This window comes from Amycolatopsis alkalitolerans, from assembly GCF_006152065.1.
In the GTDB taxonomy this organism is placed as follows: Bacteria; Actinomycetota; Actinomycetes; order Mycobacteriales; family Pseudonocardiaceae; genus Amycolatopsis_E; species Amycolatopsis_E alkalitolerans.
The window spans coordinates 280,799-338,469 of the sequence record NZ_VDFW01000004.1 but is presented as its reverse complement, the minus strand read 5'-3'; the positions used below and the strand labels follow the sequence as shown (position 1 = coordinate 338,469).

Genomic DNA, 57,671 nt, shown 5'->3' with positions numbered 1-57,671 from the left:
CGCAGTGGAGACCTGGTCCAGGAACGCCGCCCGGCAGCAGGTTCGCGAGTTGGCCGAGCGCATCCCGTCATCGCTGGCCCGGGCCGGCGCCAAGTGCCGCGTACCGACGAGCAACCCCAACACAGTTAGGTCAACAGCCGGCGCCACGAAGACCGGTACCTGCAGCTTCGACGCCAGAGTCAACACAGTGCCGAATCCGAAGAGGAACCTGAGCCCGATGACCAGTCCCATCGTGATCGTGTGACGAACCGGGCAACTGTCTGCGAGTTGGCGCTCATGACGGGCTCCCGCCCGGGCGCGCGAGCTCGACGCTCGCCTCGTGGTAGTCCTGCCGGGGGCACCGATCGCCGTCGCGAATAGTCCACTGGGAGCCTGCCAGAGCGGCGGCGCCGACGGTGCCAGGCTTGGGCTGCTGTACACCGTCTCATCCTCGTCGATGCCGGGAGAACCTCAATGTCCGCTGATCCCGGGATCCGGCGGCCGGTCACGTACGAGCGCTCCGGCGATCGCCCGCAGGTCCGTGACCGCCTGCTCATTCGTCGCCTGCCGCTCTCGACGCCACTGCTCGGCCGGCGCGAGCCGCGCCAGTACGTCGGCGGCATGCTCTTGCACCCGCTTTGGGCTCGCGCCTCCCGGTGTGGTGCGGCCCGCCACGAGTGCCGCCGCGTCGGCACATCGGCCCACCATGGCCGGGTCGGGACCGAGCGGCGCGCCGGTCACCTCGCGTGCCGCATCGTCCACGGCATCCGCGGTGAGCTGGGTGGCGCCGCCCGCGATCGCTGCCGCGATCGCGCGGCCCACGATCCGATATGTGGTGCGGTAGTCGATGTGGTGGTCGCGGGACAATGACTCGGCAAGGTCGGCCGCGCCGACGAAGTTCTCCGCCGCGATGGCCCGCATCGCCTCCGGCCGCGGCCTCAGCCCGCGAACGACGGCCGTGCCGAGCCGGAGCAACCGGCCAGCGAGGGAGAGGGCGCCCGAGACCTCCCCGTAGGCGTACAGCCAGTTGTCGGTACGGGCCGACGGCGTGCGTGCGGTGGTGACCAGCCCGGCGAGCCTGCCGTGCAGCGTGCCCGCCCCACCGCGGAGCACGGCGAGCGCGTACGGGTTTCGCTTCTGCGGCATCAGCACGCTTGCCCGGCACAGCGACGCGTCCAGCTCGACGTAGCCGAACGCTGGGCTCGCGAAGATCTCAAAGTCCTCCGCCAGCTGGTCCACCGTCAAGGTGGCCTGCACCGCGGCGGCCACGGCGTCGAGGAGCGCGTCGACCGACCACATCGCGTCCCGGGTGTGCCGGCCGGCCTCGGTGAAGCCGAGCAGCGAGGCGACTCGCTCGGAGTCGAACGCCACCAGTGTGCCGCCCGCGCCGCCGGTGCCTGCCGGGCACACATCGGCGAGCCGGTAGGCGGCCTCGAGCCGGGCGAGGTGACGGACCGCCTGCTCGGCCAAGCCTCCGAGGTAATGGCCGAACGTCGACGGCTGCGCCGGCTGGAGGTAGGTGCTGTCAGCCCACACCGTCGAGGCGTGCTCTGTGGCCCGTCCGGCGAGCGTGGCCGCGAAAGCCGCCACATCGCGGTGCAGGTCGAGCAGCAGGCCCCGCAACGCGAGGCGAAACGCGATTCGCCCGGCCTCGCGGCGGGTTCGGCCGAGGTGCAGCCAGCCCGCACCAGGCCCGAGCAAGCGGGCCAGCTCCCGCTCCCGGCTGTTGTACGCGTCGCCGTAGGTCGCGTCGTACGGGAACGCCTCGGCGTCGGTATCCAGCAGTGCGAGCAGGCGTTCGACCAGCGGGGCGGCCTGCGCCCAGCCGAGTGAGCCCGCCTCCACCAGTGCGACGAGATGCGCGAGGTCGGCGAGCGACAGGCCGCGGTGCAGCAGCGGCGCGTCCGCGATCTCCAGCTCGTAGCCGGCCTCGACGAGCTCCGGCGCCGGGCCACCGGTGATCCGGGCCTCGGCGCCGAGGTACCCCTCCGGCGGTTTCACATCGCACCATCCATTCCTACCGCGGGCGCGGCGAATAACGTGCCCGCTCCGCCACCGGCCACGAACACCACAGGTCCGGGGACCGTGGCGCGCTCGGCGATCAGGGCGGCCATTGCCTTGGCACCGAACACGGGGTCGAGGAACACGCCCTCCGTGACGGCCACGAGCTCGGCGGCCCGCTCACCCGCCCGCGACGGCATGCCGTACCCGGGGCCCAGCCAGCCGTCACGCACCACGACATCCGGGCACGCGTCCGCGCCCGCGAGTGCGACGGCACCGGCGGCGAGTTCGGCGACCCGGCGGCGGCATTCGTCGGCGGGCCGGCTCACGGTGACCCCGACGACCTGGTACGGCGCGCCGGCCATGGCCGCGCCGGCGGCCAGGCCGGCATGCATGCCGCCGGACCCGGTGGCCACCCACACTGTCGCCGGCGGTCCGGGGCACTGCGCGGCGAGCTCGGTGGTGGCCCGCACGTATCCCAGCGCTCCCAAGGGCGTCGCGCCACCGCGCGGCACGACATAGGGGCGGCGGCCGGTTGCCCGCAGTCGCGCAGCCACCTCCGCTATGCCGTCGTCCACAGTGGACCGGTCCGGGCGGCCGGTGAAGTGCAGCTCGGTGCCGATTCTGTGGTGCAGCAGCAGGTTCCCGGTGGGCGCGGGCCGGTTCCCGTAGCACACCACGTATGGCCGCAAACCGGCTTGGCGGGCGGTGAGGGCGGCCAGGACGGTCCAGTTGGACTGTGGCCCCGCGCCGGTGACCAGGCAGTCGCACCCCTCGCGGAGAGCGTCGGCGAGCAGGTACTCCAGGCCCCGCACCTTGTTGCCGCCCAGCCCGACGCCGGTCAGGTCGTCGCGCTTGAGCCATATCTCGACACCGAGTTCGGCGGAAAGGCGTGGCGCCCGCTGCAATGGGGTGGGCGCGACCACCAGCGGCAGCCACGGCGGGTCCAGGACGCCGGTCATCGCTTCGTCCTTTCGAGGACCCGGTCGACCAGTGCGGGTGCGGCGCCGAGCGCGCCGTCGACGTCGAGGAGCCGGTCCAGCTCGGCATCCCCCAGCACGTCCAGCCTCGGATCGGCCCGCAGCGCCGTGCGGAAGTCGTCGCCGCGTTCGAGGCCGGCCATCGCCGCCTCGTACACGATCTCGTGGGCGGTGTGTTTGCCGAGCCGGCTCGCGAGCGCGCGCATCACGGGCTCGGACATCGGGTAGCCGCGTTGTGCCTCGAGATTGCGGCGCATGCGCGACTCGTCAACGCGCAGCCCGGCGAGCATGCGGTCACCCAGCGATGCGGCCGCCGCGGCCGCGAGGCAGGCCTCGGGCAACAGCGCCCACTCGGCCTTCCAGGACCGGGCGTCGCGCTCGTGCTCGCACACCATGCCCTCGATGGCAAGGCCCGCCTGCGCGCGGACCACTTTGGACAGTGTGACCAGGTGCTCCGAAAGCTCCGGGTTACGCTTGTGCGGCATGGTGATCGAGCCGACCGTGCCGCGGACGGAGGCCTCGCGCACCTCGCCCAGCTCGGGCCGCTGCAGTTGGTAGACCTCGTTGCCGATCTTGGCGATCGTGGCCGAGCCGGCCGCGAGCACCCACACGAACTCCGCGACCCGGTCCCTGGCGGTGAGCCAGGGGATCTCCGGTGCCCCCAGGCCGAGCTCCGCGGCGAACCGGTCCAGCAGTGGCAGCGCGCGCTCGCCCCAGAACTCCATCGTGCCGAGCGCCCCACCGAGCTGCACGACCTCCCACCGGCGCCTGCCCTCGGCGATCCGGCACAGCGTGCGGTCCAGCTCCGCCGCCCACACCGCGGCCTTGAAGCCGAAGGTGACCGGCAGCCCCGGCTGGCCGTGGGTCCGGCCGCACATGGGGCTCGTCCGGTACCGCTGCGCGAGATCGAGCGCGTGGTCGCGCACGTTCGACAGGTCGCGCACCAGCATGTCGCCGACGGCGCGCATCACGATCGCCGTCCAGGTATCGGTGATGTCCTGCACGGTTGCGCCGTAGTAGACCCACTCGCGGGCGGACTCGGGCAGGACGCGCCGCAGCACGCGGATCAACCCGAGCGTGGAGTGGCCCGTCTCACGCGTCTCGAACGCCACCTGGTCCAGGTCCACCAGCGACACGTCCGCGTACCGCCCGATCGTGTCCGCGGCCGATGCCGGGACGACCCCGAGCGCCGCCTGCGCGCGGGTGAGTGCCGCCAGGATGTCCAGCCAGGACTGGGTCCTGCCCTCGTCGTCGAACAGCGCGCGGGCTTCCGGGGTCGCCCAGAGGTGGCCGTAGATCCGCGAGTCGGCCGGATGGGCACTCATCGGGCCGGCTCCGCGAACGCGGCCTCGGCCACGCCACACAGCCGGCGCAGCGCGGCCCGTACCTCGTCCATGGTGGATCCCCATGGCACGACGGCGACGTTGCCGGCGACCTCGATGCCCCGCTCGCGCAGGCAGCACTTGGTGAGCAGGAGGTCGTCGCCCACCGCCCTGGCCCGTGGGCACAGGTCCACCGTGGCCGGCTCGTCGCCGTAGAAGTGGCGGTGGAACTGCCTGCTGCGCTCGCAGCCGATCAGCAGCCAGTCCGCCCGCTCGGCGGGCCGCGTATCGAGGAAGCTGACCGCGCCGGGCAGCTCGACCCCGCTTCCCCGGCAGGGCAGCAGGTAGTGCGCCGCCCGGCGCGCGTCGGCGAGCTCGCGGATGTCCACGGCGTCCAGCACCAGCTCGATCGGGGGCAGGTCCTCGTCGAACGCGATCGCCTGCTGCGCCATGGCGAAGAGCTTGGGCGGCTCCGGCGGCACCACCTCGGCGACCCGCAGCCGCACCGGAGCGGGCCGCCAGATCACGTTCACGTGCTCGAACCGCCCGCGCACCACGTAGGCCAGCGCGCCGTCGGCGCGGTGTGCCGCCGCGGCCGCGGCGAGCGCGGTGGCGTTGCCGACGTCGACCGACGGATCGTCCACCCACACCGTCGTGTCCGGAGTGGACAGCACGCGCAGTTCGGCGACAGGCGAGAACAACGACTCCCGTTCGCGCGCCCGCACCGCCACCAGGGCCGCGTCCGAACCGTTGCGCAGCACGAGGAACTCGGTGCGCCGGTACACCTCCCGGCCGGTCAGCAGCGCGCTGATCGCCGGCTCGGTCAGCGGCACCGCCACCTCCTGCACCGACAGTCCCCGGTAGGGCCGCGTGATGTGGTTGGCCCTCGGCTCGGGGATCATCCGAACGCTCCGACGGTCGTCGCGGCGGTGTCCGCGCGCAGTCCCAGCCGGAGCGTTTCCAGCGGCAGCACCGCCGACGGTTCGACGTTGCCGAGGCTCACGTCGGCCCCGAGCGCGCGGACGAACCACGTCTGCTGTGCCTTCGTTGGTGCCTCGAAGATCAGGTTCTCCGGGCCTACGCGGTCGACCACAGCCGCGACTACGTCCTCGCGTATGCTCTGGTCGGACCGGTAGAGGCCGACCGTGCCGCTCTCGCGCCCCTCGGCGACCACCCAGCGCGCACCCGCGTCGAGGTCGCGCGCCATCTCCTCGGCCCACTGCCGGGCGTGTACCGGCCGGGTGCCGTCCTTGGCGCCGGTCTCGGCAAGCACGGTGAACTGCCCGGAGAGCTCCTTGATCAGGGCAAGCTTGTCGTCTGGGTCGAGCAGGCAGAGCCCGTTGGAGACTTCGAGGTGGGTGATGCCGACGGACAGCGCCCACGACCGCAGCTCGTCCACCCGGCCCTGCCGGGCAGCCACCTCCAGCAGCGTGCCGCCGAGACAGACCGACACACCCGCGGCCGCGCACGCCGCGGCCCGCCGGGACAGGGTGGGGTCGACGTAGCCGATGCCCCAGCCCACCTTCACAATGTCGATCAGATGCGCGACCTGAGACAGCAGCGCGTCAGTCGCCGCCGGTGTCAGGCCCTTGTCGAGCACGTGGGTGATACCGCGTGCCCGCGGTTTGACCGCTCTTTCGGGCAGGTCGAGGAAACCCGGACTGTTCGCCACGCTGCGCCTCCAGAATATGGGTTCTTGATCGACGGTAGGCAACAGACGGCGGAACTTCCTTGTCCTGGCGGGACGAGGTTCTCGCCGGGGTTGGCCCTCAGCGCACGCGCAGGTGCCAGTCAACGGCGACGCACCCGTGCGGGCCCGCCAGCACGGGGTTGAGGTCCAGCCCGGTCACCGGCGGATGGTCCGTCATCAGCCTGCTGACGGTGGCGACGAGCTCGGCGACCGCGGTGACGTCGACGGGTGGCGCGCCGCGGACCCCGTCGAGCAGCGCGGCGCCGCGCAGCGACCGCAGCAGGTCGTGTGCCTCGGCCGCGGTGACCGGGGCGAGCGCGAACCGGACGTCTCCAAGCACCTCGACGTGCACACCGCCCAGCCCGACCATGACGACCGGGCCGTACCCGGGCTCGCGGGTGGCGCCGACCACCAGCTCCAACCCGTGCCGGCGCGGCTGCACGAGCAGCGGGGCGCGGCACGGCAGGACGAGCAGCTCGGCGGCGGCCGCACGCACGTCCATGGGAGACAGCCGCACGCCGCCGACGTCGGTCTTGTGCGGCACGTCGAGCTTCAGCACCACGTCGCCGCCGAGCCGTGCGGCGGCCGCCGCGGCCTCCTCCGGCGAGGAGCAGCGAACGGTGTCCACGACCGGGATCCCGGCCCCGCGCAGGAAGTCCGGGACCTCCTCCGGCCGCTCGGGTACCGGTCTCCGAGACGGCGGGCCGTCAACCCGCGCGGGCTCGGCCCGGGACGCCGTCGAGGTCAGGCCGGCCGCTGAGCGGACCGCGGCGCCGACGGCCGCGGCGGCCCGCTCGGGCCACGGCAGGCACGGCACACCGCCCGCCTGCAACAGGTCCGCGGCCGCCTGCTGCCCCCGGCCGGCCACCCAGCACGGGTACACCGGCACCGCGAGCCCCGCTACCGGGTCCAGCAGCGCCTCGGCCACCTCGGTCGACGCAGCGCGCGCGAGCAGTACCGGCACCAGCACGTCCACCTCGCCCGACTCGGCGAGCAGCCGGAGCGCCGCAGGGTACAGCTCGGGGAACCGCCGCCACACCGGTGTGATGTCGACCGGGTTCGCCGTGCTCGCGTACGGCGGCAGCAGCTCGGCGAGCCTCGCCCGCAGCCCCGGGCTGAGCTCCGGCACCGACAACCCCTCGTCGGTGAGCAGGTCAACCAACTCGACGCCGGTTCCGCCGGAGTTCGTCACCACCCCGACCCGCGGCCCGGTGGGCAACGGTTGTGCGGCGAGGAGCCGGGCGGCGTCGAGCATGCCAAGCCCGGTGCGAGTGCGCACGACCCCGGCCTGGCGCAGCAGGGCGTCGCGTAGCGCATCGTCGCCCGCGAGCGACGCCGTGTGGGAGGCCGCCGCGCGGCGGCCGGACGCGCTGCGGCCGGTGACGGTGGCCAGCACCGGCTTGGCCGACGCGGCGGTCCTGGCCACCGCGAGGAAATCCCTGGGGTCCGGAATGGACTCCAGCAGCAGGCAGATCACGGTCGTCGCCGGGTCGTCGGCGAGGTACCGGAGCACGTCGGTCGCGGTGAGGTCGGCCGCGTTCCCGGCGGCGTAGACCTTGGCGAACCCGATCGACTCCTCACGGCCGAGCGTGTGCGCGGCCATCCCGTACGAGCCGGACTGCGTCACCAGGCTGATCCCGCCGCCCGGGGGCAGCCCGGCGGCGATGGAGGCGTTGAGCGGCAGATCGCAGTTTTGCACGCCGAAGCAGTTCGGCCCGACCAGGCGGACCCCGCCGGCGCGGGCCGCGTCGACGGTCTCGCGCTGCAGTGCGGCGCCGGCGGGCCCGGTCTCGGCGAACCCGGCGCTCAGCAACACCGCGGCGGGTAGTCCGCGCGCGGCCGCCGAACGGATCACCTCGGGGACCGCGTCCGCGGCCACCGCGACGACGACGAGGTCAAGCTCTCCCGGTACGTCGGTCAGGTCCGGGTACGCCGGCCGGCCGTCCACGGTGGCTGCCCGGGAGACGGGGACCACCTCTCCGGGGAACCCGGCCAGGTTGTCCCACACCAGCCGGCCGACGGTGCCCGGGCGGTCGGACGCGCCGACCACCGCGATTCGGCGCGGTGCGAACACCGCGTCGAGCGGGTCTGTCAGCATGCGCAGCTCGTCTCACCCGGCGTGCCGAAGGTGCGGGCCAGCTCCCGCTCCGCGAACTCCGTGCGGCGCACGCCGAGCGAGTCGACGGCACGCAGCGCGGCGAGCTCGGCCGCCGACGGCGGCGACACCGGGCGCAGGTCTCCCGCGACACGAAGCTCGAACCCGGTCGCGGCACGCACCTCGTCGACCGTGACGTCCGGGAAGATGCGGCACAACCGGGCGTGCCCGTCGGCGTCGTAGTCGAACACACCGAGCTCCGTGACCAGCCACTGCGGACCGCTGCCGGTAAAGCCCAGCTCGGCGCGGGTTCCTGCCGACGTGCGATGGCCCATATCGGTGTTGAAGTCGCACGCCGGCACCAACGCCCGGCCGGAGCGATGCCGCGTGCACCACAGGGTCAGGGCGCCGACCGTCGCGGCGAGATTGCAGCCGCCCCCGCCACCCCCGAGCTTGACCTTCGGCCGGTCGGCGCCGCCGATCGCGGTGACGTTGGTGTTGCCGTAGCCGTCGATCTGCCCACCGGAGAGGAACATCCGGTCCACGTCGCCGCGCATCGCCGCGTCGAAGAACTCCTCGAACCGCATGCTGTAGACCGCGCCCCGGCGCAGGCTCTCGTCGTTGCCAGTGGGTGGGATGAACGGCGGGTCCGGGTTGATCGCGTACGTGGCGCCCTCGACCAACACCATGTCCCGGGCGTGGGTCCGGCGGGCCACGTGCATCGCCACCTGCGCGCACGGGCTGCCGAAGCCGTGGAACACGGTCTCGCCGGGGCGGATCGTCCTGGCCAGCAGTGCCACGAACCACTCGTCGAGTGTGTACGTCACCGGAACAACTCCTTCCATGCCTGCGTGGACTCGCCCCAAGCGGACAGCTCGCGCAGCCGCGCGGCGCCGACCGCATGCCGGTAGTCCTCTTCGGACTCCGCGTCGTAGACGTAGGTGCGCAGGTACTTGACCAGCGCGTCATCGCCGCGTTGCGCGGCACCGGCGTACTCGGCGAGGTGCGCCCGGTCATAGGCGTAGTTCGGGTAGCTGGAGCACGGGTGCGCCCCGAACGGGACCTCCGCCAGCGCGGCCACCAGATGTGCCGGGATCGTGACGCCCGCGGCCACGACCTCGTCGGTGGGCACCACCCGGTCGACGGTGGCCACGACCACCCGCGACGCGCCGGCGAACCGCTCGTCGAGCACGTACGGCTGCTCGAGGTGCAGGTTGCCGTAGCGGTCGCCGAACGGCGCGTGCAGCAGCGCGACGTCGGGCCGCAACGCCGGCACCGCGACCAGCACCTCACCGGTGAACGGGCAGGTCACCTGGGCGTACTCCGGGTGCAGCGTGAGGATGTCCGAGCCCCGCACGCCGCGCACCGGCAGGAACGGCAGGCCCATCTCGGCGGCGCGCAGCTGGGTGAGCATGGTGACGCAGCAGCTTTCAGCGATCTCGATAGTGCCCGCCTGCGCCGCCGCCCGGTAGGCGGGCGCGAGGCCGAGGTCCTGCTCGAAGCCGACGTAGCTCTCTTCGCAGCGGCGCACCGCGCCGGCCGCGACCAGGAGATCCACGTCGATGGAGTGCGCCGAGCCGACGACGTGCAGCTCCCGGCGCCGCTGCCGGACCAGTTCGCGGACCAGCGCCATTGGCAGTCGGGCGGACAGGCCACCGCCGAGTGCCACGGTGGCGCCGTCGGTGACGTGTGCCGCCGCGTGGCGTAGCGGCACCCGCTTGTCCCGGTGGGGATGCAGGCCCATAGGTCATCTACCTCGCTTCCCGCCGCGCTGTGCGGCGACCGCGACCGGGTCGTAGACCGGCGCGAACGGTGGGGCGTAACTGAGATCCAGCCGGGTCAGGTCGGCGATGCCGAGCCCGGCGTACAGCGCGGTGGCGACCACGTCGATCCGTTTCGCCACGCCGTCCCGCCCAGCCATCTGGGCACCGAGCAGCCGCCCGCCCGGCTCGTGCACCAGGCGGACGAACAGGGGTTCACTGCCCGGGTAGTACTTGGCGCGGGACCGGGACTGCGCGTCGGTCGCCACAGCCGCGATCCCGGCCGCGTGCGCTTCGGTGAGGCTCAGGCCGGTTCGCGCGACGTGCAGCTCGAACACCTTGACCGCGGCGGTGCCCACCACGCCGGGAAAGCTCGCGTCGCCGCCCGCCGCGACCATGCCCGCGACCCGGCCCGTCTTGTTGGCCGCCGGGCCGAGCGGCATCGGGGCGGGCCTGCCGAGCACGCGATGGTGGTGGGCGACGCAGTCCCCGGCCGCGAACACGTCGGGCACGCTGGTCCGCATGTGGTCGTCGACGAGGAGCTCGCCGCTCGGCAGCCGGTCCGCCGCCGCGAGCAGCGCGGTCGCCGGGCGGATTCCGACGGCGACCACCACGAGGTCGACGTCCAGGCGTTCCTCGCCGTGCTCGTCTCCGATGACCGCAGTGAGCCGGTCGGCGTGCGGCTGGATACCGCCCAGCCTCCTGCCCGGCAGCAGGCGGACGTGCCGGCGCAGCTCCCCGGCCACCAGCTCCGCCACCGGATCATCCACTGTGGACAGTACCTGCGGGAGCGCCTCGACCACGGTGGTCTCGGCGCCGCGCTCGACGAGTGCCTCGGCCGCCTCCAGCCCGACGTATCCCGCGCCCACCACCAGCGCGCGGCGGACACCGGCGTCGAGCAGCTCGCGCATCCGGATGGCGTCGGCCAAGGCGCGCACGGTGAACACCCGGGGGTCGTCCAGCCCGGGCAGGCGCGGCACGACCGGCTCCGCGCCGGCCGCCAGCACCAGCGCGTCGAAGCCGACCATCTCGCCGGCTGCGGTCCGCACGTGGTTCGCCTCGATCCCGGTCACGGGCGTGCCGAGCCGCAGCTCGATGCCCCGCGCCAGGAACTCATCCGGGGGATAGGCGAGCAGACGCTCCGCCCGATCCACGACACCGCCGAGGTAGTAGGGGATGCCGCACATGCCGTAGGCCACGTGGTCGCCCGCCTCGAAGACGGTCACGTCGAGGGCCGGGTCGGTACGCCGGGCCGCGGTCGCCGCCGACATGCCGGCGGCCCCGCCGCCCACCACCACGAGTCGTGTCACCTGCGACCTCCTTGTCGCCGAGCCGGCCATCCGGTGCTCACTGCGAGGTCATGCCCCCGTCGGCGGTCAGCACGGAGCCCGTCAGGAACGACGACTCCTCGCTGGCCAGGAACAGCGCGGCTGTGGCGATCTCCGCCGGGGTGCCCAACCGGCCGATCGGGTACTTGGCGACCGTCATCGCGAGGCCGCGCTCCATGTCGCCACCGCCCCGGGCCCGCAGCATCGGCTCCATCAGTGGCGTGTAGACGGTGCCAGGGCACAGCGCGTTCACGCGGATCCCGCGCGGCGCGAGGTCGACCGACATCGACCTCGTCAGCGCCACCACCGCGCCCTTCGACGCGCAGTACGCGGCGAAGTTCGCCACGCCGACCAGCGCGGCGACGGAGCCCTGGTTCACGATCGCGCCCCGGCCCGCGTCCACCATCACCCGGGCGGCCGCCCGGGAGCACAGGAACGTGCCGGTCACGTTGACCGCGAAGCACCGGTCCCAGTCCTGCTCGGTCGCGTCGAGCACCGAGCCGGAGCTGTTCACGCCGGCGTTGTTGTAGAGCACATCGAGGCCGCCGAACTCCCGTGCCACCTGCTCCGTCGCCGCCGCGACCTCCGGTTCGCGGGTGATATTCGCCGTCACCGCGATCGCCTCGCCGCCCGCGGCGGTGATCTTGGCGGCGGTCTCCTTTGCCGCGGCGCCATCGATGTCGAGCGCGCCGACCCGCGCGCCTTCCGCGGCGAACAGTTCCGCCGCCGCGCGACCGATGCCCGAGCCCGCGCCGGTGATCAGCGCGACCTTCCCGTCCAGCCTGCCGGCCATGTTTGCTCCGTTTCGTTCGTCTTCGAATCAGTGCGCGAGAGCGCCGCCGTCGAGCACCAGGGGGTGCCCGTTGAGGTAGCCGAGGCGGCCGGTGGCAAGCAGCACGACCGCCTCGGCTATGTCGTCGGGGCCGGCGACCCGGCCCATGGGGATGTCCGCGAGCACCGCCGCGCGCAGGTCCGGCTGGTCCAGCCGCCAGGCCGTCATCGGGGTGTAGACCATGCCCGGGCAGATCGCGTTCGCCCGGATCCCGCGCGCCGCGTAGTCGACCGCGATGGATCGGGTCAGCATCAGCGCCGCCCCTTTCGAGGAGGTGTACGCGCTGCGCCCGGGGAAGGCGACCAGCCCGGCGACCGACGCGATGGTGATCACGTGGCCACTGCCCCGCCCGAGCATCACCGGCAGCACCGCACGGCTGCACAGGAACGGGCCCCGCACATTCACCGCGTGCACCCGGTCCCACTCGTCCACCGGCGTCTCGTGCAGCACGGTGGCCGACCGCGAGCCGGTGATGCCCGCGTTGTTCACCAGCACGTCGATCCGTCCATAATCGGCGACGACCGCGGCTACGGCGTTGTCCACATCAGACTGGTTGGTGACGTCGCAGTGCACCGCGAGGCAGTCCACGCCGGACGGTGGGGCGAGGTCGAGCACAGCGACCTCGAACCCCTCGGCACGCAGCGCGCCGGCGCTGGCCAGGCCGATGCCGGACGCCCCGCCCGTGACGATCGCGACGCCGGCGCCCATCACAGGTCCACGAGCTCGAGCTTGCCGGCCCGCAGCCGGGACAGCTGGATGAAGTGCTCCGGGTTCAAGAACAGCTCGGAGAGCTCGGCCATGTCGTCGATCGTCCAGCCCTCGGGCCGCCGGATGAGGTGGTCGATGTACTGGAACGCGTCCTTTGCGCCGAACCCGACGTGGTGCGCGCCGACGATTCGCCGGGAGTCGGCGTCGATCAGGAGCTTGAACCAGCCCGACAGGAGCGGCCGCGTGAACGCGTACAGCATCGAGCCCTCCGCGGCCGGCAGCGGGAACGATTCCGGGTCCGCGTCGTCCGGGGGCATCTGGAGCTTGATCACCTTCGGGTACCGCGCCTTCGCCTCTGCCTCGCTCAGGCCGCACCAGCTGACCTCGTAGGTGGTGTGCAGGAAGTCGGGGTACTCGGTGAAGTCGTACTCGTAGTGCTCGCCCATGATGTTGCGTGCCGCGGTCATCCCGCACTTGCGCGCCTTGAACATCTCCATCGGCGGGCCGATCAGGTCGCCGACGGCGTACACGGACGGCACCGACGTCCGCATCGTCGCGTCGGCCACGACGAAGCCGCGCTCGTCGACCTCGAGCCCGAGGGCGTCGTACATCTTCAAGTCCGGCCGCTCGCCTGTCCCGACGAAAACGAAGTCGCTGTCCACGTCGACCGTGCGCCCGTCCGCGGTCCGGTAGCGCACGCCGGTGACCCGGCTGTCACCGAGCACCTCCACCGGCTCGGCGCCCTCGACGACCTCGATGCCGCGGTCGACCATCATCGCGACCACGTAGTCGCGCAGGCCGTCGTCGACGTGGTGCAGGCCGGCGGTGCTCATCAGCGGGCTGCGCGTCAGGATCGTCGTCTGGCAGCCGGTGGCCTGGAAGAACGAGCCGTACTCCAGCGCGACCTTTGAACCGCCGATGATCACACAGCGTGTCGGCTCGTAGTCCAGCCGCTCCACCAGGCTCGCGAAATCGAACACGCCGGGAAGATCGATGCCGGGGATGTCGGGCACAACGGTCCGGGCGCCCGTGCACAGCACCAGGTTCTCACCCTGGAACCGCCGTCCCGCCGCTTCGACCGTGTGCTCGTCGAGAACGGTCGCCGGAGTGTTCAGCACGAACTCCAGGTCCAGCTGCTCCTTGGACTGCCAGTTCATGACCGCGTGCGGCAACGAGCGGCCCCGCTTGAACAGCTCGACGACCTCGGTGATGCGGGCCCGCGACGAGTCGAACTCACCGAACCACAGCTTGCCGGACAGCTGCCGGGCCAGGTCCAGCTCTCGCGCGCACTCGGAGAACAGGTGATGCGGCACGCACGCCTGGTGCGGGCAGGAGCCGCCGAGGAATGGCCATCGATCGATGATCAGCGCCCGTCCGCCGCGAGCGCGGAGGTACGCCGCGCCGAACCGGCCGGACGCGCCGCCGCCGACGAAGATCGCATCGTAGGGCCGGCTGGTGCCGGGGTCGACATTCCACAGTGGATCGGTGTTGTCCTCGGCGTGATCCACGATGTCGTCGATCAGCAGCGCCCACTCACCGACCGTCAGTGGCTGCCCCGGCTCGCCCCGGTCGGCGCCGGGTGGCTCGCCGAGACCGCTTATGCGCGCGCGCAGTGCGCGGAACCGGTCGCTGGGGTTGCGTACGTCGATCATCGCTGATCCTCCTCGTTGGCACCTGCCACAAGGATTCGCGGTCAGCGATGGCTGGGGGCACGTCACCGCGGGACGAAATCGGCCGGAAAGCTGACCCCGCGGGATCAGGCCCGGCCGGGCCGCTCACGCGACGCCTGCAGCGTGGTCCAGGCACGCGTGGCGAGTTGGAGGTTGAAGTGCACGTCCGGATCGTTGATCTCCAGCCCGGTGAGCTCGCGGATTCGCTGCAGCCGGTACTTCAACGTGCTGCGGTGCACCGACAACCGCGAGGCCGTCGCGTCGTAGTTCCCGCCGTGTTCCAGGTACTGCGTCAGCGTGGCCACGAGATCCGCACCCCGGCGGGCGTCGTAGTCGATCAGGCACCCCAGCCACTCCCGGACGAAGGCGTCCACTTCGGAGAGATCGGAAACCGAGGCGAGCATCCGGAACACCCCCAGCTTCTCGTATTCGCACGCCCCGTGGCCGACGCGCAGGGAGCGCTGCAGCCGCACCGCCATCTGGGCCTCTCGCAGCGACCTCGGCAGCTCGGAAGGGCGTTCGCACACCCCGCCCACGCCGACGGTGCACTGGCCACCGCCCAGCTCGGCCAGGACCGCCAGCCGCATGGCCTCCCAGCCGGTGTCGGACCCGGTCACCACGACGATCGAGCCGGACATGGTGTCCATCAGCGGGCCGAGCCGCTTGTCCCGGACAACCCGCCGCACCGCGTGCAGCAGGCCGTCCTCGGACCGGGTCCGGCCGCGCCCCTCCACCACGACCACCCGGTGCGGCCGGCGCAAGTCGTAGCCCAGCGCCTCGGCGCGCAGGTCGGCGCTTTCGTCATCGGTGCCGGTGAGCAGGTCGTGCACGAGGTCACGACGCAGCCGCAGCTCGGCCTCCGCGATCCCGCGCAGCCGCGCCAGCTCGACCGACAGCACGGTCGCCGCGTGCTCCAGCGCGACCAGGTCGGCGCTGTCGGCCTGCCGGGCGGGGTCGATGAGCGAAAGCACCCCGAGTACGTCCGGCCGCGGCGAGGCGAGCACGGTCAGCCTCGCGCCGTCACGCACCGGCCGGTCGGCCCGCATCAGCCTGCGCAGCAGCTCCTCCCGGCGCGCATACGCCTCGCGCGGGTACGGGTCCGGCTGGTCCGGACCGCCCCATGCACGTAGGTTGCCGTGCCGGTCCTCGATCGCCACGGGCAGGCCAGTCAGCTCGTGCAGCGCCTTGGCGATGCCGGCCTGACCCTCGGCGGACACCGCGACCCTGGTGAGCCGCTCATGGATGGCCATGCTGCGGCGCAGGGTCGTGACGGTGCCTTCGAGACGCGCGTTCGTGGCCACCAGCTCCGCCGCGCTCGCCCGGGCGCTCGCGTGCAGCCGCGCGTTCGACACGGCGACTCCGGTCTGCTGCGCCACGGCCTGGATCAAGAACCGGTCGTCGGCCGTCGGCTGCTCATCGCTCACCGCGATCAAGCGTCCGAACACACCGGCGACACTGCGCAACGGACAGGCCCAGCCCCAGGCCCAGCCGGGCAGGCAGACCTCGGCCGTCGCCCCCTCCATGTCCGCGAGCTGCTCGGCCAGTCCCGCCGGCATCGGCGCCACCACGCCCTCGGCGCCGGTGCGCCACGAGCCGTCGCTGAATGCGTAGCCCTCGATCCGCCAGCGGCCGAAGGCGGGCGCGGCGGAGGCGGCCAGCTGCAGGATGCGCTTCTCGTCCACCGCCTCGGTCATCAGCACCGAGATGACCAGCAGCGCGCGCAGGTTGCCGAGCAGGTTACGCAGCGACAGCTCGGTTTGGTCGGACATCAGGCCTGGGTCTGGCGGAGGAACTCGTCGGGTGCGACGTAGTACGGGTTCTCCACGAGCATCCCGCCGATCAGCACCTTCGGATGGGTCTTGACCACTTCGGCGACCACCTCACCGCTGAACCGGTCCAGGTCGTACAGGCACAGGATGGCGGTCGGGTACCCGGCCGCCACCTCGTTGAGCTCGGCCTCGTACCGCACCAGGTCCTCGACGCCGGGCACGTCGCGCAGCGCCCAGGTCATCTCACCGACCACCCGGCAGAACGTGAAGCCGAGCTGGGCCGCCTTGTCCAGGTGCTCGCACCAGAACTGCAGCATGTGCTTGCGCGTGAACGCACCACCGGCGAGGTAGCTCGTCTCGGACAGGTGCACGTCGAGCTGCCGGTCGCGGGCGCTCTCCTCGGCGAGGTTCGTCACCCCCTCGGCGGCGCCCGGCGAGTCGACAACGCACACGCACTTGTCGCCGGCGTGGAGCCCGGCTCGCAGGTACGGGTGGAGGACCTCGTCGCGCCCGAGTGCGCCGCGGTAGAACACGCAAGCGTGGTCCCCCGGGGACAGGACGAGCTCCCGCAGTCCGGTCTCGATCGCACCGCTCACCGTCACCACCGCCTTGTGGTCAGGCCAGAGATACGCATAGTACGGCCGGGAGACGCTTCGTGGTTACCTCTGGCGGGGCGAAACCCGGCGGGCCCGTCGCCCTGACAGGACGAACCCGCCGGACCGCGTACCTCTACTTCTCCAGCTCCGCCCGGACGATCGCGGCACCGTCGACCAGGGCCCGCAGCTTCGGCTGTGCGATCATGCGCGGCAGGTTGATCAGCCCGCAGTCGGTGGACAGCCCGAGCCGCTCGGCGGGCACGTACTCGAGCACCTGGCGGATCCGGTCCGCGACCTCGTCCGCGGTCTCCGTGATCGTCGACTTGACATCGATCACGCCGGCGACGAACGGCTTGTTCCAGTTGTTGTCGAACAGCGGCTTCAAGTCGTCGGGGCCGGTGCGTCCCACTTCGTAGTTCAACGCGTGGATGTCGGCGTCCAGCACGTGCGGGAAGATCGCCTGTGCCCGTTCGGGCGCGGGCGCGTCGGAGGCCCGCTTGTCGAGGACGAAGGCGCCGAATTCGGTGTTCGTCTCGTCGGGGTAGTACGCGGGCGTGCCGGAGTAGTTTCCCCAGCAGGTGTGCACCCAGAACTGGCAGTCCACTCCAGACACCGCCGCGTTGAGCGCCTCGATCTCCCAGTCGCCCATACCGTACGGCCACACGAACTCGTCCAGCTGGATGATGTCGCAGCCGTTGTCCCCGAGCTCCTTGAAGTCCTCGTTGAACGCCTTCGCCAGGCCAAGGGCGACTTCCTTGGTGTCCTTGTAGTACAGGTTGTTCGTCGCGGCGGCGATAACACCGAGCCCTGTGTAGGAGACCTTGACGGGCCTGTCCGTCGCCTTGCGGACCGCCCGCAGTTGTGCGAGGTGGAACGGGTGCTCGCGCTCGATCTCGCCCACACACGTCGGCGAGTACAGCGTCGAGTAGATCGGCAAGCCGATCGGCGGACCGGACAAGCGGTAGCCCTTCATCCGCTCCAGGTAGTAGTAGAGGATCGTGCCATACGGCGAATCACCGCCGTAGACCTTGCCGTCGCAGATCACGTCCAGCCCGGCCGACTCCTGGTCGTGCACGATCGCACCGATGGCGTCCTCGAACGCCTCGCGGCTCACCGCGTCGAAGATGAACTCCCCCTTGGGCACCGTCGCGAACGCCTGCCCGTCGTACCAGCGTGGGTTCGGATAGTTGCCCACCATCGTCGTGGGCAGCAGTACGTCCTGATTCCCTACTCGCATGTCCGCTCCTTCGAGGTCACGCCTGCAATGCCAGCCGACGGTATGGCCGGTGAGGCGGCGAAGGCCTCCGCACCGAAGGACGGTTCTGCTCGCCCGAATGCCTCTCGGGGGGCGAAAACGGCCCTGGCGCCGGCCGCATACCTCGGTGTCCTGACAGGACGAATGTCCGCCGTCGGCTCGTCCGTCCAGAGCGGTGGCACGGCCGGCCGCGATGTCCAGCATGGTCGGCATGACCACCTCAGCGACCCGACCGCCGGCGGCGGACACCGATGTTCGATCCGAGGTCGGCGCCATCGTCGACCGTGCCCGCGCCGCGATGGGCGCGATCCAGCACTACACGCAGGAACAGGTCGACGCCCTCGTGACCGCGGTCGCGTGGAGCGTCGCGCGGCCCGACCACGCGGAGACCCTCGCCCGGATGGCCGTCGACGAGGGCGGATTCGGCAATTACGCGGACAAGGTCGTCAAGATCAACAAGCGGGTCGTCGGCGTGCTCGGCGACATGACCGGCGTCGCCACCGTCGGCGTCGTCGAGTCGGATCCCGAACGGGGATTGCAGAAGATCGCCAAGCCGGTAGGTGTGGTCGCGGCACTCATTCCCACTACGGGGCCGGACGCGACGCCTCCCGTGAAGACACTGTTCGCACTCAAAGGCCGCAATGCGATCGTGGTCGCGCCGCATCCGAGGACACGGCGGAGCACCGAGGCCGTGGTCGAGTACATGCGGCAGGCCTGCGCCCAGGTCGGCGCCCCGGCCGACCTGGTCCAGTCCATGCCCGAACCATCGCTACCGAAGACCCAGGAGCTGATGCGGCAGGCGGACCTGGTCGTGGCCACCGGTGGCGCCGGCATGGTGCGCGCCGCCTACAGTTCCGGCACCCCCGCCTACGGCGTGGGGGTCGGCAACTCGGTGCACGTCGTCGACGACACCCTCGACGAGGCGGGGCTCGCCGACGCCGTCACGTCGATCGCCACCGCCAAGACCTTCGACTACGCGACCAGTTGCCTGGCCGACAATGCCATCGTGGCGCACGAGTCGGTCTACGACCGGCTGCTCGCCGGGCTGTGCGACGCCGGCGGGTTCCGCTGTGATGACGAGCAGAAGGCCGCCCTGCGCGAGGCCATGTGGCCCGACGGCGGGGAGATCCCGAGCATCGAGGTGGTCGCCAAACCGGCGTCCGAGATCGCCGCGCTCGCCGGCTTCACGGTTGGCGAGCGGGACACGTTCCTGATCGTCGAGGAGTCCGGTACCGGGCCGGATCACCCGTTCTCCGGCGAAAAGCTGTCCGTGGTGCTGGCGCTCTACCGCTACTCGGGCGGGATCGACAACGCCGCCAAGCTCGTCAACGACATCACCGCCTACCAGGGGCTCGGCCACACCTGCGGTATCCACACGTCCTCCGACGCCAACGTCGGCGCACTCGCGGCGAGCACGAAGACAGCGCGGGTACTCGTGAACCAGAACCTCAACGAGGGCGCGGGCAGCGCGCGCAACGGGCTGCCGTTCACCCTCAGCCTGAGCTGCGGAACGTGGGGCGGCAACATCACCACGGAGAACGTCAACGCCCGCCACTTCGTGAACCTCACGTGGGTGTCCCGGCCCATCGAACCGCGCCCGATCAGTGAAGAGCTCCTGTTCGGTGCTCACTGGGCGCGTTACGGGCGCTGAGCTCGTGGCGGGAACCACGACTCGTGGTGGCCCCGGTAGCATGACCGGCATCGTGCCCTTGTGTCCGAAAAGGACCACAGACGGCCGGGATGTCCTATGCGACACCTGACCCGATTACCGGGCCCACACACGTGGTGCGCTAGAACCAACTCGACGTTCCTTGAAGAGCATGGCGGGGGCCGAGTTGGAGAGAGTGAGCTCGCTGGTGAAGCGCGCCGGTGTGAAGGTGCTGGCGCCGGCCGCGCTTCTGTTGGTGCTGGCGTTCATCGCGCACGGGTTTCCGAAACATCCGTCCGATGTGGATGTCTACCGGCTCGGGGCGCAGACCTTCCTGCGCGGCAGGTCGATCTACACCCAGCTGCCCGTTTCGACCTTCGGCGGCGCGCTGCCCTACACGTACCCGCCGTCGTCGGCGGTCCTGTTCGTGCCGCTCGCGTTGATTCCGCCGGCCATCGGCTTCCCGCTGCTGACCGCCGCCACGTCCCTCGCGCTGATCCCGCTCGTGCTGGCCTACCGCGACAGCTCACCCGACCTGCGCGGGTTGCTCGCCAAGCCGTGGGTGGTGCTGGCCGCCGCGATCGCCCTGCTCGTCGGGCATCCCGTGGCGAACACGATCTACTGGGGCCAGATCAACGTGCTGCTGATGCTGCTGGTCGCCCTGGACTGTCTGTCGCCGAACCCACGTTGGCCGCGCGGCCTGCTCATCGGCATCGCGGCCGCGGTCAAGCTGACCCCGGCCGGGTTCGTGCTCTTCTTCCTGCTCCGCAAGGACTACCGGGCCGTGGCCACGAGCGCCCTCGGTTTCCTGGCGCTGACCGCGATCACCTTCGCGCTCGCACCCAGCGATTCGGTCTTCTACTGGACGAACCGGGTTTTCCACGCGACCAGCATGAACATCGGCGGCCCGCTGGCCAACGAATCGGTGTTCGCGAGCCTGCACAAGCTCGGCCTGCACGGCACGGCACTGACGCTGACCGGCGCGCTCACGGTGATCGCCGTCGTGGTGATGGCCTGGCTCGGCACCAGGCGGGCGCTCACCGACGGCGAGTTGCCACTCGCGCTCGGCGTCAACGCCGCCGCAGTGCAGCTGATCTCGCCGATCTCCTGGTCGCACCAATGGGTACTCGCACTCCCGACCGCGGCCGTCGTGCTGGCGAGCGGTTACCGGCGCCACGATCTCCGGCTCCTGATCACCGGCGGAATCGGGGTCGCGATCATCTGGCTGGCCCCGCATTACTGGATGCCGCAGAACCCGGCGGTCTGGACGATTCCGGAAAAGATCGCGGGCAGCACTTACCAGCTCGCCGCGCTGGCGCTCCTGGCCGTCACGAGCTATCGCCAGCTGGCCAAGCGGCCGCCGCGCCGGCCACGCACCGGATCGACCGGCGAGCTCGATTTCGAACTCGCCGCTTGACGACGTCAGCGCGTGTCGAGGCTCGCGATCAAATGGCCGAGGTCGCGCCGGTGCGAGGTCGCGGGCCAGACGGCCCAGGTGCGCCGGACAATGGGTTCCCGGCCAGCGGCGACCAGGTGGCGGAATCGGGCATCGGCTGTGACCAGCCGGGCGGTGCCAGCGCGAAGGCACCGCCCGCGGTCACGGTCGCGAGCTTGACGTCCGCGATCAGGGATTGCCCCGCCGGTGCGGCCGGGCCGATGTCGAGCCCGTGGCTGCGGAAGATCGCGACGATCTCGTCGTACCACACGGGGCTGCCCGACCTCGGGAACCCGACCCAGTCCAGACCCGCGAGTTCGGCGAGCCGGAGCCCGTCCGGCCCGCCGAGCTTCGCCGCGAGTTCGGTCGCCAGCAGGACACCGAGCGGTTCCTCGGCCACCAGCACCGCGTCGAGGTCGTGGCCGATCGGGTGCTCGCGGACCAGCCCCACGTCCAGTTCGCCGTTCGACAGCGCGGCGAACTGCTCGGCTGTGGACATGTGCAGCCCCCGCACCCGCGTCACGCCTCCCTCGAGCGGGACGACCGCCGAGTTGGCGCGGATCTCGCCCGCCGCGAAGTTCACAGTGGACACCGACGGCGGGTAGCTCGCCGGCGCGACGGTCAAGTAGGTCGCCGCGGTGGAGTCCAAACCGGTCACGTTCAGGACGACCGCGGTCACGTCGGCGGGCACCCGGCCGCGGTGAAATCGATCCCGATCCCGCTTCTGGCCTGGATCTTGCCGAAGGCGCGGCTGTCCATCGCGCGAACCGGGACGATCGGCGTGTACGTCGAGCCCGCGGTCACGGCGGTTGCCGCCGCGGCGGGCACCACGAAGGGCCCGGCCGTGAAACCGTCATGAAACCGTGGCGAAGGCGGCGCCCCAGATGCTGAAGGCATGTCATCCACAGCGAACGGACCGGCCATCGAGGCGTCCGGGCTCAGGAAGGCGTTCGGGGATCAGGTGGTGCTCGACGGCATCGATCTGCGGGTTTCCCAGGGGACGATCTTCTCACTGCTCGGGCCGAACGGGGCCGGCAAGACGACGACGGTACAGATCCTGTCCACGCTGATCGGTTTCGACGGGGGTCGGATCCGCGTGGCCGGGCACGATCCGCGGACCGAGCCCGACGGCGTCCGCGCGGCGATCGGCGTCACCGGGCAGTTTTCCGCGGTCGACGGCCTGCTCACCGGCGAGGAGAACCTGCTGCTCATGGCCGATCTGCACCATCTTGGCCGCCGGACGGGCCGCCAGCGCGCCGCCGAACTGCTGGGGCGGTTCGATCTCGTCGACGCCGCGCGCAAGACCGCGAACACCTATTCCGGCGGCATGCGGCGGCGGCTCGACCTCGCGATGAGCCTCATCGGCGAGCCGCGCATCATCTTCCTCGACGAGCCGACCACCGGACTCGACCCGCGCAGCCGCCGCACCGTATGGCAGATCATCCGCGAGCTGGTGACCGGCGGCGTGACGATCTTCCTCACCACCCAGTACCTCGACGAGGCCGATCAGCTCGCCGACCGGATCGCCGTGCTGGACAAGGGAACGATCGTCGCCGAAGGCAGCCCGGCGGAGCTCAAGCGGCTCGTCCCCGGCGGCCACATCAGCCTTCGTTTCACCGATGTCCACGAACTCGGCAGGGCCGCCCGCGAGCTCGGCGGGCAGCGTGACGACGAGGCGCTCACGCTGCAGATCCCCGGCGACGGCGGGGTCAAGTCGTTGCGCGCGCTGCTCGACCGCTTCGACGCCGCGTCCATCGACGTCGACGAACTGTCCGTGCACACCCCCGACCTCGACGACGTCTTCCTCGCCCTCACCGGAACTTCGAAGGTGGCGGCATCATGACCCACGCACTGGCCGATTCGGCGACGATGCTCCGCCGGAACCTCAAGCACATGATCCGCTACCCCAGTATGAGCGTGCAGCTCGCCGGTATGCCCGTGCTGTTCCTGTTGCTGTTCGTGTACGTCTTCGGCGGCACGCTCGGCAACGGGCTCGGCGGGTCCGGCGGCCGCGGCGCGTATGTCGACTACGTGACGCCGGGGATCATCCTGATGGCGATCGCCGCCGCCGCGACCGGCACCGCGATCAACGTCGCGATGGACATGACCGAAGGGATCATCGCCCGGTTCCGCACCATGGCCATCGCCCGTGTCTCGGTGCTCACCGGGCACGTGGTCGGCAGCCTGATCCAGACCCTGATCAGCATGATCATCGTCGTCGGGGTCGCGCTGCTCGTCGGGTTTCGGCCGTCCGCGACCCCGCTCGAATGGCTCGCGACGCTCGGGGTGCTCGCCATGATCACGTTCGCGTTCATCTGGCTGTCGGTCGCGCTCGGCCTGGCCGCCAAGAACGTCGAGAGCGCGAGCAACCTGCCGATGCCGCTGACCATCCTGCCGTTCCTGGGCAGCGGGTTCGTGCCGACCGACTCGATGCCGGCCGGTCTGCGCGCGTTCGCCGAATACCAGCCGTTCACGCCGTTCATCGAAACGATCCGTGGGCTGCTGATGGGCACGCCGATCGGCGCCAACGCGATCATCGCCGTCGCGTGGTGCGCAGGCATCGCATTGTTCGGCTACGTGTGGGCGAAAAGGCTGTTCAACCGCGATCCCTCAAGGTAGCCAGCGCGGCGGCCTGAAGCTCAGCCGTGTCAAGGCCGGCGTACGACGAGGCCACCTCGGCGTACGCCGGCTGCCCGGTTTCCGGGGGCAGTGACATCGTCGGCTGGAACTGGCGCAGGTACCGGAATCTCTCAGCCAGCGCGACGAGCCGGAGTCCCGAACGCTGGTGGCCGCGGGCGAGATCCGCTCTGCCGAGCGCCAGCAACAGCGCGCCATACAACGGAAGGCCCGCCAGATACGACGACTCGTCCGGGATGAACTCGGCGAGCAGGCGCGACAACGCCCGCGGAAGTCCGGCGACGAGGTCCTCGACGAGATCGAGCCGGCCGTGCCGCGCGTGGGCGACCACTGCGACGGACTTGAGCTCGAGCGACCACGGTTCGAGCTCGGACTCGGTGCGCGCACCCGGCACGGCCATCTCGCCAACGAGTTCCACCGCACGCCGCCACGACGCGAGACCTTCGTCGATCTCGCCACGAGCCAGCGCCAGTTCGGCGCTCACGGCGACGTCGAACGAGCCGTAGGCGAACCGTTCGTCGGCACGCCTGGACGGCGTGGTGTTGAACCAGCGCTCCGCCTCGTCGACCGCCCCGGCCTGCAGGCTGGCGAGCACCATCGACCACCGGAAGCCGATCTCGTCCAGCCACACGCCCAGCTCCTCCTGCAGCACCCACGCCTCGCGGATGTACGGCAACGCTTCCGCGCCCTCGCCGAGATGCATGTGGATCTCGGCGAGCCGGAACAGGGCCAGGATCCGCATCCAGGGGTACTCGCCCGAGGCGAACACTTCGAGCATCCGCTCCGCCGCGGCGCGCGCACCACTCATGTCGCCCACGTTTTCCCAGAGATAACTGACGACCGCGTTCGCGTACCCGGCCAGCAGCGGCTCCGGGCTGTCACGCAGTTCGTTCAGGCGGTCGATCTGGACGAGTCCGGCGGCGACGGCCCGGATCAGCGTGTCCGGCGGCGCGGGCGGGAGCTTGTGCAGGACCAGTAGCGTGCGCATCGCGCGTGGGCCGCGGACGGTGAACGCGTAGGCGGTGCACAGGGCCGCGGCCGCGCGGGTGACCTCGACGAACTCGGGTTTCGGGTGGTAGTGCGACAGCAGCCGGCCGACGTCGTCGATGAGCGGCGCCATCCGCCCGTAGTTGGTCTCGAACGTCCACAGCACCGCGAGCACGGCGGCGACCGCGGCGACGGTGTCGCCGTCTTCGCGCTCGACGGCATACCGCAACGCCTGCAACAGGTTGTCCTGTTCGACGCGGATCAGCCCGGTGGCCGGTGCGGGATCCGGGCCGAACGGTGCCTCATAACAGGCGAGCCCGAATTCCCTTGCCCAGTCCAGGAAATCCTCGATGACCCGGTCGTCGGTGCGTTTGGCCGCAGCGAACTCGCGAACGGTTTCGAGCATGCGGAACCGCGTGCCGGACGGGGTGTCGGAGACCTTGAGCAGCGACTGGTCCACCAGCTCGTCCACGCTCGCGCCGAGACGGTGCGCGCCGGCCTCGGTGAACCCGCCGGGGAACACCGACAGCGTGGTCATCGCCGTCTGTCCACTTAGGTCGAGAAGCTGCCAGCTCCATTCGACGACGGCCTCCAGCGTCCGGTGCCGGGCAGGGGCGTCGCGTGCGGCCCCACGCAGCAGGGCGAACCGGTCGGTGAGGCGCCGGGCGACCTCGGCGACGGACATCGTCCGGACCCGGGCGGCGGCGAGTTCGACCGCAAGCGGCAGGCCGTCGAGGTGGCGGCAAAGGTCCTCGACCGCTTCCGCCGGAAGGTCCACGCCGGGGCGCGCGGCCCGGGCGCGCTGGGCAAACAGCTCGACCGAGGTCGCGAGGTCCAGCTCGGGCAGCAGGTACGCCGACTCCGACGACAACCCGAGCGGGGCGCGGCTGGTGGTGAGCACGCGCAGGTCGCGCGTCATGGACACGAGCGCCCGCACGAATTCCGCCACCCCCGTGACGACGTGCTCGCAGTTGTCGAGCACGAGCAGGGCCGGCCCGAGCGCCTGCGCGATCATGGCCACGACCTGCCGGGTTTCGCCAACGCCAAGTACGGACGCGATCTCGCCGACGACGTCCTCGTCGCGCGAAACGCCGGCCAGCGGGACGAAATGGACGACGCGCTGATCCGCCTCGCGGGCGACGGCATGCGCGAGCCGCGTCTTGCCGAGCCCGCCCGGGCCGACGACCGAAGTGACCCGCGCCGTGCGCAACAGGCCGAGGACGGCGGCGAGATCGCCTTCACGGCCGAGGAAGTCGTTGGGCTCGTGCTGGACCCCGTGCCGGACCGCGGGTTGAAGCAGCCGCTGGTAGAGGGCTTGCAGCTCCGCGCCCGGGTCGATCCCCAGCTCGTCGCGGAGGGCGCGACGGTAGGTCTCGTACCTGGTCAGCGCCGCGGACGACCCCGCGCTCGCGGCTTCACTCCGCAGCAGCTCGAGCAGGACTTCCTCGTCGCGAGGCCGGTCGTGAAAGGCTCCCGACAGCACGTCGACGGCCTCGGCGTGCCGTCCGAGCCGGGCCAGCGCGAGCGCTCGGGCCCGGTGCAGGGCTTGGCGCGCCGACGCGCGATCGGCACGCAACTCGGCGAGTGGGTCGGGCCCGGTCTCCGCCTCGCCCTCCCAGAGCGCGAGGCCCGCTTCGGCCTCGCGGAGGGCGGCGGACGGATCGGCGTGCTGGGTGGCCGCGGCGGCGAGGCGCACGACGGCGGCGGCGTCGACCTGGTCCTCGGTCAGGGTGAGCCGGTACCCGGCCGGGGTGCGGGCGACGGTGTCGGAGCCCAGTTGGGTGCGGGCGCGGGAGATGAGGATCTGCAGCGCCTTGGCCGGATTCTCGGGTTTGTCGTCGGGCCAGAGCCGGTCGATGAGGCGGGCGGTGCTGCAGCCCGTGCGGAGGTCGGCGGCCAGCAGCGCGAGGAGGTTACACAGGCGCGGACCGGTGATCTCCCGCCCGCGAAACGCGACGCGCGGCAGCAGGACCAGCTCGGGGCTCACCGATGCAGCGTAGCCGCGCGCCGCCCGCCCCCTCCACACCCACGAGCCCGCCCCCCCGCCGCCCGCGCGTCCGGCCCCTGCCGCCCGCGAGTCCGGCTTTCCCTGCCCGTGAGTCCGGCTCTCACCGCACGCGAGTCCGGGCTCTCACCGCACGCGAGTCCGGCTCCCACTGCGGGTGAGTCCGGCGCTCGCTGCACGCGAGTCGGGCTCCCGCGGCCGGACGCGAGTCGGAACTCAGGGCGGGCGCGGTGGGCCCACCCTGGGCGAGTCGGGCTCCCCGCTGCCCGCGAGTTCGGCCCGGGCGCGGGCGAGTTCGGCTTTCACCGTATGCGAGTTGGGCTTTTGGGTGGGCCACCGTCCACATCAGACCCGTTCGAGGGTCACCCGGACGGCTCTCGCAAGATCAACAGGTGCGGCGTGGCCGTTAGAGTCCGCGCGATGACGGCACTCGGAGTGAGTTACCTCGGTGACCGCGCCCATCACGAACGGTTCGCCCGCGACCTCGCGCAATCCGCCTCCTTGCGCTGGACCGGCTCGCCGAACGACGCGGACATCGTCCTGCTCGACACGCCCTGCACCGCCGTCGCCGGCGCCGCCTTCCTGGTGGTGTGCCCGCGAGACGAGCCATCGGCGACGCTTCCTCCCGGGATACGTGGGGTGATCAGCTGCGCGGCCACGTCGTCGGCGCGGCTGCTCGCCCTCGCCGCGGGGATCAGTGACGTCGTCGCTCCGCGGCCCCTCCTGAGCACCGTCGAGATCGAGGTGCTTTCCTGCGCCGCCGCGGGGCTGAACCTCGAAGACACCGCACGGAAACTGGACCTCACGACGGCCGGCGCCCGCTCGGCGTTGACCTCGGCCAAACGGAAGCTCGGTGCCCGCACACGCGCCAACGCCGTTGCTCTGGCGCTCCGCCACGGCCTCCTCCGCTGAGCCCCGGCCGCGAAAACCGAACTCACCGTCCGCGAAAGCCGGACTCACCCGCACCGAGAGCCGGACTCGCGGGTGGGGAGAGCCCGGCGCGCGGGGGGGTGAGGGGGCGGGGAGTGGGGGGTCAGGTGAGGGTGATCTTGCCGCGGGCGTGGCCGGTTTGGCTCAGCTGCTGGGCTTCCGCCGCCTCGGAGAGCTGGAACGTCGCCGCATGCTGGATGGTCAGTGCGCTCGCGGCGAGGTCCTGGAGCACCTCAGCGGTCGTGTCCTCGGCCGTACCGCCGGAGAACCGCACCCCGAGCGAAGCGGCCGCCGGATCCGCGATGGTCAGCACCCGATCCGTCCCGCCGCGCAGCTCGATCGAGTCCGGCAGCGCACCCTGCCCGGCCGCGTCGAACACCGCGTCCACCCGATCGGTCAGCGCGCGGACCCGCTCGACGAGCCCCGGACCGTAGCGCACCGCCGTCGCCCCAAGGGATTCCACGTACTCCGGCGATCCCGCCGTCCCGATGACGCGCGCCCCCGTGCGACCGCGAGCTGCGTGGCGAGCGATCCGACGGCGCCGCTGGCACCGTGGATCAGCAGCACCTCACCCGGCCGCACCCCGAGCTGCCGCAGCCCGCGCAGCGCCGCCTCGCCCGCGACGGGCAGCGACGCTGCGTCCCGCCAGGACAGCGCGCCCGGCTTGCGCGCCACCACCGAGGCGAGGGCGTACTCGGCATACGCACCGCCCAAGGCCCAGCCGAACACCTCGTCCCCCACCGAAAACGCGGCGCCAGGACCGATCGCGTCGACGACCCCGGCCAGCTCCTGTCCGGGCGTACGCGGCCCGGCCAGCGGCTTGCCACCGGCGAACAGCCCGGCGCGGATCTTCCAGTCGACGGGATTGACCCCCGCGGCCCGCACGGCCACGCGCACCTGCCCGGGACCGGGCTCCGGCACCGGGACCTCGACGATCCGCAGCACCTCGGGCCCGCCGTACTCGGCGAACTGGACCGCCCGCACGGGCTCAGACCTCGGCGAGCTGGACGTCGATCCGCAATTCCTCACCGGCCGGCGTGAATTCGAGGGCCTCGACGTTCCCAGCCGCGCGCAGATCGCCGCCGATGGATGTGAGCGTCTCGACCTGGCCCGCGGGACCGGCGATGCGCACCGTCTCGACCGGCGACCGCATCGAGCGCTTCGCATCGCTCTTCGCCTTACGGATCGCGCTGATCGCGACGCTGGCCAGCGTGATCACGTCGGACGAACCGTCGACCGCGCCGGCCGGAACCGGCCACTCGGCCGCATGCACCGACGTGTCGTGCCACCACGACCAGGCCTCTTCCGTGCAGTACGGCACGAACGGCGCGAACAACCGCTGCAACGACGACAACGCCTTCCGCAGCGCGAGCCGGGCCGACTGGGTCGGCGCGCCGCCCTCTTCGTCGTACGCGCGCTGCTTGATCAGCTCCAGGTAGTCGTCGCAGAAGAACCAGAAGAACCGTTCGATGCGCTCCAGCGCCGTCGTGTACTCGAAGGCCTCGAGCGCCTCGGTCGCCACCCGGATCACTTCGTCCAAAGTGGACAACATCGCCTGGTCGAGCGGCTCCGTGATCCGCGCGTCCGAAGACGGCTCCGGGAAGCCCAGCGCGAACTTGCTCGCGTTCAGCAGCTTCGTGGCGAGCCGGCGGCCGATCTTCATCTGGCCCTGGTCGAACGCCGTGTCCGTACCAGGGCGCCCGTTCGCCGCCCAGTACCGGACCGCGTCCGGGCTGAACTGTTCGAGCAGCCCCAGCGGGGTCACGACGTTCCCCTTGGACTTGCTCATCTTCTTGCGATCCGGATCGAGGATCCAGCCCGAGATCGTCGTGTGGTACCAGGGCAGCGAGCCGTTCTCCAGCTGCGCGCGCAGCACCGTGGCGAACAGCCAGGTGCGGATGATGTCGTGCGCCTGCGGGCGCACGTCCATCGGGAACGTCTGCGCGAACAGCTCCGGGTCCTCCTCCCAGCCGCACGCGATCTGCGGCGTGAGCGAGGAGGTCGCCCAGGTGTCCATGACATCCGGGTCGCCGGTGAAACCGCCCGGCTGGTTGCGCTGCTCGGCGCTGTACCCGGGCGGCGCGTCCGAGGACGGGTCGATCGGCAGCGTGTCCTCGCCCGGCACGATCGGCGCGGAATAGTCGGGCTCACCGGCCGAATCCAGCGGGTACCAGACCGGGAACGGCACCCCGAAGAACCGCTGGCGGCTGACCAGCCAGTCCCCGTTCAGACCGCGGACCCAGTCGTCGTAGCGGGCCTTCATGTACGCCGGGTGCCACTTCAGCTCGGCCCCGCGCTCGAGCATGACTTCCTGGTGCTCGATCGATTTGATGAACCACTGCCGGCTGGACACGATCTCCAGCGGCTTGTCGCCCTTCTCGAAGAACTTGACCGGGCGGACCGTCTTCTTCGGCTCGCCGTCGAGGTCACCGGACTCGCGCAGCATACCGACGACCCGCTCGCGCGCGGTGAACACCGTCGCCCCGGCCAGCTCGGCATACGCCTTGCGGCCCGCCTCACCGTCCAGCCCGGCGGGCGGTTCGGCGATGATGCGGCCGTCGCGGCCGATGATCGTGCGGGTGGGCAGCTTGAGCTCACGCCACCACTGCACGTCGGTCAGGTCGCCGAAGGTGCAGCACATCGCAATCCCCGCGCCGCGTTCCATCTCCGCGGCCGGGTGCGCGATCACCGGAACCTCGACGCCGAACACCGGCGAGGTGACCGTCTTACCGAACAACTCCTGGTAGCGCTCGTCGCCGGGATGCGCGATCAGCGCGACACACGCCGGCAGCAGCTCCGGCCGCGTGGTCTCGATGTACACCGGCTCGCCGCTGGGCTTGTGGAAGCTGATCCGGTGCCAGGCGCCGGCGTGCTCACGGTCCTCCAGTTCGGCCTGCGCGACCGCGGTGCGGAACCCGACGTCCCACAGGGTCGGCGCCTCGGCTTGGTACGCCTCACCGTGCGCGAGCAGCCGCAGGAACGCCAGCTGCGACACGCGCCGCGCATGCTCGCCGATCGTGGTGTACGTGCGCGACCAGTCCACCGACAGCCCGAGCCGCCGCCAGGTCTCCTCGAAGGCCTTCTCGTCCTCGGTGGTCAGCAGCTCGCACAGCTCGATGAAGTTGCGCCGCGAGACGTCCTGGACCGGCCGCTCGCCCTTCTTGACCATCGGTTCGGGCGCGACGAACTCCGGGTCGTAGGGCAGCGAAGGCTCGCAGCGGACGCCGTAATAGTTCTGGACGCGACGCTCGGTGGGCAGGCCGTTGTCGTCCCAGCCCATCGGGTAGAAGACGCGCTTGCCGCGCATCCGCTGGAAGCGGGCGACGATGTCGGTGTGCGTGTAGGAGAAGACGTGGCCTACGTGCAGGGAACCACTCGCGGTCGGCGGCGGTGTGTCGATCGAGAACACCGCGGCTCGCTCACCAGGAGCGCGGAACCGGTAGACGCCGGTCTGCTCCCACTGGTCCGCCCACTTGACATCCAGACCGTCCAGCGCGGGGCGGTCGGGCACGTTCGGCGTGGTCTCGGACACGCGTTCTGCCACCTCATCCAGTACGAACTGCTTGATTGGGGATGGATACAGCTTAGCCGGGAGGGTTCAGCTCATTTTTCGGTAGGCACCTTGTCCAGCGATCCTGCCCAGTTACTGGCCAGGTTGGGCAGATTGACCAGGAAAATCGAGCACTCTTGCCAGTCTCGCCCCGGTCTGAGCAGTCTTTCTGCATGGACTTGCCCGAGCTTCACCGCCTGATGCTGGTGGCGCGCCGGATCGACGAAGAGGCGATCGCCATGCAGCGGCAAGGCGAGCTTCCCGGCTACGCGCCGATGAAGGGCCAGGAGGCCGCGCAAGTCGGCAGCGCCGCCGCACTGGACCTGACCCGTGATTTCGCCTTCCCCAACTACCGCGACCTTGGCGCCGCCGTCGCGATGGGCGTCGACCTCGTCGGCTACCTCTCGACGCATCTTGGCACCTGGCACGGCGGGATGTACGACCCGCAGGCCAGCAGGCTCGCGCCGGTGAACGCCGTCGTCGGCGGGGCCGTGCCGCACGCGGTCGGCTGGGCGATGGGCGCGCGGCTGGACGGGACCGGCGGCGTCGCGATCACCTACTTCGGCGACGGCGCGAGTTCGCAGGGCGACGTGCACGAGGCGCTGAACTTCGCGGCCGTCTACCGCCTGCCGGTGATCTTCTTCTGCCAGAACAACGGCTGGGCGATCTCGGTGCCCGCCGAACGGCAGGTCGCCGGCGGGTCGGTCGCCGCGCGGGCCGCCGGGTACGGGATCGAGGGCGTCCGGGTCGACGGCAATGACGTGCTCGCGGTGTTCGAAGCGACCAGTGAAGCCCTGTGTCGCGGCCGCGACGGCGGCGGGCCGACGGTGATCGAGGCGATGACCTACCGGATGGGCCCACACTCCACTTCGGACGATCCCGGCCGCTACCGCACCCTCGAGGAGGAGCGCGAATGGGCCGAGCGGGATCCGGTCGCGCGCGCGGCGGCGAACCTGCCCGCCGAGGTCGTCGCCGAGGCCGAGGCGCATGCCGCGCAGGTCGTCCGCCAGGTCCGCGAGGGGCTGATCGCGACCGGCGAGCGCCCTGCCGGCGAACTGTTCTCGTTCGTCTACCGCGAGCCGACGAAGGCTCTGCTCGATCAGCAACGGGGGTCCCATGTCTGAGTTCTCCTTGCAGCAGGCCCTGAATCTCGCGCTCCAGCATGCCTGCGAGGACGACGACCGGGTGCTGATCTTCGGCGAGGACGTCGGCGGGCTCGGCGGCGTGTTCCGGGTGACCGACGGGCTGCAGGCCAAGTTCGGCGATCGGCGCGTGTTCGACACGCCGCTCGCCGAATCCGGGATCATGGGCATGGCGGTCGGGCTCGCGATGGCGGGCTGGCGTCCGGTGCCGGAAGTCCAGTTCGACGGGTTCAGCTATCCCGCGATCGACCAGATCGTGAACCAGGTCGCGCGCCTGCACTACCGCAGCCGCGGCTCGTTCGCGATGCCGATCACGCTGCGCGTGCCCAGCTTCGGCGGCATTCGCGCTCCGGAGCACCACAGTGAAAGCCTCGAAGCGCTGTTCGCGCACGTGCCGGGGCTCAAGGTCGTGTCGCCGTCCACCCCGGGCGAGGGCTACCACCTGCTGCGCCAGTCGATCGCCGATCCGGACCCGGTGATCTTCCTGGAGCCGAAGTCCCGGTACTGGCACCGGGAATCCTTCGATCCGGGCGCACCCGTCGAGCCGTTGCCGGTGGGCACGAGCCGGATCGCCCGCCCGGGCAAGCACGCGACACTGATCGCGTGGGGCGCGATGGTCACGCGCTGCCTGCAGGTCGCCGAACTGGCCGCCGAGGACGGGGTCGAACTGGAGGTCGTGGACCTGCGCTGGCTCAAACCGATCGACGCCGACGGGCTGGCCGCTTCCGTTTCCCGCACCCGTCGCGCGGTGGTCGTGCACGAAGCGCCGCTGACCGCCGGGCTGGGCGCCGAAGTGTCCACTTTGGTCACCGACCGCTGTTTCGGCGAACTGCGAGCACCGGTGCAACGGGTGACCGGGTTCGACGTGCCCTACCCGTCGGGCGCGCTCGAGGACGAGTACCTGCCGAGCATCGACCGCGTCCTGACCGCCGTGCAGGCCACTTTGGAGTACCGCCGTGGCTGAAGTGACCTTTCCCCTGCCCGATCTCGGCGAAGGCCTGATCAACGCCACCGTGCTGGAGTGGCTCGTCGCCGAAGGCGACTGGGTCGAGCGCAACACTCCGCTGGTCGAGGTCGAGACCACGAAGTCCGCGGTAGAGCTTCCCTCTCCGCAGTCGGGCCGCGTCGCGCTGCTGCACGTGCGCGACGGCGAGGAACTGTCGGTCGGAGAGCCGCTCGTCACGTTCACCGTCGAGGACGACCAGGCCGGGATCGTCGGCACGGTGCCGCAGGAGAAGAAGCCGAGCCGCCGCGTGCGCCTGTCGCTCCCGGAGGACTGATGTTCGCGACCGCGCCGGATGGCACGAAGATCTGGTACGACCAGGCACCTGGGGCCCGGCCCGTGTTGCTGGTACACGGGTTCGCCTCCGACAGCCGTCGCAATTGGACGGACACCGGCTGGCTGCGCGCGCTCGCCGAGCAGGGTTACCTGACCGCGGACCTGCGCGGGCACGGGCAGAGCGACAAGCCGCCTTCCGGATACACACCCGCAACCCTCGCCCGTGATCTGGTCGCCGTGCTCGACGCGGCTGGTCTGTCCACTGTGGATGTGGTCGCATACTCCATGGGCGGCATCGTCGCGTGGGAGCTGGCGCGGGTGGCGCCGGAGCGTGTCCGCAAGATGGTCCTCGGCGGCATCGGGCCGCGCCCGGCCACCCGCGAAGACATGCTGCGCGTGCAACAGATGCTGGGCGGGGAGGATCTGACCGCGTGCATCGACGGGATGGCGGGCAGCCGGATCGACGGCACGGCAGGGATTCCCGTGCTGTTCGCCGCCGGGGACGACGACGAGTTCGCGGCCGGCGCGCCGGAGCCGTTCGTGTCACTGGGCAGGCGCAACCACTTCAACGCGATCACGAGCCGGGCCTTCAAACAGGCCGCACTGGAGTTCTTCAGGAGCGACGATGACTGACAATCGCGTAGCCGGTCATTGTCGTGACCGGGTGCGGGTGTCCCGCAAGAACGCTTGGAGCTGACGATGTATCCGCGTATCCGTGCCGCGCTCGACGACGTGCCGGCCTACGTACCGGGGAAATCCGGCATCGGCCTGGTCAAGCTGTCCAGCAACGAAAACCCGTTCCCGCCGCTGCCGGGCGTGCTCGAACGCGCGACCGTCGCCGCGGCGAACCTGCACCGCTACCCCGACCTCGCCGCGACCGAACTGACCTGCGAACTGGCCGATTTCCTTTCCGTACCAACGGAGTTCATCGCGGTCGGCACCGGAAGCGTCGGGGTGCTCCAGCAGATCGTGCAGTCGGTCGCGTCGGTGGGCGACGAGGTCGTGTACCCGTGGCGGTCCTTCGAGGCGTACCCGATCACGACGCGGATCGCCGGAGCGTCGGTGGTCGAGGTGCCGCTCGACGCGGACTCCCAGCTCGACCTCGCGGCACTCGCCGGTGCGGTGACCGACCGGACCACGCTCGTCCTGGTCTGCTCGCCGAACAACCCGACCGGGCCCACCGTCCGCCGGGACGAGTTCGCCGAACTGCTCGCGCGGGTGCCCGAAGACGTGCTCGTCGTCCTCGATGAGGCCTACGTCGAGTTCGTCCGCGACCCCGATGCCGTCGACGGGCTGGATTTCCTCGCGGCGCACCCGAATCTGTGCCTGCTGCGGACCTTCTCCAAGGCCTACGGGCTGGCCGGGCTGCGGATCGGGTTCGCGGTCGCGCACCCACCGGTCGCCGCGGCGATCCGCAAATGCGCGGTGCCGTTCGGGGTTTCGACGATCGCGCAACTCGCCGCGATCGAGTCCTTACGCAGTCAGGACGCGATGCGCGAACGCGTGGACGCGGTCGTCGTGGAGCGGGCGCGCGTCCGGAACGCGCTGCTCGCGCAGGGTTGGGCCGTGCCGGAGACCGAAGCGAACTTCGTATGGCTCCCGACCGGCGCCCGCACCACGGAGTTCGCGGCGGCCTGCCGCCGGTCCGGGCTCCTGGTGCGGCCGTTCGAGGACGACGGTTGCCGGGTGAGCATCGGCGGGCCCGCGGAAAACGACCTGTTCCTGCGGACCGCACTCGCCCAGGCTTGACCGGTCGGTCATGCTGGCTGGATGGACACGAGTGAGTTGCGGAACCTGCAGGCCCCGCTGAAGGAGCGGTATCGCGAGGCCCCGGAAAGCGCCGTCGTCACGATGACGGCCGAGGCCGAACTGTCCGGTATGGCCGTTTCGTGCAAGGTGCAGACAGGGCAGGCGCTGGTGGAAGCGGGTCTGCACCCGGCGGCCGGCGGCGACGGCACGCTGGCCTGCTCGGGAGACATGCTGCTCGACGCGCTGGTGGCCTGTGCGGGCGTGACGATGCGCGCCGTCGCGACGTCGCTCGGTATCGACGTCCGTGGCGGCACGATCCGCGCCGAAGGGGACCTGGACTTCCGCGGCACGCTGGGCGTCGACAAGGTCGCCCCGGTCGGCTTCCGCGCCATCCGGCTGGCCTTCGACCTGGACACCGACGCGGACGCGGAACAGCTCGCGACGCTGGAGAAGCTGACCGAGCGGTACTGCGTCGTGCTGCAGACCTTGCGGAACGCGACCGAGGTCACCGCCGCGCTCGGGTGACCGCGGAGGCGGCCCTCCCCTTGCGAAGGCCGCCGCGAAAACTCATCGGTCAGCGTGCGCCTTTCGGGGCTCGCACCGGGAGCACGGCGGCCAGCCCGGCGACGAGGACGACGACGATTCCGGCCATGCCCGCCCGCTGCGTGCCGAACAGGGCGATGAAACCGCTGAACATGAGCGGTCCGAGGAACGACACCGCGCGCCCGGTGGTCGCGTACAGACCGAACGCCTCGCCTTCGCGTTCGGGCGCGACGACGCGCGCGAGGAAGGTCCGGCTCGCGGATTGCGCGGGCCCGACGAAGGTGGCCAACGCGAGCCCGCACACCCAGAACGTCGCCTTCCCCGGAAGCACCACAAGCGCCGCGCCGAGCACGATCAACCCGGCCAGCGAGACGACGATGACGGCCTTGGGTCCGGCCCGGTCGTCGAGCCGGCCACCGGCCAGGGCGCCGAGCCCGGCCGTGAGGTTGGCGGCGATCGCGAAGATCACCACCTCGCTGGAGCTGAACCCGAACGTCCCCGCGGCCACGACCCCGCCGAAGGTGAAGATCGCGGCCAGCCCGTCGCGGTAGAGGGCGCTCGCGACGAGGAACCACAGCGTCTGCCGCTCGTTGCGCCACATGTCGGCCAGCCTCTTGCCGAGCGCGACGTAGCTGGCGAAGAAGTTGCGGCGCAACGGTTCGCCGGATGCGGGCGCCTCGGGCACGAACAGGAACAGCGGCAGCGCGAACAGGGCGAACCACACCGCGGAGAACAGCGCCACGACGCGGATGTTCAGCCCGTCCTGCGACGTCACGCCGAACAGCCCGACGTCGGGCTGGACGAACGCGAACAGCACGATCGTCAGCGCGATGAGCCCGCCGAAGTAGCCCATGGACCAACCGAAACCGGAGATCCGGCCGACGTTCCGGCCGCTCGAGACCTGCACGAGCATCGCGTTGTAGTTGACCGTCGCGAACTCGGCGAACACGCTGCCGACCGTGATCAGCACGATGCCCAGCAGGAGGTAGGACGGGCTGTCACGGACGAAGAACAGCCCGGCCATGCTCAGCACGACGACCGCGGTATGCGCGCCGAGCAGGAGTTTGCGCCGTCCGCCCGCGTCGCTGCGCTGGCCGGTGACGGGGGCGAGCAGGGCGATGCAGACGCCCGCGATCGTGAGTCCCACGCCGAGCTGGGCCGAGCCGGTGTCCGGGTCGGGGGCGACGGCCTTTGTCAGGTACACGGTGAAAACGAACGTGAGCACGATGGCGTTGAACGCCGACGAGCCCCAGTCCCAGAACGCCCAGCTGAGCACCCGGCGCCGGCCCGGCGCCCGTTCCGCTGTAGTCACGGCGAAATAAGACCTCATGACCTCGGCGGGGCGCGAGCCGGGGTCTCCCCCTTGACTCCGCGAGGGCGCGGTCTGCACACTGTGATTCACTGAATGGCACGGTGATTTCAGATCACCCTCGAGTGCGAGGAGACGGTGATGGCTGTCGGTTTCCGGTCCTTTCTCCGGGTCACGCCCGGCCAGCGGCTGCTCGACACCGCCATCGAACACCTCAGCACCTGGCTGGCCTGCAAGGAGATTCACCTCGACGCGATGCGGCCGGGGCAGTACGTACTGGATCACGACGATCTGGTAACGGTGCTGAACCGCCCGGCCGGCGGCGGGCGGCTGTACCAGTGGCGGCGCCAGCATCCCGACGCGCAACCGCGCGACGTGTGGCGCACGGCGATCAGCGTGCTGGAGCATCCGGACGAGCCGGGCTGGATCTGGACGGAGATCGAAACCCGTGACGATCGCGCCGTGTTCGGTCAGGCGCCGTACAACCGGTGCATGTCGGTGCCGAGCGTATTGCGGGGACTGCTGGCCGAACTGGAGGCGACCGACGGGCGGACGGAGATCACGCCGAGTCCGCAATGGGTCACGCTCGGGCATCTGCCGGACCTGATGGACTATCTGGCCGACGAAACGCGTCGCGGGCCGGTGTACATGATCAGCCAGGGGGAACAGCCGCGCGAGGACTTCGAACGATGGGCACGCGAGATCACCTGGCACCTCGTCGGGCTGGGAAGCGCTTTCATGCTCGACCCGGCCGTCGAGGCCGGCTTCAACGAGATGGTCGGCCCGGCGCACGCGGTGCCCTCGGGGACGATGCGCACCTACCTGCCCGACGTGAACCTCGACAACCCCGAAGACCCGCCGCGGCACCGGATCCTGGGCCGCCCGCGGATTCTCATGACTGACGCGCGGCGCCTGGCGCGCATGCTCGGCCGGGCCGAACGCGACCGCGCCGCGCGTCTCTCCATCCCGGACGATGCCCTCGAACTGGTCCGAGCCAACGAACCGCCGATGCTGCCGGTGTCCTGGCACGATCAGCAGCGCCTGCTGGTCGAGTTGCGGGCCGAGAACGAGCGCCTGCGGCAGGCCCTGGGGGTGGCGCCGCGCCTGCATGTGGCGAGGCACCAGGAGCTGACGGCTTCGTGAAGTCCTGACCTGCTCCGCCAACTTCTCGTCGAGCACCGGGACCACGTTCCCAGCCGTGCTTCCAGCGCTTCGCGGTGACGGTGTCCGTGTCCGTCATTGCAGGCGTTCATCCAGACGCATGACCGGCCTCATCGGCGCTTGGGCAGGCTCACGCGGCTCAGGTCCGCGGCGACGACGACCTCACCGCCGAAGATCTCCTTCGCTTCTTCGTAGAACTTCGTCGGATCGTCGTAGCGCTGCGAAAAATGGGTCAGCACGAGCTTCCCCACCTTGCTCTCCGCGGCGACCCGCGCCGCCTGGCGCGCTGTCAGGTGGCCGTACTCCTCGGCCAGCCCCGCGTCCTCCTCCAGGAACGTCGACTCGATCGCAAGCAGGTCCGCGCGATCCGCGAGCTCGTACACCGCATCGCACAGCCGCGTGTCCATCACGAAGGCGAACCGCTGGCCGCGCCGGACGACACTGACCTGGTCGATGGTCACCGTCCGGCTCCCGAACCGCAGCGAACCCGCCCGCTGCAGTTCGCCGATCTCCGGCCCGGTGATGCCGAACCGCGCCAGCAGTTCCGGCAGCATACGGCGCCCGCCCGGCTCGGCCAGCTGGTAACCGAAGGATTCCACCGGATGATCCAGTCGCCGCGCCCGCAGTTCGCCGAACTCGCCCTCGGCGATCACACCGTCGCGCGCCACCGGCTCCTCCACCAGTTCGGCCGTCTCGTGAAAGACGCTCGCATGGCGCAACCGGTCGAAGAACTCCTGTCCTGAAGCGGGAAAGTGCGCGTGCACCGGATGCCGCACGTTGTCCAGCGACAGCCGTTGCACCACGCCCGGCAGCCCCAGGCAGTGATCACCGTGGAAATGCGTCACGCAGATCCTCGTGACGGCCGAGGCCGATACCCCGGCGAGCAGCATCTGCCGTTGCGTGCCCTCGCCGGGATCGAACAGGAAACCCTCGCCGTCCCAGCGGAGGAGATAACCGTTGTGGTTACGGGTACGGCCGGGCACCTGGCTCGCGGTGCCCAGCACGACCAGCTCTCGGACCGACACCCGACCGACACTATCCGTTCCGCGGCATCGGCGCCGCCGGATCGGGCCGGGTGACCCGAAGATCAGGACACGTGTCCCGGGAAAAAAATCGGGGGCACGTGTCGATCCGCGCCGCGCTCGTTCGACGCGCAGGTGAAAGCACCCGAGAAGAAGGAGCGAGACGATGCGGTTCATGGTCCTGGTGAAGGCGAACGCGGACAGCGAAGCCGGCGTGATGCCGAGCGCGGAGCTTCTCGAAGCGATGGGCAAGTACAACGAAGAGCTGGTCAAGGCGGGCGTGATGCTCGCCGGCGACGGCCTGCACCCCAGTTCGAAGGGCGCCCGCGTGCGCTTCGAGGGCGACCAGCGGACCGTCATCGACGGCCCGTTCGCCGAGACGAAGGAACTCCTCGCGGGCTACTGGATCATCGACGTCAAGTCCAGGGACGAGGCGATCGAATGGGTCAAGCGCATCCCGAACGACCCGACTGGCCGCGGCGAGGCGTCCGAGATCGAGATCCGGCAGGTCTTCGAAACCGAGGACTTCGCCGACGTGGCCACGCCCGAGATCCTCGAGCAGGAGAAACGGCTGCGCGACCAGCTCGGAGGCAACTGACTTGCCCGATTCGTCCGGAGGTGGTGTGCTCGGGGGCCGTGACGGCCTCCGAGACCCACCGGACGATCGACGCGATCTGGCGTATCGAGTCGGCGAAGATCATCGGCGCGCTGACCCGCCTGGTGCGTGACGTCGGCCTGGCCGAGGAGCTGGCGCAGGAGGCGGTCGTCGCCGCGCTCGAACAGTGGCCGTCCTCCGGCGTGCCGAAGAACCCCGGCGCCTGGCTGATGACCATCGCGAGACGGCGCGCCATCGACCGCATCCGCCGCGACAAGACGTTGGAGCGCAAGGAAGAGGAGTTCGGCCGCGCGCTGCCGGTGGAGGAACCGGGCCCGGAGCCCGACGAGGTCGGCGACGACGTGCTGCGCCTGATGTTCACGGCCTGCCATCCAGTGCTGTCCACCGAAGCCCGCGTCGCGCTCACCCTGCGCCTGCTCGGCGGCCTGGCGACGGACGAGATCGCCCGCGCGTACCTGGTGGCCGAATCGACGGTGGCGCAACGCATCGTGCGCGCCAAACGCACGCTCGCCAAGGAGAAGGTGCCCTTCGAGGTGCCCAGCGGGGACGAACTCGCGCCGCGCCTGTCCTCGGTGCTCGAAGTCGTCTATCTGATCTTCAACGAGGGCTACTCGGCCACCGCCGGCGACGACTGGATGCGGCCGGCGCTGTGCGAGGACGCGTTGCGCCTCGGGCGGATCGTCGCCGCGCTCGCGCCGAAGGAGCCCGAAATGCACGGGCTCGTCGCGCTGATGGAGATCCAGGCCTCCCGTGCGCGAGCCCGCATCGGTCCGGACGGCGAGCCCATCCTGTTGCTGGAGCAGAACCGCGCGCTGTGGGACCGGCTGTTGATCGGCCGCGGGTTGCGCGCCCTCGCGCGGGCGGAGGAACTCGGCGGTCTGCGGGGCCCGTACACCGTGCAGGCCGCGATCGCCGCCTGTCATGCCCGCGCGGCCACCGCCGGGGACACCGACTGGATCCGGATCGCCGCGCTGTACGAGGTTTTGGCGCGGCTGATGCCGTCTCCCGTCGTCGAGTTGAACCGGGCCGTCGCGGTGTCGATGGCGTTCGGCCCCGGCGCCGGGCTGGCGCTCGTCGACAAGCTGGCCGGAGAACCGTCGATGCAGCAGTACCACCTGCTGCCGAGCGTCCGCGGCGACCTGCTGGTGAAACTCGACCGGCCGACCGAGGCGCGCGCCGAGTTCGAACGGGCCGCCGAACTCACCCGCAACACCCGCGAACGCGAACTGCTGCTCAACCGCGCGAAGGACTGCAGCTAAGACTCGACGGGCTTGTCCAGCAACGTCGTCGTTCCGGGCTCGACGGCCTTCTTCGGGCGGCGCTCGCGGAACAGCCAGCCGCCCACGACTCCGGCGATGAAGCCGAACAGGTGCGCCTGCCAGCCGATGCCTTCACCCGCGGGGATCAGCAGCGAGAACTGGTAGGCGAAGCACAGCGCCATGACCAGCCCGATCACCAGGTCGATCGGCCGCCGGTCGAACAGCCCGCGGACGATGATGTAGCCGAAATAGCCGAACACGACACCGCTCGCCCCGGCGCCGACCGTGCCGGCGCTGGCCGTGAACCATCCGCCGAGCCCGCTGCTGAGCACGATCAGCGCGGTCACGCCGAGGAACTTCTTCACGCCCCGATACGCCGCGAGGAAGCCGAAAATGAACAGCGGCCCGGAATTGCTCTCGATATGCGACCAGCTGAAATGCAGGAACGGGGCGGTGAAGATCTCCGGCAGGGAACCCGGTTCACGCGCGCGGATACCGAGTTCGAAGCTGAGTTCGTAACCGAGCGCGGCGTTGACGATCTGCACGATCCACAGCACGATCAGGACGCCGACCATGACCCACAGCGCTTTGCGGGCCTCCGCGATAAGCGCTTCGGCCTCCTCGCCACGCGGCATGCTCATCCGGCCTCCCGTGTCCGCTTTCGCCCAGCGTAACGGACATTTCCTGCTTCCGTCGGGTCCGGCCGGAGGCGATCGGCGCTGATGGCTTCCGCACTGACCGTGGCTTCGATCGTGACCGCCGCCCCCGCGGCGGAGCCGATCTCTGCGATCCGCTGCCTACCCCTTGATCCCGAGCCCGCCGACGAAACAACACGCCTCGGGCCGCTCGCGCAACAACACCTGATGCCCCGCGGCCTGCCATTCGGGCAGCCAGGTGAGCCCCGGCTCGGCGAGCGCGAAATCCCCGAAGTAGGCACGGATCGTGTCGCGGTCGCGTGGGCTCGCGGCGATCCCCGACGCCCGGTACAACTCCACGCCGGCCTCGAACTGCCGCAGCTCGGCCTCGGGCACGGCATCCAGCGTCGCGTGCGAGATGACCAGGTGCGAGCCCGGCGGCAGCAGCTCGCGGTACTGGGCGACCACCTCCGATACCTCGTCCTGCGGGTCGAGAAAATGCAGCACCGACACCATCAACAGCCCGATCGGCCGGGACGGGTCGAGGACGCCGGTCGCCAGTGCCGCCTTCCACACCGCGTCGACATCCCGCAGATCCGCCTGCAGCACCGCGTGACGGTCCGGGTCTCCGTCGCGCTCCAGCAGGATCCTCGCGTGCGCGACCGCGACCGGTTCGCGGTCCACATAGACACATCGGCTGTCCGGGTCGATCTCGTCGGCCACCTCGTGCACGTTGCCCACCGTCGGGACGCCCGAGCCGAGGTCCAGGAACTGCGTGATCCCGTTGCCCACGGCGTACCGCACCGCTCGCCCGAGGAACTCGCGGTTCACCTGGGCGCCGGTGCGGATGATCGGCACCAGCTCGGAAAGCTTGTCCCCCAGGACCCGGTCGATCGCCCAGTTCGCGGTGCCGCCCAGGAAATAGTCGTAGACCCGGGCCGAGTTCGGATGCCCCAGGTCGATCGCGTCCGCGGGGTCGGGTCGATCATTCACTCGGCCGACTCCTTTGTTTGTCAATCTCCAACCGACGCGGCAGGTTAGCAGGAACGGTACCAACACTTGACTGTTACCGGCGGTTACACTTACTTTCGGTGGCATGAGGACGGTGGAATCCGGCGGGGTCCGGCTCGCGGTGTTCGAGGAGGGCCCGGCCGATGCGCCGACAGTGCTGCTCGTGCACGGTTATCCCGATACGCACACGGTGTGGGACGACGTGGCGGCCGCGCTGGCGACACGCTTCCACGTGGTGCGGTACGACGTGCGCGGCGCCGGCCAGTCCGACGCTCCACGTGGCACGGCCGCGTACCGGTTGCCGCTGCTCAAAGACGACCTGTTCGCCGTCGCCGACGCGGTGAGCCCGGACCGGCCGGTGCACGTCGTCGCGCACGACTGGGGGTCGATCCAGGCCTGGGAGGCGGTCACCGAACCGGGCGCGCACGAGCGGATCGCCTCGTACACCTCGATTTCCGGGCCCTGCCTCGACCATGTCGCGTACTGGATGCGCCGGCGGCCGACGCCACGCCATCTCCGGCAGGTCCTGAAGCAGCAACTGCACTCGTGGTACATCCTCGCGTTCCACGTGCCGGTCCTGCCCGAACTGCTGTGGCGAACCGTCATCGCCAAACGCTGGCCACGGCTGCTCCACCGGATCGAACACGTGCCGCCGCGCCCCGGGCATCCGGCGCCGACCATGGCGGCCGACGCCGCTCGCGGGGTTTCCTTGTACCGCGCCAACGTCCGCGCCCGGATGGGCAGGCCGCGCGAGCGCCACACGCAGGTTCCGGTGCAGGTGATCAGCCCCCGTCACGACCACTACGTCACCCCAGCGCTCACCAAGGGCCTCGACCGGTGGGCGCCGAACCTGTGGCGGCGGAACCTCTACGCCGGGCACTGGTCGGCGCTGCTACGCGACGGCGCGCAGGTCGCGCGCATGGTGACCGAACTCGTCGACGGCGGTCCCGGGCCGAGGCACGCGCCACTCGTGGTCGTCACCGGCGCGGGCAGCGGGATCGGCAGGGCGGCGGCGCAAGCGTTTGCCGCCACCGGGGCCGAGGTCGTCGTCTGCGACATCGACGAAGAGGCAGCGCGCGCGACCGGCGGGCACGCGTACCAGGTGGATGTGTCCGACGAGGCGGCGATGCGCAAGTTCGCCGACGAGGTCGTCACGCGGCACGGCGTGCCCGACATCGTGGTCAACAACGCCGGGGTGGGCCACGCGGGCAGTTTCCTCGCCACCACGACCGAAGAGTGGCAACGGGTGCTGGACGTGAACCTGTGGGGCGTGATCCACGGCTGCCAGGTGTTCGGACGGCTGATGGCCGAACGCGGCGAAGGCGGGCACATCGTCAACGTCGCGTCCGCGGCCGCGTACCTGCCGGTGAAATCCCTTGCGGCGTATTCGACGAGCAAGGCGGCGGTGCTCATGCTGTCGGACTGCCTGCGCGCGGAGGTCGGTGCCCGCGGGATCGGCGTCTCGACGATCTGCCCTGGCCTTGTCGCCACGAACATCACCCGGACCACGACGTTTTCCGGCGCCGACGCGGCGGAGCAGGAACGCAGGCGGGCGAGCGCGACGAAGGCTTACCGGCGGCGGAACTTCGGGCCGGAGAAGGTCGCGGCGCAGATCCTGCGCGCGGTGGCCGGGGACAGGGCGACCGTCCCGGTCACCCCCGAGGCGAAGGCCGGTCTCGCACTGGCCCGGTTGACTCCCGCCCTGCTGCGGAACGCGGCGCGCCACACCTGAGGCGAGGCGTTCACGGGACCGCTTCTCGCCGCACCGGCGCCGCGACTGTCGCTTGTAGACGTTGCGCGCGCCATAGCAGGACCGTCCACGCCGCCGCGAGCACCGAAGCCCCGGTCAGCCACCAGAAGGCGGTACGGAAAGCGCTTTCAGCCCCGGCGGGCAGGCGTCCCGACAGCACGACCGCGAGCAGCGCGCCACCCACCGCGCCACCGACCCGCTGCAGGATGTTGACCTGGGTGGTGGCATCCGGCAACTCCGAGCGGCGGACGGCCGCGAACGCCGTGGTCCCGGCCGGTACGGCGGACAGCGCCAGCGCGACCCCACGCAGGAACAGCAGCACCTGCACCAGCACCGTGCCCGCGTCCAGCAGCGCGAACGGCAGCGTGGTCACGACGGTGAAGATGGTGCCGCCCAACGCGACGACGCCGCCGCCGAACCGGTCGGTCAGCCAGCCCGCGAACGGCAGTGCGACCATCGTGCCCACCCCGAGCGAAACCAGCGACAGCCCGGTGGTGACCACGTCCGCACCCCGCAGCAACTGGAAATACAGCGGGAACAGCAACATCGCGCCGAACATCGAGGCACCGATGAACAGCGAAGACGTGGCGGCGGCCGCGTACAAGGGGTTCCGGAACAGCCGCAGGTCCAGCAGCGGATTCCGCTGCCGGCGGGCGCGGATGCCGAAACCCGCCAGCCCGGCGACGCCCAGAGCGAGCGGAATAGCCACCGTCGGCGTGGCGAGCGTGGCCTGCTCGCCGAAAGCCGTGACGGCGTAGACGAACAGCGGAAGGCCGGCGCCGATCAGGGCGAACCCCGTCCAGTCCAGCCTCGGCACGGTCGCGACCTCACCTCGCGGCACGTACTTGAGCCCGAGCACGAGCCCGATCGCACCGATCGGCAGGTTGATGGCGAACAGCCATGGCCACGGCAGCGAATGCAGCAGCAACCCGCCGACCGTCGGCCCGATCGCCGGCCCACTGCTCACCGCGATGCCGAGGATGCTCATCACGCGCCCCAGCCGTTGCGGCCCGACCGCCTGGCCGAGGATCGTCTGCCCGGCGGGCACGAGCAGGCCGGCCGCGAGCCCCTGCACGACGCGCGCCGCGACGAGCCAGCCGAGATCACCCGCGAGCGCGCACAGGCCAGATGCGACGGTGAACGCGGCGAAGGCGGCGAGCCACAACCTGCCGACACCGAACTTCCGGCCGAGCCAGCCGCACACCGGCAACGAGACCGCGAGTGCGATCAGGTACGCGCTCGACACCCACTGCACCTGGTCGAGGGAGGCCCCGAGGTCGGTCCGGATCGCATCGAGCCCGACGTTGACGAGAGAGGTGTCGAGCATGCTGGCGACGGCGCCGAACACGATCACGAGCGCGAGCCGCCACGTCGGCCAGGGAATCCGGTCAGGCATGCGCCCAGCCTGAGACCTCGACCATGCTGGAGGTCAAGCGCCGCTGAGCACGGCGCTTACGATGAGCGGATGGAGCACATTCACGCGGGCAAGGTTCGCGACCTGTACCGCGACGGCGAAGACATCCTGCTCGTGGCGTCGGACCGGATCTCGGTCTACGACGTGGTGCTGCCCACCCCCATCCCCGGCAAGGGCGCGCTGCTGACCCAGCTGTCGAACTGGTGGTTCGAGCGTTTCCGCGACGTCGTGCCCAATCACGTGGTGTCCACCACGGACGTGCCCGCCGAGTTCGCCGGCCGCGCCGTGCGGTGCCGCCCGCTGAAGATGGTCGCCGTCGAATGCATCGCGCGCGGCTACCTCGCCGGACTCGGCCTGCGCGAATACCAGAAGTACGGCACGGTTTCCGGGGTGGCGCTGCCGCCGGGGCTCGAGGAGGGCAGCAAGCTCCCCGAGCCGATCTTCACACCGACCACGAAGGCGACCGAGGGGCACGACGAGTTCATCACGTTCGAGGACGTGGTGAAGCAGGAAGGCCGCGAGACCGCCGAGCGGCTGCGCGAGCTGACCCTGGACGTCTACCGCAGGGGCGCCGAGCACGCGGCCGCGCAGGGCATCATCGTCGCGGACACCAAGCTCGAGTTCGGCTGGGACACCGCGGGCGTGCTCACCCTGGGCGACGAGGTGCTCACCTCGGACTCCTCACGCTTCTGGCCTGCGGACCAGTGGGAGCCGGGGCGGCCGCAGTACGCGTTCGACAAGCAGTTCGTCCGGGAATGGGCATCGTCCACCGACTGGGACAAGACCGACCCCGGCCCGGAGATCCCGGCGGGCGTCGTCGAAGCGACGCGCCGCCGGTACACCGAGGCCTACGAGCGGATCACCGGCCACACCTGGGACGCCTGAGTCCACAGTAGATCGACTACTTGTAGGTGCCGACAACGGCTCCGTTGGAGAACCAGAAGGTGATCCAGCCGTGCACGAAGTCGTTCCGCCGCCCGCCGGCGATGCCGTACTCATCGGAGGTCGGGTAGCCGAGCGCACTGCGTTCCCAGCCGAGTGAGGCCCACTTCTGCCTGATCAGCCCGTAGATCGCCGAAGCCGGCGTCGACGGGGACCAGTAGATCGAACCCGCCTTGCTGAAGTGGTTGTACCTGCCCACACCGTCCGGGGTCCCCGACTCGTCCGTCGTCGGGTAACCGAGCGGTCCCTGCTCCCACCCGGTCGCGGCCCACTTCGCCCGGATCGCACCGTGGATCGACCAGGCACCGGTGGTCGGCGTCCAGTAGATCGAGGCGGACTTGGTGAAGTGGTTGTACCTGCCCACACCGTCCGGGGTCCCCGACTCGTCCGTCGTCGGATAGCCCATCGGCCCGGTTTCCCAGCCCAGAGCCGCCCACTTCGCCCGGATGGCGCCCTGGATCGACCAGGCGCCGTTGCCCGGGTACCAGTAGATCGAAGCGCCGTCGGCCCGTGAGAAGTGGTTGTACTTGCCCACACCGTCCGGAGTGGTCAGCTCATCCGTGATCGGGTAGCCCTGCGGACCACGCTCCCAGCCCATCGCCGCCCACTTCGCCCGGATCGCACCCTGGATGAAATGCGCCCCGGTGTTCGGCGTCCAGTAGATCGACGCACCGTCCGACCGCGAGAAGTGGTTGTACCGGCCGACCCCGTCCGGCGTCCCCGTCTCGTCGGTCGTGGGGTAGCCGAGGCTGCTGCCCGGCCCGCCGATCGACTTGTACTTCGCAAGGATGTCGCCCATCACCACGTGCGGACCGGTGGCCGCGGACCAGTAGATGCTGCCGCCACGGAAGTCCTGCGCCTTACCGCCGCCGGGCGTGTCGTACTCGGCCGAAACCGGATCGCTCAGTACCGAACCGCGCGCACCGCCCAGCTTGTCGTAGTAGTCGGTGATCGGATCGGTGTTTCCCTGCAGGGTCACCGTCTTCGCACCCTGGCCGTCATCGCCGGTGATCTCGTACACCGCCGTCGCCGGGTAGGCGTCCGCCGGCTGGAAGGTCACCTTCTGCTGCAGCGAGTCACCCGGCGGGATCACCTGACCCTCCGCAAGCTGGTCGGTGCTGAAGAAGACGCCCTGGGGAGCCTTCGCCTTGGTGATCGTCAGCGGTACGGTCCCGGTGTTCTCCACCGTGAACGACAGCGTCACCGACTGTCCAACCGCGACAGTGTGGTAGTCGACCAGCGACGGGTCGAGGGTCAGCTGCGGTTGCCCGGTCAGCGCGGTACCGGTCACCGGGACCGTCACCGAACCCTGGTCACCGGACACGACCAGCTGCGAGCTCTCCGGCAGGCCGGTGTCCGTGCCCGTGGTGGGCTCATAGGTCACCGGGATCGTCACCGACGCGCCGGCCGCCAGCACGGTCCCCGCCGCCGGCAGGCTGCTCGCCGAGAACGATCCGGTCGGCGGGGTCACCCCGGTGATCGTCTCCGAGGTCGTGCCGGTGTTGAGGATGTTGACGCTCAGTTCCTTCGCCGCGCCCGTGCGCACCGGCCCGAAGTCCAGCGACGCGGGTGTCGCGCCGAGACCCGGTTGCGTGCCCTGGCCGTGCAGGTCCATCGCGGCGTCACCGACGCTGGTGTGGAACGTCAGACTGCCGGTCGAGGCACCCCAAGTCGTTGGCGTGTAGGAGATCGGCACGTTCAGGGTCTGCCCCTTGGTCAGGGTCACCGGCGTGGTCACCGACGTCGCGAACGGCGCGTCCGCGGCCACGCCGTTCACCGTGAGGTTCTGGTTCGCGGTGACGGTGACGGTCGCGCTCTCCGTGGTCCCCACCGCGGCGGAGCCGAAGTCGTACGGTTTGGTCGTGAGCGGCGCGGTGGTCGGCCGGCCGAAGCCGAGGACCTTGCCGTCGCGCGTGCCGACGTACACGCGGCCGTTGTCCGTGGCGGGCACGGAGAACTTGACCGCGGTTCCGATGGGCGCCGAGTAGCGCATCTTCAGCACCCCGTTGACCGGCACCGGGTCGTAGGCGCGCAACTGCGCGTTCGCCCCGTTCGGACCGGTGCTGTAGACGACCCACACGAGAGCGGAACCCGAGGTCGTGCCGGTGGAGGTGATCACCGGCGAACCCGAGGTGTAGCCGAAGTTGTCACTCGTCGTGCCGACCGAGGTCAGCGACGGCCCGGACGCGGAGTACTTCAACGCGCGCAACGGCCCGTTGTTGCCGACGACGTAGACGTAACCGCCGTCGCCGCCCCAGAGCCCGGGCCGCCCCCACACGCCCTGGAACGGGCCGGTCATCCCGACGACCGCGTCGCCGCCGTTCGCGCCCTGCCCGGCGCCGCCGAGGTTGTCGGCGTCGAGCAGGTAGATCCGGCCGTCCTTGCCGACTTCGACGACCAGCCGCGGATGCGCGCTCGTGCCGAAGTTCGACGGCAACGCCATCGGTCCGCCGGAGCCGAGGTCGGCGTCGTCCTGGTTCAGTCTCGTGTTGTCGTGCGGGCTGAAGAAACTTTGCGGGGTAAGGGATCCGTCGCCGTTGACCGCCAGCCGTACGACCGACTCACCGAGCGTCTGCGGCGGATCGTTGCCCGGGCCGGGCGCGGGCGCGACGCCGTTGCCGGTCGCGAAGATGATCCGGCCGGACCCGTCGGAGACCAGGCCGGCGCCGGACTGCCAGATCCCGCCCTCGTCGGAGGCCGCGGCCTCGGTGGCCCACATGGTGGTCTGGACCCCGGTCGACGCGGTGACGCCGATGACGTAACCGACGTACGGCGTGTAGTCGCAGTGACTCGCGAAACCGGCGTAGACGACGCCGTCGAGCAGCAGCAACCCGGGGCGCTGCATCGCCGTCATCGGGTTGAACGGGACGTTGGGGTTGTTGGTCGGCGAACCCTTGATGGTCGTCGGGAAGCCCGCGCGCTCGGCGCCGGTTTTCGCGTCCAGCGCGTGGAGATACCAGTGCGGGTGCTGCGGATCGGGCCCATCGTTGACCTTCGACGTGAGGTACACCGTGCCGGTCGACGGGTCGTAGACAGGCGTGGCCGTGACGCCGACCGTCGGCACCAGGTCACCGCAACTGACCGTCGACACCGGCCACGCGGGGCCGAAGTCGACGCGCCAGCGCTGCACGCCGGTCGCCGCATCGAGGCCGTAAACCTTGTTGTTCTCCGTCGCCGTGACCACGACGCCGTTCGCCACGATCGGCTGCGCGTAGACCTGCCCGTCGACGCTCGCCCAGAACAGCTGACCGAAGTCGGTGGCGCTCACCTGAGACGGGATCAGGCCGGGCTCGTTGTCGTCCCAGCCGGTGCGCAGTGTGTTGTGAGCCGCAGTGGTCTCGTCGGCGAAGGCGCCGGGTGTGAGCCCCCAGGCAACGAGAGCGGAAATGACGGAAAGTAGCAGTAGTCGAGCAGCACGACTAGAACGGGTGAACAACGAACTCCCTCCGTTGCGCCATTGGGACGCAACGGTCGCGTCACCACGCGACAGACAATTCGAAATTTCACCCTATCGTGTTACACACCAGGATCACGAATTGGTGACCAATCCGGCCAAAAGTCTGCCGGCCTCGAGCTGCGCGTAACCGTTGCCGCGCAAGCCGGGGAGCCGCGACTGTGGCCGGATTGGCTATGAACGGCGCAGCTCGATCGTTCGTTAATCGCTAACCTGGGCTCATGGCCACTGCGCACGAGAGTGCTGTCGAGTTCTACTGGCGTCCCGGCTGCGGCTTTTGCCTGATGCTGCGCCACCATCTGGAGCACGCGGGTCTGCCGCTGCACGAGGTGAACATCTGGGAGGACGAGGCGGCCGCGGCCCGCGTCCGTTCGGTCGCGGACGGCAACGAGACCGTGCCCGCGGTCTTCGTCGGTCCGGTGGCGATGATCAACCCGGACATCGATCAGGTACTCGAAGCGGTCCGCGAGCACGCGCCCGGACTTCTCGAAGCTCGCACCAACGGGTAGCGAGTCGCGTTCGATCGGTTACGCACCGCGGCGGTCACCCTGAACCGGGGCTCAAGGCGCCGCCGGCACAGTTCGCGCCAAACCGGTTGCGGAATGTCGCGAAAGGCCACTCCTAACACTGTTCAGGAATACGGTCAGTGATTCTCCGCGCCTTTCGTGGCCCCGGTTATTGACCGTCCACCCGGCTACGCTACAAACATTCGTCGGCGCGCTCTTTCCTTCGGCTCGAAAGGTCTGTCCGGTGAACGACGAAGTGTCGGTGGCCGAGCTCCTGGAGCGGGAGGGCTGGGGCGAGGCCCAGCGGAAACCCGGCGGCCGGGCGCGTGTCATGGCCGTGATGCTCGCGGTGGTACTGGGCTGCGGCCTCGCCGCCCTGCTCGTCCATTTCGGATCGATGCGCTCCGAGGCGGACTCCCCGTCACTGGTCAACCTTCCGCACCCGCCGACCGGCGGGCTCGCGGGCGGCGGCGTGCCTTCCGGGCCGGCGCCGTCGGAGGTGACCGGCCGCAACACGACGGTCGTCGTGACCAACCAGAGACCGGGGGACGTGGGCGCGGGAATCAATGAACTCCCCGGGCGCAGACCGAGCCGGGAAACCGCGACCCAAACGGTCACGGTCACCGGTTCCCAGAGTCAGCAAGACGGTCCGAACAGCACGACATCGGTCACCACCACACCGACCGCCGATAGTTCTCCGTCGAATTCCACGGCGAATACTTCGCCGTCCCGGACGACTCCGTCCTGCGTCCTCATTTTCATTATCTGCCGCTGACGCGAAAATGCTCGTCACATTGGGCTTCGTTCTGGCGAAATCACAACATCGTAACTGAGAGCAACGTAATCCTCCTTCTGGGCGAAAAAGGATCAGACGCCCAGAAGGGGGAATAATGCACAGACAGTGGTTCAGACGGGGAGGGGCCGCCCTGGTCGCCGGGCTGCTGGCGACAGCCGGCCTGATGGCCGCCCCGCAGGCGAGCGCCGCGCCGGCCGTCCCATCCGGTTTCGTCATCCGGGAGCAGGCCTCCGGCCAGGCGGCCTATGACCTGACCGACTTCGCCTACCTGCCTGGTGACGGCGGCATCATCGCGACCGGCAAGGGCGGCAAGATCACCTGGGTTTCGCCCGCCGGCGCCGTCCGCACGCTCACCACGCTCGCCGTCAACAACGAGGGCGACCTCGGCCTCGTCGGGCTCGCGATCGCGCCGGACTACGCGAGCACGCACGCCATCTACCTCGCCAGGACCATCCGGACCAGCACCGGCTCGAGTTTCCGCCTGGCGCGGTTCACGGTCACCGGTTCCCCCGAGCCGACCGGCATCGGCGGTGAGAAGGTTCTGCTGGACCTGCCCGTCGGCTACAACGTCCACGGCATGACCGGCGTGGTCGCCGCGGACGACGGCACGGTCTGGGTGTCCATCGGGGACAGTGCCGACTTCCACCACGAGGTCTACGACCCGCGGGCCCTGCGCGCGCTCGACGTGAACCAGCTCTACGGCAAGATCCTGCACCTGACCGGCGACGGCGCCGGGGTTCCCGGCAACCCGTACTACGACGCGGCGAACCCGAACTCCGCGCGCAGCAAGGTGTTCGCGAGCGGCTTCCGCAGCCCGTTCCGGTTCTCGCTCGACCCGAGCAGCGGGCTGCCGGTCGTCGGCGACGTCGGCTGGGAGACCTGGGAGGAACTCGACGTCGTCCAGCCCGGCCGCAACTACGCGTGGCCGTGCTGGGAGGGCAACCACCAGACCGGCTACGTCACGCACTTCCCCGCCGAATGCGGGCCGGTGTCCAACACCGGGCCGATCTGGGAGTACCACCACGGCACCGCGTCCAACCAGGGCAACAGCATCACCGGCGGGTTCGTCTACACCGGTAAGAGCTACCCGGGCCAGTACCAGGGCACCTACTTCTTCGGCGACTACGCGGCCGGCAAGATCTGGACGGCGCGCTACGACAGCACCGGCAAGTTGACCCAGGCCCCGCAGGACCCGGCGTGGGCAACGGGAATCGGCGGGCCGGTCAAGCTCTCCGCCGCACCCAACGGTGACGTCGTGTTCGCGGACCTGATCTCGGGCAACCTGAAGCGGATCAGCTACCAGCAGGGCAACACCGCGCCGATCGCGCAGGCGACCAGCACCACCGACGCCGGCACGCGGACGGTCACCTTCGACGCCTCGCAGTCCCTCGACTTCGACGGCGACCCGCTCACCTATGCCTGGGATTTCGGCGACGGCACAACGGGAACCGGCAAGACCGTCGCGCACACCTACGCGACCGGGGCGGACCGGTTCACCGCGACCCTTACCGTGCGCGATCCACTCGGCGCGGCCGGCACGACCACGCTGACCGTGGCACCCTCGAACCACTCGCCGCAGCTGAGCCTGACCGTGCCGCGGAGCGACCTGTTCGGTGTCGGCGAGCAGGTCAGCCTGACCTCGACGGCAACCGACGCGGAGGACGCCGCCCTCGACACGGTCTGGACCAGTCGCGAGCTGCACTGCCCTGACGAGGCGACCTGCCACTCGCACCCCGGCGTCGGGGCGACCGGTTCGAGCTTCACCGTGCCGTTCCCCGATCATCCCGACACCCGGCTCCTGATCACCGCGACGGTCACCGACAGCGTGGGCGTGGCGACGAGCGAGACCTACACGGCCTGGCCGCGCCAGCACCGGCTGACGCTCACCTCGAACGTGCCCGCGTCGCTGCAGATTCCTTCCGCCGGCAACGCGAACACGGCGCTGGTGACCGACGGTTCGACGATCGACGTGGTGGCCACGCCCACCGCGACCGACGGTGCTTCGGCGTTCGCCCAGTGGGCGGACGGGCCGACCACGCGTACCCGCACGCTCACGATGCCCTCGTCGGATCTGACGCTGACGGCGAACTACACGACACCGATCGAGCAGCGGTACAACTCCGACGCCGCGCTGCGGCAGCTACTCGGCGCGCCCACCGCGCCCGAGGTGTCCGACGGCGGCGTGCGGTACCGCGTGTACGCCAACGGGCGGCTGTACTGGTCGCAGCAGACCGGTGTGCACGAGGTGCACGGCCAGAACCTGGCCAAGTATCTCGGGCTCGGCGGGCACCAGCGGTTCGGCGCTCCGTTGACCGACGAGACCACCGCACCCGACGGGACCGGCAAGTTCAACCACTTCATCGGCACCCCGGCCACGGGTACCGCGTCGGTGTACTTCTCGCCGGGCACGGGTTCCCATGCCATCTGGGGCCTGATCCGGGCCCGCTGGTCCGCGCTGAACTGGGAGAAGGGGCCCACCGGCTACCCGACCACGGATGAGACGGGCACGCCGGACGGGATCGGCCGGTACAACCACTTCAGCAAGGCCGCGTCGATCTACTGGACGCCGGCGACCGGCGCGCACGGCGTGTGGGGCCTGATCCGGCAGACCTGGCAGGCGACCGGCTGGGAGCTGGGCCCGACGGGCTACCCGACGACGGACGAGCTGGCGACCCCGGACGGGATCGGCCGGTACAACCACTTCAGCAAGGCGGCGTCGATCTACTTCAGCCCGGCGACGGGCGCGCACGAGATCTACGGCGCGATCCGGGCCCGGTGGTCGGCGCTGGGCTGGGAACGGTCGTATCTCGGCTATCCGCGCTCGGGTGAGTTCAGCTTCGACGGCGGGCGGCGCAACGACTTCCAGTTCGGGTACATCCAGTGGTATCCGAACGGGACGGTCATCGACCGCCGCTGGTGATTCAGTAGTAGCTGTGCCGATCGTTACCAAGCCGACCGGCAGTCACGGCGATCGGCGAACGTAGGTCGGCTGCCGGTTGGTCGGGTCGGCCTACTTCAGGTCGGCTTGGTAAAAGCCGAATGAGGCAGGGAGGTCGTCCTCCGGTGCCCGGTCACCACGCCGGAGTGCGACCTCCCGCGCCAGGGCCTGAGCCAGCGCGGCGAGCGCGGTGAGTGACTGGGAGTTTCCGATGCCGACCGTCTCCGCGAACAAGGCCACGTGGGCGTGGTCGGCGAGCGGAGACGCCGGATTGTCCGTCAGGGCGACGACCCGCACGTCATGGTCGCGCGCGTACTCGGCGGCGCGCACGGTATCCGCGGCGTAGCGCCGGACAGAGATCGCGACCAGCACACCGGAGATGTCCCGGATCTCGTCGGGCAATGAAACGCCGAGCTGTCGTGCGTGGAGGCGACGGCTCAGCAGTTCCGCGACGGGCCGGCTTTCCCGCAGGCCCAGGACGTGCACCGCGCCGGCTTCAGCGAGCGTTGCGACGGCACTCAGCCAGGACGCGCGATCGAGGCGGTTGAACGTGCGAGCCAGATTGGTCTGTTCCTGTTCCAGCGCCGCCGAAAGCGTGCCACCCGGCGGCTCGTGCCCGTCGTCCTCGGCGCGCCGGGCGAGCTGCGCCCGTTCGGCCAGCCACACCCGGCACAGCTCCATGATGGCCGGATATCCGGACAGGCCAAGGGAGTTCGCGAACCGGGCGATGGAGGACTCACGCACCTCGGCCAGCCGCGCGGCCTCGGAGATGCCGCGGTACGCCGTGCCCTCCGGGTCGGCCAGCACCAGATGCGCGATCCGCAGCTGCCCCGAAACCAGTTTCGGCAACCGGCTGCGGAGCACCTCGGTCAGCTCCTGGTAACTGGCCGGCGGGGTCACGGTACCGGCAGTTCCACAATGGTGACGCCGGCTTGCGACGGCACCGCGTTGTCCATTTCGGATAGTGCGGCCGGTGCTTCATCGAGCCCGATCCGGCGGCCGATCAGCCCGGTCAGGTCCATTCCGGACCGGGTGACGAAGTCCAGCATCGCCGGGTACTCGTGGGCCTGAAGGCCGTGGCTGCCGAAGATACGAAGCTCGCCCGCGATGACGAGGTGCATCGGGATCGGTGGCACCCCCTGGTCCGGCGGCAACAACCCGACCTGCACGTGACGCCCCCGCTTGCGCAGGCTCGCGACGGACGCCGCACAGGTCGCGGGCAAACCGGCACAGTCGAGCGACAGGTGGGTGCCGCCGCCGGTGATCTCGCGGAGCTCGTCGACGGGATCGTGGCCGCGCACCGTCGCCTCCGCACCGAGCCGCGTCGCCAGCGCGAGCGCCTCCGGCGACAAGTCGACCGCGACGACCCTCGCCCCGGCCGCGACGGCGAGCATGACAGCCGACGCTCCGGCACCGCCACAGCCGTACACGGCGACCCACTCGCCGGCGGACGCCCCGCCTTGCCGCAGCACCGCGCGGTACGCGGTGCCGAACCGGCAGCCGAGCGCGGCTGCGGTCACCGGGCCGAGATCGGCGGGCAGCGGCACGAGGTTCACGTCCGCGTGGTCGAGGGCGACGTACTCGGCGAACGAGCCCCAACCGGTGAAGCCCGGCTGGAACTGGAAGTCGCAGACCTGCTGGTTGCCGCTCGCACACTGTGGACAGCTCCCGCAGGCGCAAACGAAGGGGGCGGTCACCCGCTCCCCGATCCGGTGGTTGCGCACCCGATCCCCGACGGCCACCACATGCCCGGCGAGTTCGTGCCCGGGGACGTGCGGAAGCTTCACGTCGCCGTCGTGCCCGCGCCACGCATGCCAATCACTGCGGCACACGCCGGTCGCCTCGACGGCCACGACCACCCCGTCCGGTCCCGGCGAGGGGTCGGCGACCTCGGTGACCTGGGGGAGCTCACCGAACCGTTCGAACAGCACAGCACGCACCCGACCACGATACGGGCAGCGCGACGACGGGGCGACGATGAACGAACGAGCGGCTCGCTACGCGGTGATGTTCGGGCAGGCGTTCGCCGGACGCCAGGACTGGCGATCAGGTCAGGCCTGCGAGTCGCCCCTACTTCAGCAACGCGATCACGCGCGCGAACTGGTCCAGGTAGCCCGAGTTCACCGTCACGTAGGAGATCCCCAGCTCAGCCCGCCACCGGCGCAAGGTCTCCGCGCCCTGCTCGGGTGTCCCCGGCAGCACGGTGACCGCCCCGCCGGCCGCCAGTTCCGGCAGGCTGGCCCCGATGAACCGCTCCAGCCACGGTGCGGGCTCGTCGCCGACCGCGAGCAGGTTCGCGGCCAGTTCGACCTCGTCCAGCCGGTCGCACACCGAGCGGAATCTGTCCACAGTGGAGCGTGCGTCGGCCTCGGTGGTGCGCGGCATCCACGCCATGGTGGCGATATCGGCCTCGCGCGCGGCCAGCTCCGTCATCTTCGGACCGCCCGGCGCGAGCAGCAAGGGCGGCCGGTCGCTCTGCTTCTTCAGGAACTCGATCGTCTCCGTCAGATGTGAGAACCGGCGCTCCCAGCTGCCACCGCGCGCCACGACCCGTTCCTTCGCGTCCGGGCGGCCAGCGCCGAGGCCGAGCTCGAACCGCCCGCCGGTGAACTGGTGCAGCGAGCGCGACTGCCAGTCCAGCGACCGCCGCTCACGGAACTGGTCCACCGCGACGAACGTGCCAACGTGCAGCGTCGTGGTGACGGCCGCCGCGGCGGACATGATGGTGAACGGGTCGAGTTCGACCTGCGGGTCGGGGGACACGAGAGTGTCGTAACCGGCGGCTTCGGCGCGGCGCGCCAGGTCGGTCCAGGTGGCGAGGTCGGTGCCGGTACCGACGACGCCGAACCGGAATGCTCGATCAGTCATACGTCGATCCTGTCGCGCGGGCCGCGCCGCGGCATCCGCCGACAGGCGGCACCGCGACGTACGCGCGTCAATGTACGGCGACGCTCAGGGCCTGCGCGAT

The 57,671-nt window shown here is 70.5% G+C and carries 48 protein-coding genes and 1 pseudogene (1 of these 49 cut by a window edge); 19 read left to right on the top strand and 30 right to left on the bottom strand.

Annotated elements, in window-relative coordinates; translation table 11 throughout:
- Positions 1 to 450: 450 nt before the first annotated feature.
- From FG385_RS07540 to FG385_RS07470, 15 genes are all read right to left on the bottom strand, one after another.
- On the bottom strand, positions 451 to 1,980 hold the full coding sequence (locus FG385_RS07540; RefSeq protein ID WP_139095878.1) for a lyase family protein: 1,530 nt from the start codon (positions 1,978 to 1,980) through the stop codon (positions 451 to 453).
- The gene (locus FG385_RS07535) at positions 1,977 to 2,942 is read right to left on the bottom strand and encodes a 1-aminocyclopropane-1-carboxylate deaminase/D-cysteine desulfhydrase (RefSeq protein WP_139095877.1); all 966 of its coding nucleotides are present in this window, start codon (positions 2,940 to 2,942) and stop codon (positions 1,977 to 1,979) included. Before FG385_RS07535 ends, FG385_RS07540 begins: the two co-directional genes overlap by 4 nt.
- Positions 2,939 to 4,285, bottom strand: coding sequence for a 3-sulfopropionylcysteine synthase XcbD (xcbD, locus tag FG385_RS07530; RefSeq protein ID WP_139095876.1), 1,347 nt, complete (start codon positions 4,283 to 4,285; stop codon positions 2,939 to 2,941). The genes FG385_RS07535 and xcbD overlap by 4 nt, the downstream gene beginning before the upstream one ends.
- Positions 4,282 to 5,184 carry a DUF7714 family protein gene (locus tag FG385_RS07525; RefSeq protein ID WP_139095875.1) on the bottom strand — a complete coding sequence of 301 codons (903 nt, stop codon included), beginning with the start codon at positions 5,182 to 5,184 and terminating at the stop codon, positions 4,282 to 4,284. Before FG385_RS07525 ends, xcbD begins: the two co-directional genes overlap by 4 nt.
- On the bottom strand, positions 5,181 to 5,954 hold the full coding sequence (locus FG385_RS07520) for a phosphosulfolactate synthase (RefSeq protein WP_139095874.1): 774 nt from the start codon (positions 5,952 to 5,954) through the stop codon (positions 5,181 to 5,183). Before FG385_RS07520 ends, FG385_RS07525 begins: the two co-directional genes overlap by 4 nt.
- Before the next feature lie 97 nt (positions 5,955 to 6,051).
- The gene (locus tag FG385_RS07515; RefSeq protein ID WP_139095873.1) at positions 6,052 to 8,070 is read right to left on the bottom strand and encodes an acetate--CoA ligase family protein; all 2,019 of its coding nucleotides are present in this window, start codon (positions 8,068 to 8,070) and stop codon (positions 6,052 to 6,054) included.
- Entirely contained in the window at positions 8,064 to 8,894 is an 831-nt protein-coding gene (locus FG385_RS07510) for a CoA-transferase subunit beta (RefSeq protein ID WP_200834338.1), read from the bottom strand. Before FG385_RS07510 ends, FG385_RS07515 begins: the two co-directional genes overlap by 7 nt.
- Positions 8,891 to 9,811: a CoA transferase subunit A gene (locus tag FG385_RS07505; protein ID WP_139095871.1), complete on the bottom strand. Its 921-nt coding sequence runs from the start codon at positions 9,809 to 9,811 to the stop codon at positions 8,891 to 8,893. Before FG385_RS07505 ends, FG385_RS07510 begins: the two co-directional genes overlap by 4 nt.
- 3 nt (positions 9,812 to 9,814) lie before the next feature.
- A complete protein-coding gene (locus FG385_RS07500; protein WP_200834337.1) occupies positions 9,815 to 11,137 on the bottom strand; it encodes an FAD-dependent oxidoreductase in 1,323 nt (440 codons plus the stop codon).
- 37 nt (positions 11,138 to 11,174) lie between these two features.
- Complete coding sequence (locus FG385_RS07495) at positions 11,175 to 11,948, bottom strand: SDR family NAD(P)-dependent oxidoreductase (protein ID WP_139095869.1); 774 nt, start codon at positions 11,946 to 11,948, stop codon at positions 11,175 to 11,177.
- A 27-nt stretch (positions 11,949 to 11,975) separates the two neighbouring features.
- A complete protein-coding gene (locus FG385_RS07490) occupies positions 11,976 to 12,695 on the bottom strand; it encodes an SDR family NAD(P)-dependent oxidoreductase (RefSeq protein WP_139095868.1) in 720 nt (239 codons plus the stop codon).
- On the bottom strand, positions 12,695 to 14,347 hold the full coding sequence (locus FG385_RS07485) for an FAD-dependent oxidoreductase (protein WP_200834336.1): 1,653 nt from the start codon (positions 14,345 to 14,347) through the stop codon (positions 12,695 to 12,697). The genes FG385_RS07490 and FG385_RS07485 overlap by 1 nt, the downstream gene beginning before the upstream one ends.
- 104 nt (positions 14,348 to 14,451) lie before the next feature.
- The gene (locus tag FG385_RS07480) at positions 14,452 to 16,134 is read right to left on the bottom strand and encodes a PucR family transcriptional regulator (RefSeq protein ID WP_139095867.1); all 1,683 of its coding nucleotides are present in this window, start codon (positions 16,132 to 16,134) and stop codon (positions 14,452 to 14,454) included.
- On the bottom strand, positions 16,134 to 16,730 hold the full coding sequence (locus FG385_RS07475) for an MEDS domain-containing protein (protein WP_200834335.1): 597 nt from the start codon (positions 16,728 to 16,730) through the stop codon (positions 16,134 to 16,136). The genes FG385_RS07480 and FG385_RS07475 overlap by 1 nt, the downstream gene beginning before the upstream one ends.
- A gap of 133 nt (positions 16,731 to 16,863) precedes the next feature.
- Positions 16,864 to 17,967, bottom strand: a complete 1,104-nt coding sequence (locus FG385_RS07470; protein WP_139095865.1) for a cobalamin-independent methionine synthase II family protein — start codon at positions 17,965 to 17,967, stop codon at positions 16,864 to 16,866.
- A 229-nt stretch (positions 17,968 to 18,196) separates the two neighbouring features.
- Here FG385_RS07470 and FG385_RS07465 point away from each other — a divergent pair, with 229 nt between their 5' ends.
- A complete protein-coding gene (locus tag FG385_RS07465; RefSeq protein WP_139095864.1) occupies positions 18,197 to 19,636 on the top strand; it encodes an aldehyde dehydrogenase family protein in 1,440 nt (479 codons plus the stop codon).
- Between the two features lie 193 nt (positions 19,637 to 19,829).
- Positions 19,830 to 21,050, top strand: a complete 1,221-nt coding sequence (locus FG385_RS07460; RefSeq protein WP_235022431.1) for a glycosyltransferase family 87 protein — start codon at positions 19,830 to 19,832, stop codon at positions 21,048 to 21,050.
- Between the two features lie 28 nt (positions 21,051 to 21,078).
- Here FG385_RS07460 and FG385_RS07455 read toward each other — a convergent pair whose 3' ends face one another.
- Both FG385_RS07455 and FG385_RS33800 read right to left on the bottom strand, forming a co-directional pair.
- Complete coding sequence (locus tag FG385_RS07455) at positions 21,079 to 21,747, bottom strand: LysR substrate-binding domain-containing protein (protein ID WP_235022430.1); 669 nt, start codon at positions 21,745 to 21,747, stop codon at positions 21,079 to 21,081.
- Positions 21,744 to 21,965, bottom strand: a complete 222-nt coding sequence (locus tag FG385_RS33800) for a hypothetical protein (RefSeq protein ID WP_160148741.1) — start codon at positions 21,963 to 21,965, stop codon at positions 21,744 to 21,746. The genes FG385_RS07455 and FG385_RS33800 overlap by 4 nt, the downstream gene beginning before the upstream one ends.
- Between FG385_RS33800 and FG385_RS07450 the strand changes: the two genes are divergently transcribed.
- Together FG385_RS07450 and FG385_RS07445 are read left to right on the top strand one after the other, a co-directional pair.
- Positions 21,964 to 22,911, top strand: coding sequence for an ATP-binding cassette domain-containing protein (locus FG385_RS07450; protein WP_139095862.1), 948 nt, complete (start codon positions 21,964 to 21,966; stop codon positions 22,909 to 22,911). The two genes, FG385_RS33800 and FG385_RS07450, sit on opposite strands and share 2 nt — an antisense overlap.
- Positions 22,908 to 23,687, top strand: coding sequence for an ABC transporter permease (locus FG385_RS07445; protein WP_139095861.1), 780 nt, complete (start codon positions 22,908 to 22,910; stop codon positions 23,685 to 23,687). Before FG385_RS07450 ends, FG385_RS07445 begins: the two co-directional genes overlap by 4 nt.
- On the opposite strand, the gene FG385_RS07440 is transcribed toward FG385_RS07445, so the two are convergent.
- Positions 23,665 to 26,679 carry an ATP-binding protein gene (locus FG385_RS07440; RefSeq protein ID WP_139095860.1) on the bottom strand — a complete coding sequence of 1,005 codons (3,015 nt, stop codon included), beginning with the start codon at positions 26,677 to 26,679 and terminating at the stop codon, positions 23,665 to 23,667. The genes FG385_RS07445 and FG385_RS07440 overlap by 23 nt on opposite strands.
- Before the next feature lie 438 nt (positions 26,680 to 27,117).
- Between FG385_RS07440 and FG385_RS07435 the strand changes: the two genes are divergently transcribed.
- Positions 27,118 to 27,609, top strand: coding sequence for a helix-turn-helix transcriptional regulator (locus FG385_RS07435; protein ID WP_160148740.1), 492 nt, complete (start codon positions 27,118 to 27,120; stop codon positions 27,607 to 27,609).
- A gap of 121 nt (positions 27,610 to 27,730) precedes the next feature.
- On the opposite strand, the pseudogene FG385_RS07430 reads toward FG385_RS07435, so the two are convergent.
- Positions 27,731 to 28,611, bottom strand: a pseudogene (locus FG385_RS07430) (NADP-dependent oxidoreductase).
- 4 nt (positions 28,612 to 28,615) lie between these two features.
- The gene (valS, locus tag FG385_RS07425; RefSeq protein WP_139095858.1) at positions 28,616 to 31,159 is read right to left on the bottom strand and encodes a valine--tRNA ligase; all 2,544 of its coding nucleotides are present in this window, start codon (positions 31,157 to 31,159) and stop codon (positions 28,616 to 28,618) included.
- A gap of 191 nt (positions 31,160 to 31,350) precedes the next feature.
- On the opposite strand from valS, the gene FG385_RS07420 reads away from it, so the two are divergent.
- From FG385_RS07420 to FG385_RS07395, 6 genes are all read left to right on the top strand, one after another.
- A complete protein-coding gene (locus tag FG385_RS07420; RefSeq protein ID WP_235022429.1) occupies positions 31,351 to 32,301 on the top strand; it encodes a thiamine pyrophosphate-dependent enzyme in 951 nt (316 codons plus the stop codon).
- Positions 32,294 to 33,283 carry an alpha-ketoacid dehydrogenase subunit beta gene (locus FG385_RS07415; protein ID WP_139095857.1) on the top strand — a complete coding sequence of 330 codons (990 nt, stop codon included), beginning with the start codon at positions 32,294 to 32,296 and terminating at the stop codon, positions 33,281 to 33,283. Before FG385_RS07420 ends, FG385_RS07415 begins: the two co-directional genes overlap by 8 nt.
- Entirely contained in the window at positions 33,276 to 33,599 is a 324-nt protein-coding gene (locus tag FG385_RS07410; protein ID WP_139095856.1) for a biotin/lipoyl-containing protein, read from the top strand. Before FG385_RS07415 ends, FG385_RS07410 begins: the two co-directional genes overlap by 8 nt.
- Positions 33,599 to 34,231 carry an alpha/beta fold hydrolase gene (locus FG385_RS07405; protein WP_139095855.1) on the top strand — a complete coding sequence of 211 codons (633 nt, stop codon included), beginning with the start codon at positions 33,599 to 33,601 and terminating at the stop codon, positions 34,229 to 34,231. The genes FG385_RS07410 and FG385_RS07405 overlap by 1 nt, the downstream gene beginning before the upstream one ends.
- A gap of 66 nt (positions 34,232 to 34,297) precedes the next feature.
- Positions 34,298 to 35,347, top strand: a complete 1,050-nt coding sequence (gene hisC / locus FG385_RS07400; RefSeq protein WP_139095854.1) for a histidinol-phosphate transaminase — start codon at positions 34,298 to 34,300, stop codon at positions 35,345 to 35,347.
- Between the two features lie 21 nt (positions 35,348 to 35,368).
- The gene (locus tag FG385_RS07395) at positions 35,369 to 35,872 is read left to right on the top strand and encodes an OsmC family protein (RefSeq protein ID WP_139095853.1); all 504 of its coding nucleotides are present in this window, start codon (positions 35,369 to 35,371) and stop codon (positions 35,870 to 35,872) included.
- A 49-nt stretch (positions 35,873 to 35,921) separates the two neighbouring features.
- On the opposite strand, the gene FG385_RS07390 is transcribed toward FG385_RS07395, so the two are convergent.
- Positions 35,922 to 37,202, bottom strand: coding sequence for an MFS transporter (locus FG385_RS07390; protein ID WP_235022428.1), 1,281 nt, complete (start codon positions 37,200 to 37,202; stop codon positions 35,922 to 35,924).
- Between the two features lie 138 nt (positions 37,203 to 37,340).
- Between FG385_RS07390 and FG385_RS07385 the strand changes: the two genes are divergently transcribed.
- Positions 37,341 to 38,342: a hypothetical protein gene (locus FG385_RS07385; RefSeq protein ID WP_139095851.1), complete on the top strand. Its 1,002-nt coding sequence runs from the start codon at positions 37,341 to 37,343 to the stop codon at positions 38,340 to 38,342.
- Between the two features lie 128 nt (positions 38,343 to 38,470).
- On the opposite strand, the gene FG385_RS07380 is transcribed toward FG385_RS07385, so the two are convergent.
- Positions 38,471 to 39,385 carry a ribonuclease Z gene (locus FG385_RS07380; RefSeq protein ID WP_139095850.1) on the bottom strand — a complete coding sequence of 305 codons (915 nt, stop codon included), beginning with the start codon at positions 39,383 to 39,385 and terminating at the stop codon, positions 38,471 to 38,473.
- Positions 39,386 to 39,548: 163 nt separating this feature from the next.
- On the opposite strand from FG385_RS07380, the gene FG385_RS07375 reads away from it, so the two are divergent.
- Positions 39,549 to 39,980 carry a YciI family protein gene (locus tag FG385_RS07375; protein WP_139095849.1) on the top strand — a complete coding sequence of 144 codons (432 nt, stop codon included), beginning with the start codon at positions 39,549 to 39,551 and terminating at the stop codon, positions 39,978 to 39,980.
- Positions 39,981 to 40,018: 38 nt separating this feature from the next.
- On the top strand, positions 40,019 to 41,257 hold the full coding sequence (locus tag FG385_RS07370; RefSeq protein ID WP_139095848.1) for an RNA polymerase sigma factor: 1,239 nt from the start codon (positions 40,019 to 40,021) through the stop codon (positions 41,255 to 41,257).
- Here the strand turns inward: FG385_RS07370 and FG385_RS07365 are convergent.
- Both FG385_RS07365 and FG385_RS07360 read right to left on the bottom strand, forming a co-directional pair.
- Positions 41,254 to 41,898 (bottom strand): rhomboid family intramembrane serine protease, encoded by a 645-nt coding sequence (locus tag FG385_RS07365; RefSeq protein WP_139095847.1) that lies wholly within the window; start codon positions 41,896 to 41,898, stop codon positions 41,254 to 41,256. The genes FG385_RS07370 and FG385_RS07365 overlap by 4 nt on opposite strands.
- A 156-nt stretch (positions 41,899 to 42,054) precedes the next feature.
- On the bottom strand, positions 42,055 to 42,885 hold the full coding sequence (locus tag FG385_RS07360) for an SAM-dependent methyltransferase (protein WP_235022427.1): 831 nt from the start codon (positions 42,883 to 42,885) through the stop codon (positions 42,055 to 42,057).
- A 103-nt stretch (positions 42,886 to 42,988) separates the two neighbouring features.
- Between FG385_RS07360 and FG385_RS07355 the strand changes: the two genes are divergently transcribed.
- Entirely contained in the window at positions 42,989 to 44,635 is a 1,647-nt protein-coding gene (locus FG385_RS07355; protein WP_139095845.1) for an SDR family oxidoreductase, read from the top strand.
- 10 nt (positions 44,636 to 44,645) lie between these two features.
- Here the strand turns inward: FG385_RS07355 and FG385_RS07350 are convergent, their stop codons facing one another.
- The gene (locus FG385_RS07350) at positions 44,646 to 46,049 is read right to left on the bottom strand and encodes a DHA2 family efflux MFS transporter permease subunit (RefSeq protein ID WP_139095844.1); all 1,404 of its coding nucleotides are present in this window, start codon (positions 46,047 to 46,049) and stop codon (positions 44,646 to 44,648) included.
- A gap of 69 nt (positions 46,050 to 46,118) precedes the next feature.
- On the opposite strand from FG385_RS07350, the gene FG385_RS07345 reads away from it, so the two are divergent.
- Positions 46,119 to 46,952, top strand: coding sequence for a phosphoribosylaminoimidazolesuccinocarboxamide synthase (locus tag FG385_RS07345; RefSeq protein WP_139095843.1), 834 nt, complete (start codon positions 46,119 to 46,121; stop codon positions 46,950 to 46,952).
- A gap of 16 nt (positions 46,953 to 46,968) precedes the next feature.
- Here the strand turns inward: FG385_RS07345 and FG385_RS07340 are convergent, their stop codons facing one another.
- Positions 46,969 to 50,277, bottom strand: a complete 3,309-nt coding sequence (locus FG385_RS07340) for a choice-of-anchor D domain-containing protein (protein WP_139095842.1) — start codon at positions 50,275 to 50,277, stop codon at positions 46,969 to 46,971.
- Between the two features lie 407 nt (positions 50,278 to 50,684).
- Between FG385_RS07340 and FG385_RS07335 the strand changes: the two genes are divergently transcribed.
- From FG385_RS07335 to FG385_RS07325, 3 genes are all read left to right on the top strand, one after another.
- Entirely contained in the window at positions 50,685 to 50,972 is a 288-nt protein-coding gene (locus FG385_RS07335) for a glutaredoxin domain-containing protein (protein WP_139095841.1), read from the top strand.
- A 169-nt stretch (positions 50,973 to 51,141) separates the two neighbouring features.
- Positions 51,142 to 51,744: a hypothetical protein gene (locus FG385_RS07330; protein WP_235022426.1), complete on the top strand. Its 603-nt coding sequence runs from the start codon at positions 51,142 to 51,144 to the stop codon at positions 51,742 to 51,744.
- Between the two features lie 115 nt (positions 51,745 to 51,859).
- Positions 51,860 to 54,685: a PQQ-dependent sugar dehydrogenase gene (locus FG385_RS07325; RefSeq protein WP_407645463.1), complete on the top strand. Its 2,826-nt coding sequence runs from the start codon at positions 51,860 to 51,862 to the stop codon at positions 54,683 to 54,685.
- A gap of 90 nt (positions 54,686 to 54,775) precedes the next feature.
- Here the strand turns inward: FG385_RS07325 and FG385_RS07320 are convergent, their stop codons facing one another.
- The 4 genes from FG385_RS07320 to FG385_RS07305 all read right to left on the bottom strand — a co-directional run.
- Positions 54,776 to 55,603, bottom strand: coding sequence for a MurR/RpiR family transcriptional regulator (locus tag FG385_RS07320; protein WP_139095840.1), 828 nt, complete (start codon positions 55,601 to 55,603; stop codon positions 54,776 to 54,778).
- Positions 55,600 to 56,643 (bottom strand): zinc-dependent alcohol dehydrogenase family protein, encoded by a 1,044-nt coding sequence (locus tag FG385_RS07315; RefSeq protein ID WP_139095839.1) that lies wholly within the window; start codon positions 56,641 to 56,643, stop codon positions 55,600 to 55,602. The genes FG385_RS07320 and FG385_RS07315 overlap by 4 nt, the downstream gene beginning before the upstream one ends.
- 130 nt (positions 56,644 to 56,773) lie before the next feature.
- Positions 56,774 to 57,571, bottom strand: a complete 798-nt coding sequence (locus FG385_RS07310; protein ID WP_139095838.1) for an LLM class flavin-dependent oxidoreductase — start codon at positions 57,569 to 57,571, stop codon at positions 56,774 to 56,776.
- Between the two features lie 67 nt (positions 57,572 to 57,638).
- On the bottom strand, positions 57,639 to 57,671 hold the final stretch of the coding sequence (locus FG385_RS07305) for a metal-dependent transcriptional regulator (protein ID WP_139095837.1). Its footprint extends 654 nt past the window's final position; only the last 33 of its 687 coding nucleotides appear in the window; its start codon lies beyond the right edge, outside the window; the stop codon is at positions 57,639 to 57,641.

Excerpts from the sequence above, each read along its gene's own strand:
- FG385_RS07535 (WP_139095877.1), bottom strand. The coding sequence starts at position 2,942 with ATGACCGGCGTCCTGGACCCGCCGTGGCTGCCGCTGGTGGTCGCGCCC.
- xcbD (WP_139095876.1), bottom strand. The coding sequence starts at position 4,285 with ATGAGTGCCCATCCGGCCGACTCGCGGATCTACGGCCACCTCTGGGCG.
- FG385_RS07525 (WP_139095875.1), bottom strand. The coding sequence starts at position 5,184 with ATGATCCCCGAGCCGAGGGCCAACCACATCACGCGGCCCTACCGGGGA.
- FG385_RS07515 (WP_139095873.1), bottom strand. The coding sequence starts at position 8,070 with ATGCTGACAGACCCGCTCGACGCGGTGTTCGCACCGCGCCGAATCGCG.
- FG385_RS07505 (WP_139095871.1), bottom strand. The coding sequence starts at position 9,811 with ATGGGCCTGCATCCCCACCGGGACAAGCGGGTGCCGCTACGCCACGCG.
- FG385_RS07495 (WP_139095869.1), bottom strand. The coding sequence starts at position 11,948 with ATGGCCGGCAGGCTGGACGGGAAGGTCGCGCTGATCACCGGCGCGGGC.
- FG385_RS07490 (WP_139095868.1), bottom strand. The coding sequence starts at position 12,695 with ATGGGCGCCGGCGTCGCGATCGTCACGGGCGGGGCGTCCGGCATCGGC.
- FG385_RS07485 (WP_200834336.1), bottom strand. The coding sequence starts at position 14,347 with ATGATCGACGTACGCAACCCCAGCGACCGGTTCCGCGCACTGCGCGCG.
- FG385_RS07480 (WP_139095867.1), bottom strand. The coding sequence starts at position 16,134 with ATGTCCGACCAAACCGAGCTGTCGCTGCGTAACCTGCTCGGCAACCTG.
- FG385_RS07470 (WP_139095865.1), bottom strand. The coding sequence starts at position 17,967 with ATGCGAGTAGGGAATCAGGACGTACTGCTGCCCACGACGATGGTGGGC.
- FG385_RS07465 (WP_139095864.1), top strand. The coding sequence starts at position 18,197 with ATGACCACCTCAGCGACCCGACCGCCGGCGGCGGACACCGATGTTCGA.
- FG385_RS07450 (WP_139095862.1), top strand. The coding sequence starts at position 21,964 with ATGTCATCCACAGCGAACGGACCGGCCATCGAGGCGTCCGGGCTCAGG.
- FG385_RS33800 (WP_160148741.1), bottom strand. The coding sequence starts at position 21,965 with ATGCCTTCAGCATCTGGGGCGCCGCCTTCGCCACGGTTTCATGACGGT.
- FG385_RS07445 (WP_139095861.1), top strand. The coding sequence starts at position 22,908 with ATGACCCACGCACTGGCCGATTCGGCGACGATGCTCCGCCGGAACCTC.
- FG385_RS07435 (WP_160148740.1), top strand. The coding sequence starts at position 27,118 with ATGACGGCACTCGGAGTGAGTTACCTCGGTGACCGCGCCCATCACGAA.
- FG385_RS07420 (WP_235022429.1), top strand. The coding sequence starts at position 31,351 with ATGGACTTGCCCGAGCTTCACCGCCTGATGCTGGTGGCGCGCCGGATC.
- FG385_RS07415 (WP_139095857.1), top strand. The coding sequence starts at position 32,294 with ATGTCTGAGTTCTCCTTGCAGCAGGCCCTGAATCTCGCGCTCCAGCAT.
- FG385_RS07405 (WP_139095855.1), top strand. The coding sequence starts at position 33,599 with ATGTTCGCGACCGCGCCGGATGGCACGAAGATCTGGTACGACCAGGCA.
- hisC (WP_139095854.1), top strand. The coding sequence starts at position 34,298 with ATGTATCCGCGTATCCGTGCCGCGCTCGACGACGTGCCGGCCTACGTA.
- FG385_RS07395 (WP_139095853.1), top strand. The coding sequence starts at position 35,369 with ATGGACACGAGTGAGTTGCGGAACCTGCAGGCCCCGCTGAAGGAGCGG.
- FG385_RS07385 (WP_139095851.1), top strand. The coding sequence starts at position 37,341 with ATGGCTGTCGGTTTCCGGTCCTTTCTCCGGGTCACGCCCGGCCAGCGG.
- FG385_RS07375 (WP_139095849.1), top strand. The coding sequence starts at position 39,549 with ATGCGGTTCATGGTCCTGGTGAAGGCGAACGCGGACAGCGAAGCCGGC.
- FG385_RS07365 (WP_139095847.1), bottom strand. The coding sequence starts at position 41,898 with ATGAGCATGCCGCGTGGCGAGGAGGCCGAAGCGCTTATCGCGGAGGCC.
- FG385_RS07355 (WP_139095845.1), top strand. The coding sequence starts at position 42,989 with ATGAGGACGGTGGAATCCGGCGGGGTCCGGCTCGCGGTGTTCGAGGAG.
- FG385_RS07350 (WP_139095844.1), bottom strand. The coding sequence starts at position 46,049 with ATGCCTGACCGGATTCCCTGGCCGACGTGGCGGCTCGCGCTCGTGATC.
- FG385_RS07345 (WP_139095843.1), top strand. The coding sequence starts at position 46,119 with ATGGAGCACATTCACGCGGGCAAGGTTCGCGACCTGTACCGCGACGGC.
- FG385_RS07335 (WP_139095841.1), top strand. The coding sequence starts at position 50,685 with ATGGCCACTGCGCACGAGAGTGCTGTCGAGTTCTACTGGCGTCCCGGC.
- FG385_RS07325 (WP_407645463.1), top strand. The coding sequence starts at position 51,860 with ATGCACAGACAGTGGTTCAGACGGGGAGGGGCCGCCCTGGTCGCCGGG.
- FG385_RS07310 (WP_139095838.1), bottom strand. The coding sequence starts at position 57,571 with ATGACTGATCGAGCATTCCGGTTCGGCGTCGTCGGTACCGGCACCGAC.